The organism is Candidatus Thiodictyon syntrophicum (assembly GCF_002813775.1).
In the GTDB taxonomy this organism is placed as follows: Bacteria; Pseudomonadota; Gammaproteobacteria; order Chromatiales; family Chromatiaceae; genus Thiodictyon; species Thiodictyon syntrophicum.
On the sequence record NZ_CP020370.1, the window covers coordinates 2,575,062 to 2,632,732 of the forward strand.

The 57,671-nt window shown below is 66.6% G+C and carries 46 protein-coding genes and 3 pseudogenes (2 of these 49 cut by a window edge); 34 read left to right on the plus strand and 15 right to left on the minus strand.

All coding sequences use genetic code 11. The annotated features are described in order from the left end of the window. From nifV to clpX, 7 genes are all read left to right on the plus strand, one after another. Positions 1-592: the 3' portion of a homocitrate synthase gene (gene nifV / locus THSYN_RS10800; RefSeq protein ID WP_100919149.1), read on the plus strand. 560 nt of this gene lie to the left of the window's left edge; only the last 592 of its 1,152 coding nucleotides appear in the window; the start codon falls outside the window, past its left edge; it ends in the stop codon at positions 590-592. A 205-nt stretch (positions 593-797) separates the two neighbouring features. Continuing rightward, the gene (gene cysE / locus THSYN_RS10805) at positions 798-1,580 is read left to right on the plus strand and encodes a serine O-acetyltransferase (protein WP_100919150.1); all 783 of its coding nucleotides are present in this window, start codon (positions 798-800) and stop codon (positions 1,578-1,580) included. A 2-nt stretch (positions 1,581-1,582) separates the two neighbouring features. Further along, complete coding sequence (locus tag THSYN_RS10810; protein ID WP_100919151.1) at positions 1,583-2,125, plus strand: hypothetical protein; 543 nt, start codon at positions 1,583-1,585, stop codon at positions 2,123-2,125. Positions 2,126-2,186: 61 nt separating this feature from the next. After that, entirely contained in the window at positions 2,187-2,531 is a 345-nt protein-coding gene (gene nifW, locus THSYN_RS10815; protein ID WP_100919152.1) for a nitrogenase-stabilizing/protective protein NifW, read from the plus strand. Beyond that, positions 2,515-2,970, plus strand: a complete 456-nt coding sequence (locus tag THSYN_RS10820; protein WP_100919153.1) for a nitrogen fixation protein NifZ — start codon at positions 2,515-2,517, stop codon at positions 2,968-2,970. The genes nifW and THSYN_RS10820 overlap by 17 nt, the downstream gene beginning before the upstream one ends. A 233-nt stretch (positions 2,971-3,203) precedes the next feature. Next, positions 3,204-4,169, plus strand: coding sequence for a nitrogen fixation protein NifM (gene nifM / locus THSYN_RS10825; protein WP_100919154.1), 966 nt, complete (start codon positions 3,204-3,206; stop codon positions 4,167-4,169). Beyond that, positions 4,166-5,446, plus strand: a complete 1,281-nt coding sequence (gene clpX / locus THSYN_RS10830; RefSeq protein WP_100919155.1) for an ATP-dependent Clp protease ATP-binding subunit ClpX — start codon at positions 4,166-4,168, stop codon at positions 5,444-5,446. The genes nifM and clpX overlap by 4 nt, the downstream gene beginning before the upstream one ends. A gap of 158 nt (positions 5,447-5,604) precedes the next feature. Here the strand turns inward: clpX and THSYN_RS10835 are convergent, their stop codons facing one another. From THSYN_RS10835 to THSYN_RS10865, 7 genes are all read right to left on the minus strand, one after another. Continuing rightward, a complete protein-coding gene (locus tag THSYN_RS10835) occupies positions 5,605-6,360 on the minus strand; it encodes a hypothetical protein (protein ID WP_100919156.1) in 756 nt (251 codons plus the stop codon). 58 nt (positions 6,361-6,418) lie between these two features. Continuing rightward, positions 6,419-8,419: a DUF262 domain-containing protein gene (locus THSYN_RS10840; protein WP_157817599.1), complete on the minus strand. Its 2,001-nt coding sequence runs from the start codon at positions 8,417-8,419 to the stop codon at positions 6,419-6,421. A gap of 239 nt (positions 8,420-8,658) precedes the next feature. Next, positions 8,659-9,012: a hypothetical protein gene (locus tag THSYN_RS10845; RefSeq protein WP_100919158.1), complete on the minus strand. Its 354-nt coding sequence runs from the start codon at positions 9,010-9,012 to the stop codon at positions 8,659-8,661. Between the two features lie 407 nt (positions 9,013-9,419). Beyond that, the gene (locus tag THSYN_RS10850; RefSeq protein ID WP_100919159.1) at positions 9,420-10,127 is read right to left on the minus strand and encodes a hypothetical protein; all 708 of its coding nucleotides are present in this window, start codon (positions 10,125-10,127) and stop codon (positions 9,420-9,422) included. Positions 10,128-10,178: 51 nt separating this feature from the next. After that, positions 10,179-10,589 (minus strand): YchJ family protein, encoded by a 411-nt coding sequence (locus THSYN_RS10855; protein ID WP_100919160.1) that lies wholly within the window; start codon positions 10,587-10,589, stop codon positions 10,179-10,181. A gap of 14 nt (positions 10,590-10,603) precedes the next feature. Then, entirely contained in the window at positions 10,604-11,611 is a 1,008-nt protein-coding gene (locus THSYN_RS10860) for a DNA-methyltransferase (RefSeq protein ID WP_236848860.1), read from the minus strand. A gap of 64 nt (positions 11,612-11,675) precedes the next feature. Continuing rightward, the gene (locus THSYN_RS10865) at positions 11,676-12,665 is read right to left on the minus strand and encodes a serine/threonine protein kinase (protein WP_100919161.1); all 990 of its coding nucleotides are present in this window, start codon (positions 12,663-12,665) and stop codon (positions 11,676-11,678) included. 289 nt (positions 12,666-12,954) lie between these two features. Here THSYN_RS10865 and THSYN_RS10870 point away from each other — a divergent pair, with 289 nt between their 5' ends. Then, the gene (locus THSYN_RS10870) at positions 12,955-13,896 is read left to right on the plus strand and encodes a hypothetical protein (protein ID WP_216644727.1); all 942 of its coding nucleotides are present in this window, start codon (positions 12,955-12,957) and stop codon (positions 13,894-13,896) included. 199 nt (positions 13,897-14,095) lie between these two features. On the opposite strand, the gene THSYN_RS10875 is transcribed toward THSYN_RS10870, so the two are convergent. After that, entirely contained in the window at positions 14,096-15,235 is a 1,140-nt protein-coding gene (locus tag THSYN_RS10875; RefSeq protein WP_100919162.1) for a trypsin-like serine peptidase, read from the minus strand. A 144-nt stretch (positions 15,236-15,379) separates the two neighbouring features. Here THSYN_RS10875 and leuC point away from each other — a divergent pair, with 144 nt between their 5' ends. The 13 genes from leuC to THSYN_RS10940 all read left to right on the plus strand — a co-directional run bounded on the left by leuC (position 15,380) and on the right by THSYN_RS10940 (position 29,076). After that, a complete protein-coding gene (gene leuC, locus THSYN_RS10880) occupies positions 15,380-16,783 on the plus strand; it encodes a 3-isopropylmalate dehydratase large subunit (RefSeq protein ID WP_100919163.1) in 1,404 nt (467 codons plus the stop codon). After that, a complete protein-coding gene (leuD, locus tag THSYN_RS10885) occupies positions 16,784-17,416 on the plus strand; it encodes a 3-isopropylmalate dehydratase small subunit (RefSeq protein ID WP_100919164.1) in 633 nt (210 codons plus the stop codon). It begins immediately after the preceding gene. 99 nt (positions 17,417-17,515) lie between these two features. Next, positions 17,516-18,595, plus strand: coding sequence for a 3-isopropylmalate dehydrogenase (gene leuB / locus THSYN_RS10890; RefSeq protein WP_100919165.1), 1,080 nt, complete (start codon positions 17,516-17,518; stop codon positions 18,593-18,595). 27 nt (positions 18,596-18,622) lie between these two features. Then, positions 18,623-19,738: an aspartate-semialdehyde dehydrogenase gene (asd, locus tag THSYN_RS10895; protein ID WP_100919166.1), complete on the plus strand. Its 1,116-nt coding sequence runs from the start codon at positions 18,623-18,625 to the stop codon at positions 19,736-19,738. Between the two features lie 97 nt (positions 19,739-19,835). Continuing rightward, complete coding sequence (locus tag THSYN_RS10900) at positions 19,836-22,973, plus strand: FimV/HubP family polar landmark protein (protein ID WP_172965262.1); 3,138 nt, start codon at positions 19,836-19,838, stop codon at positions 22,971-22,973. Between the two features lie 69 nt (positions 22,974-23,042). Further along, the gene (gene truA / locus THSYN_RS10905) at positions 23,043-23,825 is read left to right on the plus strand and encodes a tRNA pseudouridine(38-40) synthase TruA (protein WP_100919168.1); all 783 of its coding nucleotides are present in this window, start codon (positions 23,043-23,045) and stop codon (positions 23,823-23,825) included. A gap of 318 nt (positions 23,826-24,143) precedes the next feature. Then, positions 24,144-24,785 (plus strand): phosphoribosylanthranilate isomerase, encoded by a 642-nt coding sequence (locus tag THSYN_RS10910; protein ID WP_100919169.1) that lies wholly within the window; start codon positions 24,144-24,146, stop codon positions 24,783-24,785. After that, the gene (trpB, locus tag THSYN_RS10915) at positions 24,757-26,007 is read left to right on the plus strand and encodes a tryptophan synthase subunit beta (RefSeq protein WP_236848861.1); all 1,251 of its coding nucleotides are present in this window, start codon (positions 24,757-24,759) and stop codon (positions 26,005-26,007) included. Before THSYN_RS10910 ends, trpB begins: the two co-directional genes overlap by 29 nt. Then, positions 26,004-26,819, plus strand: a complete 816-nt coding sequence (gene trpA / locus THSYN_RS10920; RefSeq protein WP_100919170.1) for a tryptophan synthase subunit alpha — start codon at positions 26,004-26,006, stop codon at positions 26,817-26,819. The genes trpB and trpA overlap by 4 nt, the downstream gene beginning before the upstream one ends. Positions 26,820-27,041: 222 nt before the next feature. After that, positions 27,042-27,902, plus strand: coding sequence for an acetyl-CoA carboxylase, carboxyltransferase subunit beta (gene accD / locus THSYN_RS10925; RefSeq protein WP_100919171.1), 861 nt, complete (start codon positions 27,042-27,044; stop codon positions 27,900-27,902). Positions 27,903-28,151: 249 nt separating this feature from the next. Next, on the plus strand, positions 28,152-28,400 hold the full coding sequence (locus tag THSYN_RS10930; protein WP_100919172.1) for a type II toxin-antitoxin system Phd/YefM family antitoxin: 249 nt from the start codon (positions 28,152-28,154) through the stop codon (positions 28,398-28,400). Continuing rightward, entirely contained in the window at positions 28,397-28,783 is a 387-nt protein-coding gene (locus THSYN_RS10935) for a type II toxin-antitoxin system VapC family toxin (protein WP_100919173.1), read from the plus strand. Before THSYN_RS10930 ends, THSYN_RS10935 begins: the two co-directional genes overlap by 4 nt. A 44-nt stretch (positions 28,784-28,827) precedes the next feature. Then, on the plus strand, positions 28,828-29,076 hold the full coding sequence (locus THSYN_RS10940; RefSeq protein WP_216644728.1) for a Uma2 family endonuclease: 249 nt from the start codon (positions 28,828-28,830) through the stop codon (positions 29,074-29,076). A gap of 195 nt (positions 29,077-29,271) precedes the next feature. Here the strand turns inward: THSYN_RS10940 and THSYN_RS10945 are convergent, their stop codons facing one another. Then, positions 29,272-29,769 carry a DUF2442 domain-containing protein gene (locus THSYN_RS10945; RefSeq protein WP_100919174.1) on the minus strand — a complete coding sequence of 166 codons (498 nt, stop codon included), beginning with the start codon at positions 29,767-29,769 and terminating at the stop codon, positions 29,272-29,274. A 108-nt stretch (positions 29,770-29,877) separates the two neighbouring features. Here THSYN_RS10945 and THSYN_RS35830 point away from each other — a divergent pair. Continuing rightward, a pseudogene (locus THSYN_RS35830) lies at positions 29,878-29,982 on the plus strand (hypothetical protein); the annotation flags it as partial. Between the two features lie 118 nt (positions 29,983-30,100). Here THSYN_RS35830 and THSYN_RS10955 read toward each other — a convergent pair. Together THSYN_RS10955 and THSYN_RS10960 are read right to left on the minus strand one after the other, a co-directional pair. After that, entirely contained in the window at positions 30,101-38,371 is an 8,271-nt protein-coding gene (locus THSYN_RS10955) for a choice-of-anchor K domain-containing protein (RefSeq protein WP_157817600.1), read from the minus strand. Between the two features lie 204 nt (positions 38,372-38,575). Beyond that, on the minus strand, positions 38,576-39,256 hold the full coding sequence (locus THSYN_RS10960; protein WP_100919176.1) for a hypothetical protein: 681 nt from the start codon (positions 39,254-39,256) through the stop codon (positions 38,576-38,578). Between the two features lie 818 nt (positions 39,257-40,074). Between THSYN_RS10960 and folC the strand changes: the two genes are divergently transcribed. From folC to THSYN_RS10990, 5 genes are all read left to right on the plus strand, one after another. After that, entirely contained in the window at positions 40,075-41,355 is a 1,281-nt protein-coding gene (gene folC, locus THSYN_RS10970; RefSeq protein ID WP_100919178.1) for a bifunctional tetrahydrofolate synthase/dihydrofolate synthase, read from the plus strand. 188 nt (positions 41,356-41,543) lie between these two features. Then, positions 41,544-42,161: an SPOR domain-containing protein gene (locus THSYN_RS10975; RefSeq protein WP_100919179.1), complete on the plus strand. Its 618-nt coding sequence runs from the start codon at positions 41,544-41,546 to the stop codon at positions 42,159-42,161. Between the two features lie 48 nt (positions 42,162-42,209). Continuing rightward, complete coding sequence (locus tag THSYN_RS10980) at positions 42,210-42,701, plus strand: CvpA family protein (RefSeq protein WP_100919180.1); 492 nt, start codon at positions 42,210-42,212, stop codon at positions 42,699-42,701. 91 nt (positions 42,702-42,792) lie between these two features. Then, positions 42,793-44,310, plus strand: coding sequence for an amidophosphoribosyltransferase (gene purF / locus THSYN_RS10985; RefSeq protein ID WP_100919181.1), 1,518 nt, complete (start codon positions 42,793-42,795; stop codon positions 44,308-44,310). Then, positions 44,285-45,529 (plus strand): O-succinylhomoserine sulfhydrylase, encoded by a 1,245-nt coding sequence (locus THSYN_RS10990; RefSeq protein WP_100919182.1) that lies wholly within the window; start codon positions 44,285-44,287, stop codon positions 45,527-45,529. Before purF ends, THSYN_RS10990 begins: the two co-directional genes overlap by 26 nt. A gap of 101 nt (positions 45,530-45,630) precedes the next feature. Here THSYN_RS10990 and THSYN_RS10995 read toward each other — a convergent pair whose 3' ends face one another. Then, on the minus strand, positions 45,631-46,446 hold the full coding sequence (locus THSYN_RS10995) for a Uma2 family endonuclease (protein ID WP_100919183.1): 816 nt from the start codon (positions 46,444-46,446) through the stop codon (positions 45,631-45,633). A 286-nt stretch (positions 46,447-46,732) separates the two neighbouring features. Here THSYN_RS10995 and THSYN_RS11000 point away from each other — a divergent pair, with 286 nt between their 5' ends. From THSYN_RS11000 to THSYN_RS11015, 4 genes are read left to right on the plus strand one after another with little or no spacing between them, the layout of a single operon-like run. Beyond that, on the plus strand, positions 46,733-47,629 hold the full coding sequence (locus tag THSYN_RS11000) for a glutamate/aspartate ABC transporter substrate-binding protein (protein ID WP_100919184.1): 897 nt from the start codon (positions 46,733-46,735) through the stop codon (positions 47,627-47,629). Then, complete coding sequence (locus THSYN_RS11005; protein WP_100919185.1) at positions 47,626-48,363, plus strand: amino acid ABC transporter permease; 738 nt, start codon at positions 47,626-47,628, stop codon at positions 48,361-48,363. The genes THSYN_RS11000 and THSYN_RS11005 overlap by 4 nt, the downstream gene beginning before the upstream one ends. Further along, complete coding sequence (gltK, locus tag THSYN_RS11010; protein WP_216644729.1) at positions 48,363-49,040, plus strand: glutamate/aspartate ABC transporter permease GltK; 678 nt, start codon at positions 48,363-48,365, stop codon at positions 49,038-49,040. The genes THSYN_RS11005 and gltK overlap by 1 nt, the downstream gene beginning before the upstream one ends. Further along, complete coding sequence (locus THSYN_RS11015; protein ID WP_472297476.1) at positions 49,037-49,771, plus strand: amino acid ABC transporter ATP-binding protein; 735 nt, start codon at positions 49,037-49,039, stop codon at positions 49,769-49,771. The genes gltK and THSYN_RS11015 overlap by 4 nt, the downstream gene beginning before the upstream one ends. 572 nt (positions 49,772-50,343) lie before the next feature. Here the strand turns inward: THSYN_RS11015 and THSYN_RS11025 are convergent. From THSYN_RS11025 to THSYN_RS37250, 3 genes and pseudogenes are all read right to left on the minus strand, one after another. Further along, a complete protein-coding gene (locus THSYN_RS11025) occupies positions 50,344-50,910 on the minus strand; it encodes a hypothetical protein (protein WP_100919188.1) in 567 nt (188 codons plus the stop codon). Positions 50,911-50,974: 64 nt separating this feature from the next. Then, positions 50,975-53,626: a beta strand repeat-containing protein gene (locus tag THSYN_RS11030; protein ID WP_172965263.1), complete on the minus strand. Its 2,652-nt coding sequence runs from the start codon at positions 53,624-53,626 to the stop codon at positions 50,975-50,977. A gap of 826 nt (positions 53,627-54,452) precedes the next feature. Beyond that, positions 54,453-55,397, minus strand: a pseudogene (locus THSYN_RS37250) (S8 family serine peptidase); the annotation flags it as partial. Between the two features lie 966 nt (positions 55,398-56,363). On the opposite strand from THSYN_RS37250, the gene THSYN_RS11040 reads away from it, so the two are divergent. The 3 genes and pseudogenes from THSYN_RS11040 to THSYN_RS11050 all read left to right on the plus strand — a co-directional run. Continuing rightward, on the plus strand, positions 56,364-56,732 hold the full coding sequence (locus THSYN_RS11040; RefSeq protein ID WP_236848862.1) for an HVO_A0114 family putative DNA-binding protein: 369 nt from the start codon (positions 56,364-56,366) through the stop codon (positions 56,730-56,732). Positions 56,733-56,805: 73 nt separating this feature from the next. Then, positions 56,806-57,510 (plus strand): annotated as a pseudogene (locus tag THSYN_RS37255) (PD-(D/E)XK nuclease family transposase). Between the two features lie 137 nt (positions 57,511-57,647). Continuing rightward, positions 57,648-57,671 carry the start of an aldolase catalytic domain-containing protein gene (locus tag THSYN_RS11050; RefSeq protein WP_100919191.1) on the plus strand. 960 nt of this gene lie beyond the right edge of the window, so only the first 24 of its 984 coding nucleotides appear in the window; it begins with the start codon at positions 57,648-57,650; its stop codon lies beyond the right edge, outside the window.

Consider the following 57,671-nt stretch of genomic DNA (forward strand, 5'->3'; position numbering starts at 1 on the left):
CGAGCGCGTCGACCTGGGGCTTGAGATGCACGCCCACGACGACCTGGGTCTGGCCACGGCCAACACCCTGGCGGCGACGCGCGCCGGGGCAACCCACGTCAATACTACGGTCCACGGGCTCGGCGAGCGGGCCGGCAATGCCGCCCTGGAGGAGGTCGTGATGGGCCTCAAGCATACCCAGGGCCTGGATACCGGGGTGGACATGTCGCGTTTCGACGTGCTCTCCCGCCTGGTGGCCCGCGCCTCCGGCAAGCCGGTCGCCTGGCACAAGAGCCTGGTCGGGCAGGGTGCCTTCACGCACGAGGCCGGTATCCATGTCGATGGGCTGCTCAAGGACCCGCGCAATTACCAGGGTATCGACCCGGCCGAGGTGGGGCGTATGCACGCCCTGGTGCTCGGCAAACACTCGGGGCGCAGTTCCGTCCGCCAGGTCTACGGCGAGACCCTGCAACTCGATCTGGCGCCGGAGCAGGCCGAGCGCGTGCTGCCCCTGGTGCGGCACTTCGTCACCCGCAACAAGCGCTCGCCGAACACCGCGGACCTGCGCGGCTTCCTGGTCGAGATCGGTCATCCAGGCGCGGTGCTGCAGTGACGCCCGTACCGGTTATGCAAGCGGGAGAAGATTTTTTGCCGCAAATGAACGCAAATAGACGCAAATTAATCCCTGACGGCCTCGGCAACCTGGTCGCGTCGCCAGTGTGCAGCGGCAGCAAGCTGCGGAAAGGCGCGATAGCGAGTTCTTCATTTGCGTTCGTTTGCGTTCATTTGCGGCCAAATCCTCTTTCGAGGGTATCGCGATGAGCGACGTCGTACTGGCAGCACCGCCGCCGCCCGGCGTCTGGTCCATGATCGGCGAGGACGTGGACAGCGTCTTCGCCCGAGACCCGGCGGCGCGCAACCGCTTCGAGGTCTATACGACCTACCCGGGAGTCCATGCCCTGCTACTGCATCGCCTGGCCCATCCGTTGTGGCGACGGGGCCTGCGCTGGCTGCCGCGCTTCATCAGCTATCTGGCCCGCATCTGGACCTCCATCGACATCCATCCGGGGGCCTGCATCGGCCGGCGCTTCTTCATCGACCACGGGGCCGGGGTGGTGATCGGGGAGACCGCGGAGGTCGGCGACGATGTGACCCTCTACCACGGGGTCACCCTGGGCGGGACCTCCTGGCGGCGTGGTAAGCGTCACCCGACCCTGGGGGACGGCTGTGTGGTGGGGGCCGGGGCCAAGATCCTGGGGCCGGTGGTGTTGGGCCGCCGGGTCAAGGTGGGGGCCAACTCGGTCGTTATCGGCCATGTGCCGGACGACAGTACCGTGGTCGGCATTCCCGCCAAGGTGGTGCGCACGCGCCCCTCGCGTCATCCCAATCCCTTAGGCATCGACCTGGACCACCACCTGATGCCGGACCCGGTCGCCGGGGCCATCACCTGTCTGCTGGACCGTATCCGGCACCTGGAGGAACACCTGGGCGTTCACGGCTGCGGGCCGGGCGGTTGCTCCCCGGAAGACGAGTGCAAGGTGTGTGACGCAAAGCAGGTCTGCGAGCCGCCGGACCAGCACTATCCGACCCTGGGGGTGTGACGATGGACCTGTTGGACTTCAACGGCGAACCCATGTACTTCGACGAGCCGGTGACCCCGGAGGTGGGGCGGCTCCTGGCCTACGCCGCCGAGCACTATGGGGACCCCGTCGCGGAGCACAGCCTGCTGCGCGCCTATTTCCTGGAGCCCGAGCACCTGACGGTGGTGGTGGCCCTGTATCGCTATTTCTATTACCGGCGCTGCTATCGTGAGGCCCTGGCGACGGCGGAGCGGGCGATCAGGCTTGCCGCCGCCCGCCTGGACCTGCCGGCGCGCTGGCAGGACCTGTCCGAGTCGGACCTGGGCGCCTCGGTGCTGGTTTCGATGAGCCTGACCCGCTTCCTGCTCCTGGCGCTCAAGGGTGCGGGCTACCTGTTGCTGCGTCTGGGCGAGCCGGTGGCGGCCCTGGAGCGCTTCGACAAGATCGCCGAGATCGACACCAGCGACCGACTCGGCATCAAAGAGCTGCGCGCCCTGGCGCAAGGCGCCGTGACCGAGGCCGCGGTGGCGCGGGCCGGCGGGAACCTGAGTTTCATTGGTCGCTAGTCAATCCAACCAGCCACTAGCCATTAGCCACTAGCCACTAGCCACTTCCCCGGAGGCCATCATGACCATCGACGACTTCGATTCCGACCTGGAGGAACTGTCCAGCGCGGAGGACTTTCTGGACTATTTCCGCATCGACTACGATCCCAAGGTGGTGCAGGTGAACCGGCTGCATATCCTGCAGCGCTTCCATGACTACCTGGGGGAGGTGGACGAACTGCCGGATGGGCCGGCGGCGCGCTGGACGCTGCACGCGGACCGGCTGGCGGCGGCCTATCACGACTTCGTGGTCTCGGATGCGCGCACGGAGAAGGTCTTCCGGGTCTTTCACCTGCACGAACCCAAGACCGCCAATATCCCTTTGAGCGACCTGCTCGGGCAGATCCCCCATGCTGCCGGCCTTTGAATATGGGACCCAGGTGCGGGTCCTGCGCAATGTGCGCAACGATGGGACCTTTCCCGGGTATCCCACCGGGGCGCTGCTCTTGCGGCGCGGCAGTGTCGGCTTCGTGCGCGACCTCGGGACCTTTCTCCAGGACCAGATTATCTACTCGGTCCATTTCCTGGAGCAGGACCGCGTAGTCGGCTGCCGGGAGGAGGAACTGCAACTCGCCGGCGACCCCTGGATACCGAGCCGCTTCGAGTTTCGCGACCGGGTGAGGGCGCGCATCCCGCTGGGCATTCAAGGGCGGGTGGTGGTGCAGCGGGGCACCGAGGGCGAGGTCCTGAAGGTGGTGCGCGACGCCCCGGGCGGGGTTGCATACCAGGTCTGGTTCAATGGACCGAACGCGCTTCAGGTGCCGGAGTCGGCGCTGGATGGCGAGGCGATCGATGACGAGGTGTGAGGCGGTACTCGTGACAGCCCTTCAAGCCTCGGCGAGTATTCGCCGCGATGTCGCCGTAGCCCGGATGGAGCGCAGCGCAATCCGGGGACGACCTCGCAGATACGCGGCGAATCAGCGAGTTGCCGCCGGGACCTGGATTGCGCTGCGCTCCATTCAGGCTACGCGTTGCGCTCCGTGCCGGATACGAGTAATCCGGAAATGACTCACGCTACCTGTTTCCAGGATCAATGCCCATGAGCGCATTCCAGACTGCTTTGCCGCCAACCGCCGGCGCGACCGACCGGGGCGAGTTCCGCTATCACCTCCTGCGTGCCGCCGGGGAGCGTTTCCAGGCGGGTGTTGCGGACCTCGATGAAGCCCAGTTGGCGGAGGTTACCCGTCAGGCGCGGCGTACCTTCGAACTGGAGGACCTGGTGCTTGGGTCCGCGGAGGCGCGCGGCCTGGTGATTCCGCTCGACCAGGTCGCGGCGGCCGTGGCCGCGGTGCGCGGGCGCTACAGCGATACCCAGGAGTTCCGATCGGACCTGGAACGCAACGGCCTGGACCTGGAGGGCCTGCACCTGGCGCTGCGGCGCGAGCTGACCTTCGACGCGGTGATGCAGCGCGTCGGCAGCCGCCACGCGGGGGTGGACGAGTTGGAGGAACGGCTGTTCTATGACTTTCATCAGGAGCGTTTCACCGTCGCGGAGCGGCGCACCGCCCGTCACCTGCTGATCACCGTGAACGACGAGGATGCCGAAAGCCGGCGCGACCTCGTGCAGGCGCGCATCGAGCGCCTGGCGGAGCAGGTGCGGGGCCCCGCCGGCGGCCGGACCCAGCGCTTCGAGGCCCTGGCACGCCGCCACTCGCAGTGCCCCACGGCCCTGGAGGGCGGGCGGTTGGGCGAGGTGGTGCCCGGCCAGTTGTACCCGGCGCTCGACGCGGCCCTGTTCGCCCTGGGAGCGGGCGACCTCGGCGGCCCGGTGGAGTCCGAACTGGGCTTTCACCTGCTGCTATGCGAGCGCATCCAGCCCGGGCGCTCCATTCCCTTCACTCAGGCCAGACCCCAGATCCGGGCACTGTTGGAGGAGCGCGCGCGGCGCCATTGCCAGAAGGCCTGGATCGGCGGCCTGCGGCAGGGGGCGGCCGGGTCGGTGGCTAAGCCCCCAATCGATGGGATCAGGTTCGATGACAGTCCACTAGGAGAGCAGGCGGCATGAACGACAAACTCCAGACCTGTTCCTTTTGCGGGGCCTCTCAGGGGGTCGAAACCCCGCTGATTGCCGGGATCGACGGCCACATCTGCGAGGCCTGCGTCGCGTTGGCCCACCAGGTGGTCACCAGTTGGGGGCGGTGCCGGTCGCTCAACGGCCCGCTCAAGCCCCCGCCCAAGCCCAAAGAGATCAAGGACCAACTCGACCTCTATGTCATCGGCCAGGAGTCCGCCAAAGAATGCCTGGCGGTGGCCGTGCACAACCATTTCAAGCGCCTGGCCGTGGAGGCCAGACACCCGCGCCGCGCCCTCGACGACCGTGACCGGGTGGAGATCGACAAGTCCAATATCCTGTTGCTCGGCCCCTCCGGGACCGGCAAGACGCTGCTCGCCGCCACCCTCGCGCGCATCGTCGGGGTGCCCTTCGTCATCGCCGACGCCACCACCCTGACCCAGGCGGGTTATGTGGGGGACGACGTGGAGGGCATCATCGTGCGCCTCCTGGACGCGGCCGGCGGCAACAAGGACGTGGCCGAGTGGGGCATCGTCTACATCGACGAGATCGACAAACTGGCGCGGGTGGGGGAGAACAGCCACGGCACCCGCGACGTCTCGGGCGAGGGCGTGCAGCAGGCACTGCTGAAGCTGATCGAGGGCACCCAGGTCAAGATCAGCGCCAAGGGCCGCAAGGAGTCGGCCGAGACCCCGGTAATCGACACCCGCAACATCCTGTTCATGGTCGGCGGCGCCTTCGCCGGGCTGGAGCGCGTCCTGCGCCGCCGCCTGGAGCCCGGCCCCTCCGCCATCGGCTTCCACTCGGAGATCACCGCCAAGGCCGACCCGCGCGCCGCCGCCCGCATCTATGACGAGACCCAGCCCGACGACCTGCGCCACTTCGGGCTGATCCCCGAGTTCATCGGCCGCCTGCCGGTGGTGGTCGCCCTGCATGATCTCGATGAGGCCGCGCTGGTGCGCATCCTGACCGAGCCCCGCAATGCCCTGGTGCGTCAATACCAGCAGTTGTTCCTTTTTGAGGGGGCCAGCCTGGAGTTCACCCCCGAGGCCCTGGTCGCCATCGCCCGCAAGGCCATCGCCCGCGGCACCGGCGCACGGGGCCTGCGCAGCGTCCTGGAGGGCCTGTTGCAGCGGCCCATGTTCGACCTGCCGTCCATGACCGACGTCGTTGGCTGTCTGGTGGATGAGGCGGCAGTGAACGGGGATGGACCGGTGCAGTGGCGGCATACCGCGGCGGAGCCGGAGTCGGTGGCGGTGGGCGCCGGGTGAGCCGCAGTCAGGCGGCACCCGGGAGCGCCGACAGCGTGTCGACCAGGGCGCGCAACGCCCTCGGGACTTTTTCTCGTTACACCGCTCCAGCGGTGTCACGCATGTGTCAGGCGCTCTGCGCCTCGAGCGTCAGTGGCCGAAGCGAAAATCAAGGCCGGTCAGGACCCAATCCGCTCATCCCATGCCCGGTTGGCATCATCCGGCACATGCGCCACCGCCCAGGCTGCGAAATTGAACCCCGTGTCGGCAAAGGTCTGGGCGCTGGCGGGGTAAAGGTAGGCGGTAACCGCAGTGTGAAAGGCGGCCTGACCGGCGAATTGCCGCCAGTCGCGGTAACCAGGCGAGCGATGATCGAACAGGGACTGGAGGACGATACGCCGCAGGGTCGGGTGCATCAGCCCGGAAAATGAATTCCATCGCTCCTGGGACCGCAGCCACTGCCATTCCCAGGCTACTGCGAGCGCCTCCTCGTGCCAACGGTCGAATGAGCCGCCGAACAAGCGTCGGCAGAAATCGCAAACGTAATGGAAGCGTTCGTGCTGATAAACCGAGTAGACCAGAAGTTGCAGAACCCGCTCGGCGTCCTTCGTGGTGACGAAGGGAAACTGCTGTTGGGCATGTCGGATATGCGTCTTCCAGTACGTCTCGATATTCCCGCGGTATAGTGTGATCATGCCGGGGCTGGCCATAAATCGGTAGGTGCCGAGAACTGAAACCGAAGCTGGACTCTCGGGAAAAGATTTGCCGCTGTCGGGGGCGCGTTCGTGGAAAATCTCAATGTCCGGTGCATCGTCGAAGATATCGGATGGAAGAAGGCAGTCGTCCGGCGCTTCTTCGACTGGCGAGGAAAGGTTTCGATGCTGGATCGGCGCATCGGCAAGGATTTGCTTGATAAGAGTGTCGGTGATGGGCATGATAAAAGTTTGCTCCGAACTACACCCATGACTCGTGTACGGGGTTCACGTGGTCATTTCAGAACCGGTTTGTGGCGAAGGCAGCGAGTCGCAGTTGGCGGAGCATCACGTAAGAACGCAGCAATTGAGGCTGTTGCACGCCTTGAAGGTCTTTAGCTATCTGCAGGGCCGATTGGGTCATTGCTGATGCCGCTACTTGTACTGAACCGTAACATCCAGTGCCATATGCCAAGATCTTGAGTGCGCATGGGGTATCCTTGATAGCTTTGTTCAGTGACGCATCAAGCAGCAATTTGTTTCCAGAACGGTCGACAAATTCTTGATCGTATTCGGGAGCGCCGCTAAACCCGTGACCAGACATCGACGAAATTGCTTGGTAATTTCTTGCAAATAAATGTTCGACATCAAACTCCACCGCCCGGCGGTGAGCATTCAAACCATTGGGTAGACAGGATTCAAACGCGCGCAATAGATGCTTCAACTGGGCAGATTGATTGTCAAGCCTCGGGTTCCGTGCAATCTGCCAAATGATGAAACTCTCGCGCGTGCCATAACTTTCCAGGTAGTCGGATACGCCATCGACAAGACGTTGCGGATCGCCATTTCCCTCCTGCGTGCAGCCAAATATATTTTGCCAGAGCAATGTGAAGTTGCCGGGCTTGGCATTGCCAACAATTAAACGCAATAGCTCGGCTAGATATAGTGGAGAGACGTCCCGATCACTGTTTTCAGGAATAGCATCAATTTTGCTCCAAATTTCTGATTGCCAGGAGACATCGTTTGGCAAGCTTCTTGATCTTATCGAAAATTCATTGAGCAACTCATTTCTTATTACACGATTTGACAGGCGCATCTGGCCCAGCGAGTCATGCCAGTCGACACCATAGCGAGCGCGCGTAGCTAGCAACAAAGCAAGTTGCTTCGCCTGCAAGCCCAACGAGCCTAGCACCATCTGATAGTCGTCGCTCGCGTCACGCGTCGGTGCCTTAGTGAAAAGCTTATTGACAAAGCTCGGCTTGTTGATCTGCGTTCCTCGTAATGCGTTCGCAAATCGGCCAACCAAGCTGTTATGCTGTTCGACAAGTTCATTGCCTTTTGCCAAGATGTCTACCACAAGTTTACCGTCAGTGCTTGCCTTTACTGAGAGTCCGTCACGATAGCGACCATAAAGAGCCTCAAGCGGCTCCTCGTGGATTGAAATCCCCAATGACTCCCATAACGCAATACTGATGTGGCGCAAGAAGTCATCTTCATTAAGCAAGCTCCCCATCTGGTCGATCGAACGATAGACAGTCCCGAAGCTCGTGTTCAGTTGTGGAGCTAAGCCATAGTTAAAATTGTCGTCAGCTTCCATTGCGAAACCTTTTACTTTTTCTAGTTTTGTTAAGTCTTTGCCACGATCGTTAAGAGTTAGAAAAGGCGAAAGGCTTGTGCCAGCCGGCAGTTGTACCCAATTCAGGCAGAATCCGTCTCCAATAAGAAAACGGTACTCGTCGCTCCCTTGTCTCGGTGGGGAACCCCGAAATTGTCTGAACATCTCGATCAAACGTTTCTGACTGCGCGTTTCGATCAAACCAGCGTCCGGGTCGATTGCTAGAGCGTGACGCCAATGCGCATGATCGGCCGCCGGATTGAGAATGACCTTTGGGATACGCCGCCCGTTTGGAAGATCGATGTAACGGTTCGGATCATGCAAAGCGCACTCTAGCAATGACAAGAGTGTAATTAATCGCTGCTGCCCATCGACTACTAGATGCACCTTGAAGCTTGTAGTATTGGTTTGAAAATCGCAGTTGCGGAGGTCTCGGATGTCATCGTTATTCGCATCGATATAGTTTTTTAACAAAGCATCTCTTGGCTTGACTTGAATCGTATGGATGGCGCCGAAATAATGCATGGTGCCGGGTCTATTCGCAAGCATGTTCCGTGCGGTGGCGACGTGAAGGTCACGTAAGAGATCGTCCCATTGCGGCTTCTCCCACGCATAGGGGCGTTGAAAGGTTGGGATAACAAAAATATCTGTTTGATTAAATAGTTGCGATACGGTGGTAAATGACATCGTAAGGTTCTCTTTGAATTGTTCTGTGGTCAACGGTGACGTGGGAGCGCCCCGCTGCCGCTTCCCGGCCGTCCATACCGCGACGACCATATGGTAGCCCAAGACTTGATATGCGAGGCTGTACCCGGTCGACCATAGCTTGATTTTGTCGACGTGGTCGAATCCGTGCAGCCGCGCCGCAGGGACCCGCGGCCCGCTCATGCACCAGCGCCGCAGCCCAACGGGGATAAAGGTGCGTCTCACGCCTGCCGAAGTTGTTGCGCTGCGCGAATCTTGGACTTACGAACCAAATGTTCGATGTACTGATAGTTGCGCCATTGCTGCTCCTCCTCATCCGTCAGCCCGCCCTCGCGGCTGCGTTCAAGGAGGTGGTCAATTTGGGTTTGAAGGGGTTGGCTCGGACGTAGCGCCATGATCTGCTCCGGCGTGGGCAGGCTGGCGAGGAGTTCCAGTACGTCCGCCAGTCCCGAGAATCCGGCAGCCCCTTGGGCGTCGAGTTCGCGCAGACCGAGGCTCAGGATATGCGGCAGGCGCTGTCGGCGGGGTCGCAACTGCGCTGCGAGGTCGTCGGGAATTTGCAGGGTGAATTGCATCACGCTCGGCTCGGTCGAAAACAGTTGTCGTTCCAGATACCTTGGCTCCAGTATTCCCCCCATCCCTGAGCGCGTCAAGCCGGGGCTGCTGTCGACCGGATTGCTGTTGCAGACCGTGGCGGCTTGGCGGTGGGACTTGCGGGCGAGTGCGGGGTGCTGGTCGGACCTAAATCCGACCGGTAGCTGGTTTGGGGCGGGATCGCGGCAGCGTCCCGTCGCCCAAAACGACGACCGGCCCCGCGGCGATGGGGATCGGCTCGACGGCCTTGATCGTCGGTGCGGCCAAGGAACGCGTAGGGTGCGCCGCGCGCACCTGTAACCCCAGTGCAGTTCGGAGGTTACCGGGTGCGCGCGGCGCACCCTACGGGCGTTGTCTCGGTTCCGACCGGAACTATGATCAAGGCCGGCTAATGCCGCCGGTGGTGGTGCCCGTGCCCGGAATAGCCCAATTCGCAGGGACCGGCATCGCGCCCGATCTCGCGCGACAGCATCCCGGTGACGCCTTGATAGTTTGCGAGTTCTTCAGTGGTGTTGCGCGGGTTCAGGAAGGCGATGCGATAGGCCCGTGTGTAGTCCTCATAGTGGATGCTCACCGCGCGACTTCCCGGGCAGTCGGAATAATGGCCGTGCTCCCAGAATTTCTCTTTGCGGCAGTTCCCCTTGTCATCGCAGATCTTCTCCTCCTTCTCCTTCGCACAGTATCCGTACGTGCTGCATGACTCGGTCGTGAAGCCGTCGTGCAGGCCTTGGTGGAGGTCCTGCCAGGTGCCGAGGATGTTCGCGGACAGGCCGTGGGTCACGCCGACGATGCGGATTCCGGTGGGGGTCAGTTCGCCCTGATGAAGATCGATGACCAACTTGCCCTTGGCGTTCTCGATGACGAGTCTTGGCGAATTGAAAAGCCCGTCTTCGACCGGCGTGATGGTCAGGGTGCCGGGTGCGATCAGGAGTTTCTGATTCGCGCTGGACAGGTAGAAGGGCTGCCGGTCCTTGGTCGTGATTTCCCCGGCACTGCGCCAGTGCTCGGAGGTGGCACAGCCCGACAGCGCCGCGACCGAGCAGAGAAGGACGAAACCCCGCAAGAGGGTGGTTCGCGGTACCAATAGCGGGCGCATGATCGATTCTCCGCTGTTGACGACAGGTGTTGCGCCGTCTTTAGGATCGGGTCAAGGGTCCGCCGTCAGTTCGGCGTCCACGTAGAACCACCGCCCCTGGAAGCGCTTGAAGCGGCTGCGTTCGTGCAGCCGGTGGGCCCGTCCGCCGATCTTGTAGCGGGCGACGAACTCCACCAAACCGCGGTGGTCGTCCGCTCCGCCCGCCTCGGTGGCGATGATCTTGAGTCCGAGCCAGCGGACCCGCGGGTCCGCACCCAGGTCCTGGCGCCGCGTGGTGGGGTGCCAGGTGGCGCTCAGGTAAGCGGCGTCGCCGCGCGTGTAGGCGGTGTAGCGCGAGCGCATGAGTTGCTGCGCCGTCTGCGGCAGCTCAGTCCCGGCGATGAAGGGGCCGCAGCAGGCCGGGTAGGTGAGTCCGGAGCCGCAGGGGCAGGGGTCTTGAGTGTTAGTGCCTTTTTCGCTCATTCCTTATTCATCCGTTATAAGTCACCGACCTTGAGGGCAGAGAGCGGACCGAAGGCGGCGCGGGCCAAGGCGTGATAGCTTTCGTCGCGATCGGTGCCGATCGCGAGGTAGCCGACGGCGGCAGCGGCGGCCAGGGTCGATCCGCTTCCGGCAAACGGATCGTAAATAATGCCGACGCCTAACGGGAGCGCGGCACGAACCACTTGGCGCATGAAGCGCTGCGGCTTCAGCGAGGGGTGCGGTGCGATCTCCCGCTCGCGCCCGCGGGTGGGCGAGCAGACGATCACGTCTTTGAAGGGCTCGTCATTGGTGATCCGGCGTAATCCACCGGTGCCCCAACGCCGAAGGTTTTGGGCGGCCGTACCCGGAAACGGCTTGCGAAAGATGCCCCAGGGCTCCCAACAGGAGCGGGCCATCATACAGACCTCTGGGAATTCATCCTCGGCGCCTTTGGGTCGATCCCCACCCCGCAGCGTCTGTACCAACCGGATGAGTTCACCGCGCTTCTCGAAGCCGGAACGCTGCAGCGCATGGAATGTCAGGGTCGAAAGCAGCGGATTGGACGCGATGAACAGATGGCTGCCCGGAACCAGCACCCGCAGTAAGGCATCGCCCAGGTCGCTGAAAAAGCTGTCGAGTTCGGCGATTTCGTCTGGCGAGAGAACGGTAAATCTGGGCAGGGGTCTGCGCTTGGCGCCATCGTATGCCGGCGGAATACGCCAGACCCCGCCGCGACCGCTCTTCAATTTGTCGTGATCCTTGCGGTTGTACTCGATCAGGCCATAGGGGGGATCGGTCACGACGGCATGTAGGGAATGCGCCGGAAGCCCGGCGAGCCAGTCCATGATGTCGGCGACGACATAGGTGGCCCGGAGCGAAAGATGGGTGCGCGGTTGTCCGCCCATTTGCCTTAGCGACGTCCACAGGGTGTCTTGTCGCGCGGTCAAGACATGCCGCAAGCTGGCCGCGTGATCCCCGTCGAGCAGATCGGGGGTGTTACCGGAATGCGACGGGCTGGTCATTGCGGCTGGCCTTGGTCGGTCGGTCGGTCCGCACAGCGGACCCTACACGGTTTCATTGGCGCGGTCAGGCCGACCACAGCGGCCCCTCTTCCATGGCGGCGATCTGTTCGCGCAGGGCCAGGATGTGGTCCTGCCAGTAGTGCTGGGTGTTGAACCAGGGGAAGGCGGCGGGGAAGGCGGGGTCCTCCCAGCGGCCGGCGAGCCAGGCGGCGTAGTGGATTTGGCGTAGCGTCCGCAGGGCCTCAATCAGGTGCAGTTCCCGGTGGTCGAAGTCGCAGAAGTCCTCGTAGCCGGCGAGTACGTCGGCCAATTGGCGGGTCTGATCGGGGCGCTCGCCGGAGAGCAGCATCCACAGGTCCTGCACGGCGGGTCCCATGCGGGCGTCGTCGAAGTCGACGAAGTGGGGGCCGCGGTCGGTCCACAGCAGATTGCCGCGGTGGCAGTCGCCGTGCAGGCGGATAGCCGTGTAGTCTCCGGCCCGTTCAAAGCAGGCGTGCACCCCCTCGAGTGCCTGATCCACGACCGAGCTGTAGGCCGGCAACAGGTCTTTGGGGACCCAGCCCCCGGCGAGCAGCAGGTCGCGCGGGCGGGTGCCGAATGCCTCGATGTCGAGTGTGGGGCGATGCTGGAAGGGGGTGACGGCGCCGATGGCATGGATGCGCCCCAAGAGCCGCCCGAGCCACTCCAGCACCGCGGCGTCCTCCAGTTCCGGCGTGCGCCCGCCGTGCCGGGGGCTCAGGGAGAAGCGGTGGCCGCGGTGTTCGTGCAGGGTCCGCCCCAGGGTCGCGTAGGGCGGGACCGCCGGGATCTCGGCGTCCGCCAACTCCTGGCTGAAGGCGTGTTCCTCCAGGATGGCGGCGTCGTCCCAGCGGCCGGGGCGGTAGAACTTGGCGATGACCGGTTCGGCCTCGTCGATGCCGACCTGGTAGACGCGGTTCTCGTAGCTGTTGAGCGCCAGCAGGTGGCCGTCGGTGGGGAGCCCGATGGAGTCCACCGCATCGAGCACGCGATCCGGGCTCAGGTCGGCATAGGGGGTGGGGCTTGAGGTTTTCATGATGTGATTCTATCCGGGATCAGGGCTCGCCCGCCTGCCGATCGGCGCCCGGGTGCGGTGGACCATCTACCGAACCCCGAACCCCGAACCCCGAACTCCTAACCCCGACATCGGGAGTTGATCCCGGCCGCAGGCACAGGCATGATCCTCAATTGACTTTCGCCGCGGCGCGCCGGCGGCCTTACCCATCAGGCAGAACCCTATGTGCCGGCGATCCAACCGCGCCCGGCTGGCGCCCCACGCTCGCAACAGGACCTTGGCCCGCGCGCTTCTCTGTGCGGCGGCCTTGATGGTCCGTCCCGTGGCGGCCCAACTGGAGGCCCCGCCCCCGGGGGGCGCCGGTGCGCCCGCGACGGCGCCCCTGCGCTTCTTTGCGGTCGGCGATCTGCCCTATGGCGAGTCCGAGGTGGCTCCGCTGCAGGCGCTGCTCGCCGCTGCCGCCGTCCAGGCGCCGCCGTTCATCGTGCATGTGGGCGACATCAAGTCCGGCAGTTCCCCCTGTACCGATGAGCAGTTGCAGACCATTGCCGGGCTCTTTCGGGCGGTGGCGGTGCCGGTGGTCTACACCCCCGGAGACAACGAGTGGACCGACTGCAAGCGCTGGGCCGCTGGTGGGTTGGACCCGCGGCTGCGCTTGGCGCGGGTGCGGGAGATTTTCTACGGTGATCCGGGTGTCCTGCGGCTCGCCGCCCTGGGGGTGACCCAGGCCGGTGAGCGCTTCCCCGAGATCTACGGCTTTGTGATGGACGAGGTGCTGTTTGTGGCCCTGCACATCGTCGGCAGCGACAACGGGTACGACGCCGACGACGCGGCGGCCATGGCCGAGTTCAGGGCGCGCGAGGCCGCCAACCGGGACTTCCTGACCCGGGTCCTGGCCTCGCCCCCGGGCCGCGACGCCCGCGCCCTGGTCATCATGATCCAGGCGGACCCGCTGTTCGATGGGGGGCGGGGACCGCGGGGTTTCCGCGGCTTCAAGGCGCAACTGGTCGACCTGATGAGTCACTTCCCAGGCCCGGTGTTGCTGCTCCACGGGGATACCCATCGGTACCGGCACGACCACCCGCTGCTCGATCCGGCGCGCGGCGCGCCCTTTGAGCGCTTCACGCGCGTCGAGGTGCCGGGTTCCCCCTTCATGGGTGGGGTCTGGATCAGCGTCGATCCGCAGGCCGCAGAGCCCTTCGCCGCGGACCCCGTGTATGCCGTCTCACTGGATTCGGTGGGGTCGGAATGACTTGCAGCGTGCCGAAGGCTGTGCCGATCGGGTAAAAATAGGTAGTATCAACAGGATTTTGCAGGATTAACAGGATTAATTCGGGTGCGACTTGCAGCGCTAACACATCCTGTAAATCCTGAGAAATCCTGTTAATCCTGTCCGTTTCTTCAATGAGTTCCGGTTCTCGAATGGTATCGGGGGCTGCCCTTCGCGTTGCTTAAGGCCGCTGTCCGTCCGGGTAGCCCACGTGGGGGCTTCCTTCCAGCCCGTCCCCAGTCTCCGCCGGGGCGCCGTCCGAGGGTTCTGGGCGTCTTAGTACCAGATTGAGGCCGGACTCGCCGATCCGCGCCGGCTCGGTGAGGCTCTGATAACCGGGGGCCATGACGACGACCTCGACCGCGGCGCCGGCCGCTTCCTGGAATCGGAGGCTGAAGTGGCCGAAGCGGTCGGTTTCGGCGGCCACTCCCCGCGCCGGGACCAGCACGCGCACCCCGGGGATGGGCTTGCCGGTCGGCTCCCAGACAAAACCGCTGATGAGGCTCGTCGCCGCGACGCTTGGCGCTTGTTCAAGGGCGGGCTGGGTGTCCGGTTCCAGCCACCAGACCAGTCCCAGACCGGCGAAGGCCAGGCCGGCGAACAGGCGCAGGAGCAGATTGCCCCGGCGCGTGTCCAAGCCAGCCACCCACCCCAGCAGGCGCGCGCCGGTCCCCCGGTCGGCGCGCACCGGCGCGTCGGGCCAGACGGCGAGCAGGCAATGGGCGGGGATCAGCAGGGCCAGCGCGCTCGGGAACTCGTCCGCCACCACCAGCCCCAGGACCGACTCGCGGATCGGGTCCCAGGCCCCGGTTCCGGTAAAGCTCCGCTCGATGGTGCCGTGGTCGGTCTCAAGGCCGGTGATGGTCTCGGCGTCCGCATTGGCGCAATCGGCGTGGACGCGCCGACCCGCGGGACTGTCGGGCGGGAACCCCAGGCAGAAGACCGCCCGGTTGCGATAGTGCGACGGTGCGATCGGCTCCAGTCGGGCCGGAATCGCCGTCGCCGGGGCCGGCTCACCGAGTTGCAGCACCGCGAGCCCGGGCGGCCGCGCCCCGGGAGGGTTCCAGCGCGGGTCCCATCCGGCCTCCGGCACCCAGGCGACCAGGGTGCCTGAGCCCCGGTAGGGGATCGGCAGCAGCGGCAGTTCCAGCGCCACCTCACCCCCGGGGGGCTCGGGGCCGACCGCGACCCCCAAGGCGGCGCCGACCACACTCGCACAGGTGATGACGTGCCGTGGGCCGATCAGCACGCCGCTGCCGACGCTCTCGTGGGGGTGGGCGGGCGCACTGATGCGTACCTGCCAAGGATGACCGTCGTGCATGGTGGCTGGGGGCGGCTGCGTTGACCTGTCGACCACTATAGCGGGTCCGCCGGCTCGCGTCGGAATTGAGTTTGCGGACCGCGCCGTCTATTCTTATGCGTTGCGCTCCGCTGAGCGCCCGATTCTAGGCAACGAGGTGGCGTCATGGGTGCCCGAACCCTCTACGACAAACTCTGGGACGATCATCTGGTGCGGGTCGATGAGGACGGCACGGCGCTCCTCTACATCGACCGGCAACTGGTGCACGAGGTGACCTCCCCGCAGGCCTTCGAGGGTCTGCGGCTGGCCGGGCGCACCCCCTGGCGGGCGGCGGCGAACCTGGCGGTGCCGGATCACAATGTCCCCACCGCCAACCTGGCCGCGGGCATCACGGACCCGGTCGCACGGCTCCAGGTGGAGACCCTGGGCGCGAACTGCCGCACCTTCGGCATCACCGAGTTCGCGATGGGCGATCCGCGGCAGGGGATCTGCCACGTCATCGGCCCGGAGCAGGGCTTCACCCTGCCGGGCAGCACGCTGGTGTGCGGCGACTCCCATACCGCGACCCACGGGGCCTTCGGGGCCCTCGCCTTCGGCGTCGGGACCTCGGAGGTGGAGCATGTGCTCGCCACCCAGTGCCTGCTCCAACGCAAGTCCAAGGCCATGCTGATCAGTGTCGAGGGCGCGGTCGGCCCCGGGGTGACCGCCAAGGACATCGTGCTCGCCATCATCGGGGAGATCGGCACCGCGGGCGGCACGGGCTTCGTGGTCGAGTTCGGCGGTGAGGCGATCCGGGCCCTGTCCATGGAAGGGCGCATGACCGTCTGCAACATGGCCATCGAGGCCGGCGCCCGCGCCGGGCTGGTCGCCGTGGACGAGCAGACGATCACCTACCTGCGTGGTCGCCACTTCGCCCCCAAGGGCGACCTCTTCGAGCGCGCCGCTGACCACTGGCGCACCATGGTGAGCGATCCGGGTGCCGCGTTCGACCAGGTGGTCCGGCTCGACGCGGCCGACATCAAGCCGCAGGTAACCTGGGGGACCTCCCCTGAGATGGTGCTGCCGGTGGATGGGCGGGTGCCGGACCCGGCCTTGGAGCCGGACCCGACCAAGGCCGCCGGCATGCGCCGCGCCCTGGCCTACATGGGACTGGAGGCCGGCACCCCGATCACCGCGATCCGCCCGGACAAGGTCTTCATCGGCTCCTGTACCAACTCGCGTATCGAAGACCTGCGGGCCGCGGCGGCCGTGGTAGAGGGCCGCCGGGTCGCCCCGGGGATCCGGCTCGCGCTGGTGGTCCCTGGCTCGGGCCCGGTCAAGGTGCAGGCCGAGGCCGAGGGGCTGGACCGCATCTTCACCGCGGCCGGTTTCGAGTGGCGTGAGCCCGGTTGTTCCATGTGTCTGGCCATGAACGCGGATCGCCTGGAGCCCCAGGAGCGTTGCGCCTCGACCTCCAACCGCAACTTCGAGGGCCGGCAGGGGCCGGGCGGGCGTACCCACCTGGTGAGCCCGGCCATGGCCGCCGCCGCCGCGGTGACCGGTCATTTCGTCGATGTGAGGACGCTCTAGATGGACCCGTTCCAGAACTTCACCGGGGTCGTGCTGCCGCTCGATCGGGCCAACGTCGACACCGATGCGATCATCCCCAAGCAATTCCTCAAAAGCATCAAGCGCAGCGGCTTCGGGCCCTATCTCTTCGACGAGTGGCGCTACCTGGACCACGGTGAGCCCGAGATGGACTGCACCGCCCGGCCGCGCAACCCGGACTTCGTCCTCAACGACCCGCGTTACGCGGGCGCCGAGGTCCTGCTGGCGCGGGAGAACTTCGGCTGCGGCTCGTCCCGGGAGCACGCCCCCTGGGCCCTGGCGAACTTCGGTATCCGGGTGATCCTGGCGCCGAGCTACGCCGATATCTTTTTCAACAACTGCTTCAAGAACGGTATCCTGCCCATCGTTCTCGATGCCGCGACCGTCGCGCGGCTCTTCGCCCTTGCCGGCGGGGAGCAGGCGTTGCGGATCGCCGTCGACCTGCCGGGTCAGACCCTGGATCTGGCGGGTGAGACCATCGCCTTCAGCGTGGATGCCTTCCGCAAGCAGTGCCTGCTCGAGGGTCTGGACGACATCGGTCTGACCTTGAAGCACGTGGACGCCATCCGCGCCTACGAGGCCCGCCGTCAGCTCGTGGCGCCCTGGCAGTTCTGACTGTTAATCCTGTCTAATTGCAAGCCGACCAGTGTAGCCTTCGGTTCTTGCTGCCTGGTCGGCCTGAGGCATCGCCTCATTCGTCGTGGAGATAACGAATTGTCGAAGAAGGTTTTGGTACTCCCGGGTGACGGCATCGGCCCGGAGATCATCGGGGAGGCCGTCAAGCTCCTCGAGGCCTTGAACGCCACCGGTGAGGTGGCGATCGAGCTCTCGCACGCCCTGGTGGGCGGGGCGGCCTATGACGAGACCGGTGACCCCCTGCCGTCGGCGACCCTGGCCGCCGCCCGGGCCGCCGACGCGGTCCTGTTGGGCGCCGTGGGCGGGCCCAAGTGGGAGCCCCTGCACATCTCCAAGCGGCCGGAACGGGGCCTGTTGGGCCTGCGCGCGGGACTCGGACTCTTCGCCAACCTGCGCCCGGCGATCCTCTACCCCCAGTTGGCCGGGGCTTCGACCCTCAAGCCGGAGGTGGTCTCCGGGCTCGATATCCTGATCGTGCGTGAGTTGACGGGGGACATCTATTTCGGGCAGCCTCGGGGGGTCGAGACGCTGGCCTCCGGCGAGCGCCGGGGGATCAATACCATGGTCTATACCGAGTCCGAGGTGGAGCGGATCTGCCGCGTTGCCTTCGATCTGGCCATGCAGCGCCAACGGCGGGTGTGCTCGGTGGACAAGGCGAACGTCCTGGAGTGCACCGAGCTGTGGCGCGAGGTGGCGACCCGGGTCGCCGCCGACTATCCGGACCTCACCCTGACGCACATGTATGTGGACAATGCGGCCATGCAACTGGTGCGGGCGCCCAAGCAGTTCGACGTGATGGTGACCGGCAACCTGTTCGGTGACATCCTCTCTGACTGCGCCTCCCAGCTCACCGGCTCCATCGGCATGTTGCCCTCGGCCTCGCTCAATGCCGCCGGTCAGGGCATGTACGAACCGATCCACGGCTCGGCCCCGGACATTGCCGGCCAGGGCGTGGCCAACCCGCTCGCCACCCTGCTCTCGGTGGCCATGATGTTGCGCTACTCGCTGGAGGCGCCGGCCGTGGCCGACCGGATCGAGGCGGCGGTGTCGCGCGTGCTGGATGCGGGTCTGCGGACCGCGGACATCATGTCCGCCGGGATGCGCCGGGTGAGCACGATCGAGATGGGCGAGGCGGTCGTCGCGGCCCTGAGGCAGTGATCGGTTATCCTAAGCGGATGTGACTAAATGAATCGTGTCGGGTTTGTCGGCTGGCGGGGGATGGTGGGTTCGGTCCTCCTGGAGCGCATGTGCGCGGAAGACGATTTCGCGCACATCGCGATGCCGGTCTTTTTCACCACCTCCCAGGTCGGTCAACCAGGGCCCGAGGTCGGGCGGGGCCGCCGGCCCCTGAGCGACGCCGGGTCTATCGACGCCCTGGGTGAGATGGACATCATCGTCACCTGCCAGGGCGGCGACTATACCAAGGAGGTCTACCCGCGGCTGCGGGCTGCGGGCTGGGACGGTTACTGGATCGATGCCGCCTCGGCCCGGCGCATGGAACCCGAGGCCACGATCATCCTGGACCCGGTCAACCGCGACCTGATCGACGCGGCCCTGGCGGCCGGGCGGCGCGAGTTCATCGGCGGCAATTGCACCGTGAGCCTGATGCTGATGGCCATCGGCGGGCTGTTCCGGGCGGGGGTGGTCGAGTGGGTCAGTGCCATGACCTATCAGGCCGCCTCCGGGGCCGGCGCCAAACACATGCGCGAGCTGCTGGTGCAGATGGGGGCACTCCACGCGGCGGTCGGACCCCTGCTCGCGGACCCGGCCGCGGCCATCCTGGAGATCGACCGGGTGGTCACGCAGACCCTGCGGGGAAGCGATTTCCCCAGCACCCGGTTCGAGGTGCCGCTGGCGGGGAGTCTGATCCCCTGGATCGACGCCCAGTTGGACAACGGCCAGAGCCGGGAGGAGTGGAAGAGCGGGGTGGAGACCAACAAGATCCTGGGGCTGACCGCGCACCCTATCCCGGTCGACGGCCTGTGCGTGCGGGTAGGCGCAATGCGTTGCCATAGTCAAGGCCTGACGATCAAGCTCAACCAGGACCTGTCAGTCGAGGAGGCGGCGCACCTGATCGCCGGTGCCAACGACTGGGTACGGGTGGTACCGAATGAGCGCGCGCGCACCATCGCCGAGCTGTCACCGGCCGCGGTGACCGGGCGCCTCCAGGTCCCGGTGGGGCGCCTGCGCAAGCTGACGCTGGGGGAGCGCTACCTGGCCGCCTTCACGGTTGGAGATCAGTTGTTGTGGGGGGCCGCCGAACCGTTGCGGCGCATGCTGCGGATCCTGCTTGAGCGCTGAGCCCGGTCGCCGCGGGGCGCGTGCGGTCGCCGCCTTGGTGACCGAGCGCGGATTCAGATATAGTTCCGAGCCCTTGATGGGTAAACGAGGCAGGCGGATGTCGCGCAAGCTGTACCTCGCGTTCGCGCTGTTGTCGGCCCTGGCCGGCACGCACGCTCACGCCTTGGGTTTGGGTGGGCTTCGCCTGCAATCGGCCCTCGACCAACCGTTTCTCGGTGAGATCGAGCTCATCGATGCGAAGCCCGACGAGTTGGACGCCGTCAAGGCGCAGATCGCACCCCAGACGGAGTTCAGCCGGACCGGCACCGAGCGCTATCATCACCTGACCAAACTGCGCTTCAGTCCGCAGCTCTCCCCGCGCGGTAACCCGGTGATTCGGGTCTCCAGCCGCGAGCCGATGCGCGAGCCGTACATGGACTTTCTGGTGGAGGTGGTGTGGCCGAAGGGACGCCTGGTGAAGCAATACACCGTCCTCTTGGATCCCCCGGTGACGGCCTCCCGCACGGCCCCGCGTGTCGATCCGCCGGTGATCGATGCGCGACCCCCGCGGGAGCCGTCAGCGCCGAACGTCCCGGCACCCACAAGGTCCCCACCCGCCGTGACGCCGGCATCGGCCCCCGCCCCCGCGGTCAGACCCGGGAAGACTGCCCTGCCGCCGTCCACGCTGCCGGCGCAGGTGCCGCGCACCGCGCCCGTCGCCGCCGCCGGCGGGGGCTTCCCAAGACGCATTGGTCCGATCCGCCCGGGAACCGGGCTCTGGCGTCTGGCGCGCGCCAACGCCCCGGCGGGTGCCACGGTGTCGCAGACCGCCATGGCGCTTTACCGCAACAATCCGGACGCGTTTATCAACGGTGACATCAACCGTTTGATCGCCGGCCGTACCCTGACCCTGCCGCACGCCGACGCGCTGTTTGCCATGAGCCCCGCGGCGGCTAATCAGGAGTTCCAGGCGGCGATCAGAGGGGAGAAGGTGCGGCGCGGTCCGATCACTGAGCCGGCCACCCCGCTCGCCGCGCCCGGTGAAGGGGAGTCGCGGCTAAGGATTGCCGGGGCCGCCGCGGACACCGGCAGGCGTGGGGCCACGCCGGGGACTGAGGCTGGTGCGGCGGGCCTGGAGCGGGACGTCCTACTGGCGCGCGAGACGAGTGAGAGCGCCCGCCAGGAGACGGTCGAGATGCGTGGCCGCATCCACGATCTGGAGTCGCAACTCGCGGAGATTCAGCAACTGCTCAAGCTCCGCAACGAAGAACTGGCCCGGGTGCAGGGCGGGGCAGGACCCGCCGCGGTCGTCCCGGCGGCGTCGCGGGCCCCGGGTCCGGAGGCGCCGGCCACGGTGGCGGCACAGTCGCAGCAGAGCCTGCCCCCGGACCTGAAGGGCCCGCTGGGCGTCCTTGGCGGTCAACCCCCGGACGACGGCGCGAGCGGGTCCGTGGGGCCTGCCGATGCCTCCCGGGGGCAGCCGGCGGCGGTGGCGGTGGACGCCCCTGGCGAGGCACCAGGGTCGACGGGTGCGGCCCGAGTGGGGGCTGCGTCGCCGGACGCGGGCGCGCTCTCCCCCGCGATCCCCCCCGGTTCCGCGCCGCAGCCACGGCCGGACACTGGGCCCGTGGCCGCGGTGCCGCCGGGCCAGCCGCCTTCGACGCGGCCCGGGACACCGGGCGGCGTTCCGGTTGGCGCCGCCGCCAAGGTTCCGGTTGGCGGGCCTGCCGAGACCCCCGTGGCGGCGGCGTCAGACGGCGATTCCACATGGCGCTCCCTGTTGTTTCCGCTGGCCGCCGTCGCGGGTGTGACCGCTCTGGGCATCGCGGCCCTGAGCTGGCTGCGGTCGCGGCGGCGGGTCGGACGCGATTCCAGTGTCGAATTCGATTCCGGTGATCTGTCCGAAAGCCTGAGCGACCGACTCGATCAGGATCGGTCGGCGGCGCCGGGGGCTTCCCGCGCCGGGACCGTGGCGGCGCCACCACCGACGTTGACGTCGCCGCACTCGCAGGAGCCCGGCCTCCAGGAGACGCCGTCTTCGGCGTTCGCCGCCTTCGGCCGCGCAGACCCGGAGACGGACGACGCCGATGCCCTCTCGGAGGCGGACATCTATATCGCCTACGGCCGCTACCGCGAGGCGGAAGACCTGCTGCGAGAGGAAATTCGGCGTACCCCGGCGCGGTTGGACCTCAAGTTCAAACTGGCGGAGGCTTACTATGGCGCCAAGAACACCGACGCGCTGCGGGCCCTGATGCAGGAGGTGCAGGCGCTCGGCGGGGATCAGGTGAGCCCGGATCAGTGGCAGCGCCTGGTCGGCATGGCCGCCGGCACGCAAACGGAAGTTGCTCAGGGCGGCGTCGTGTTGCCGTCGCTGCCGTCGCTGCCGTCGCTGCCGTCGCTGCAACCGCCCGCGTCCGGCGTCGTCGCGGCGACCTTGGCGCGTCCCCCCGCGCAGGCCTTCGGCGGGCGCGTGGGGCGGGCGACCGACCTCCTGGAGGAGTCGCTCGATCCCGGTTCAGCAGAGGTCTACACGCTCGACATCAGTGACGCCCAGAAGCCGTCGGCGGACCTGGCGTTGCGGGGTACCGCCGAGGCGGCGCTGGCCGGCGCCGGCCGCGCCAAGGTGACGGATATCCCGCTCAGTACTCCGATCAGCACGCCGATCAGTATCGATGCCCCGTCCCATGACCTGGAACCGGCGTTCTTGGACGATCGTCTGTTCGGTCCCGGGCTGAATCCGGAGAAGGTGCGAGAGGTCCCGCGGCGCGCCGCTGCCGCCCCCGGGGGTGCCGACGCGGGGTTCGCGGGCGGGGTCTCGGATCTCGAACTGAACATCGGGGAACCGCGGCCCGCCGACGATCTGCAACTGTACTCAGTCCTGGACTCGACCCCGACGACGCAGGTCGGCCAACCGAGCGATGAGCCCGGCCGGGCCGGGCTTGAGATCTCGGAGGTGGCCTCGGCATCCGTGTATCCGCGCGGTCAGGCCGAGGGTGCCAAGACGACGGGCGGGGCGACCGGGTTACCCGGGCTCCTGGGCACCGCGGAGGACAGCGCATCGAGTGATTTGCTGTCGTCCCAGTGGCAGATGGACTCGGGTCTGTGGGACGAGACCGCGACCAAACTGGACTTGGCCCGCGCCTATATCGAAATGGGTGATAAGGACGCGGCCAAGGGCATCTTGGAAGAGGTTGGCGGCGAGGGCAACGAGGAACAGCGCGCGGAGGCACAGGACTTGCTGCGGCGGGTCGGTTGAACGGGCGCTGCTTTCGATCGCTCGTGACCTCTGTCGTGACGGCGACGACGCGCCCTCTGGGTGGCCGTGATGTCCAGTGAACGGATCGCCCTCGGTGTCGAGTACGATGGTACCGCCTATTGCGGTTGGCAGACCCAACCGCGGGTGCGCACCGTCCAGGAGACCCTGGAGGCGGCCCTGTCGCGGGTGGCCGACCATCCGGTCCGGGTCCAGTGTGCCGGACGCACGGATGCGGGGGTCCACGCCCTGGAGCAGGTGGTCCATTTCGACAGCACGGCCAGCCGCACGGAGCGTGCCTGGGTACTGGGGAGCAATGTCAACCTGCCGCCCGATTGCGCGGTGAGTTGGGCGCAGCCGGTCGCCGGGGCCTTTCATGCCCGCTTCTCGGCCCGCGCCCGTCACTATCGCTACCGCATCCTGACCCGTCGCACCCGCTCGGCCCTGGAGCCCGACCGCGCCCTCTGGGTCCATCGGCCGCTGGACCTTGGGCGTATGCAGGCCGCCGCCGCGGCGCTGGTGGGCGAGCACGACTTCAGCAGCTTTCGCGCCCTGGGCTGCCAGGCCAAGAGCCCAGTGCGCCAGGTTCACTATCTGGACCTGAGCGCGGCGGCCGGGGTGGTCGAACTGCGCGTCGGCGCCAATGGCTTCCTGCACCACATGGTGCGCAACATCGTCGGGGTGCTGCTCAGCATCGGTCGCGGCGAGGCGCCGGTGCAGTGGACGCAGGAACTGCTGATGCTGCGCGACCGCACCCGCGGCGGGGTGACCGCGCCGCCCCAGGGGCTTTATTTCGTGCGGGCCGACTATCCCGCGGAGTTTGACTTGCCGCAGGCGCTGGTTCTCAGTGATTAGTGGTCAGTACCCCGTTCCAGCTATATCTTGCGCCTGCTCAAGCCCTGAAGGGGCGTAATATACCAGCCCAGGGCAACGCCCTGGGATAGCGTTGTTTATTCGGCCCAGCCCTGAAAGGGCGTGACATAAGGGGCCACACCGTTATGTCACGCCCTTTCAGGGCTAAGCGCTGCGCTAACCCATACCCAGGGCGTTGCCCTGGGCTGGTATGTTCGACCCCGTTGGGGTCGATACGCAAGATAAGCTGAAACCGGGTATTAGTGGTTAGACTAGCCACTGACCACTGACCACTGACCACTGACCGATGACCGAGGAGCAATGACCAGGACCCGGGTTAAAATCTGCGGCTTGACCCGCCCGCAGGACGTCGCGGCGGCCGTGGCGGCGGGGGCCGACGCGATCGGGCTGGTGTTTTATCCGCCGAGTCCGCGCGCCGTGACCCCGGCGCTTGCCCGTGAACTCTGTGGCCTGCTCCCGCCCTTCGTGAGCGCCGTGGGGCTGTTCGTGGACGAATCGGCGGCGCAGATCCGGCGTATCCTGGAGCAGGTGCAGCTGGATCTCGTGCAGTTTCACGGGGAGGAGCCGCCCGCACTGTGCGAGAGTGTCGGTCGGCGCTGGCTCAAGGCAATCCGGATGCGTCCAGGGGTCGATCTTCCTGCACTGGCAGAACACTACCAGGGGGCCGCCGGGCTCCTGCTCGACGCCTACGACCCGGCACTCCCGGGCGGCACCGGGGCGGCCTTCGACTGGGGGCGCATCCCCCCGGGGTTGGCCTCCAGGATCGTCCTCGCCGGGGGGCTCGATCCAACCAACGTGGCCGGGGCCATCGCCCGCGTGCGGCCCTACGCCGTCGATGTGAGCGGTGGGGTGGAGGCCGCCCGGGGCCAGAAAGACCCGGCCAAGATTTACGCATTCATGCAAGGGGTACGAGATGGCGACAGCGCCCGCAATTCTTTCTGACCCGCCGCTCCCGGCGGGACCCGGGCAAGACTATCACTGGCCCGATACACACGGACATTTCGGTCCCTACGGCGGCCTGTTCGTGCCTGAGACCCTCATGCACCCCCTGGCGCAGCTCCGGGAGGCCTATGAGCACTACCTGGGGGACCCGGAATTTCAGGCCGAACTGGACGCGGACCTGCAGGACTATGTGGGGCGGCCCTCGCCGATCTATCACGCGCAGCGCTGGAGCCGCGATCTCAACGGCGCCCAGGTTTATCTCAAGCGCGAGGACCTGAACCACACCGGCGCCCACAAGATCAACAACACCATCGGCCAGGCCCTGTTGGCCCGCCGCATGGGCAAGACCCGGATCATCGCCGAGACCGGCGCCGGTCAGCACGGGGTGGCCAGCGCGACGGTGGCGGCGCGCCTGGGGCTCGAATGCGTCGTCTATATGGGCGAGGTGGACGTGGCACGCCAGGAGGCCAACGTCTACCGCATGCGCCTGCTCGGGGCCCGGGTGGTGTCGGTCAAGTCGGGCTCCCGCACCCTGAAGGACGCGCTCAACGAGGCCATGCGCGACTGGGTCACCAATGTCGACGACACCTTCTACATCATCGGCACGGTGGCGGGTCCCCACCCGTACCCGGCCATGGTGCGGGACTTCCAGGCGGTGATCGGGCGCGAGTCGCGCGCCCAGATGCTGGCGCGCACCGGGCGCCTGCCCGACGCCCTGGTCGCCTGCGTGGGCGGTGGCTCCAACGCCATCGGGCTCTTCTACCCGTTCATCGAGGACGCCGGGGTCGCGATGTACGGGATCGAGGCGGCCGGTGAGGGACTGGCGAGCGGCCGTCACGCCGCGCCGCTCAATGCCGGTCGGCCCGGGGTACTGCATGGCAACCGGACCTACCTGATGGAAGACGTCAACGGCCAGATCATCGAGACCCATTCGATCTCCGCCGGCCTGGACTACCCGGGGGTCGGCCCCGAGCACGCCTGGCTCAAGGACAGCGGGCGCGCCCACTATGACGCCATCACCGACGCCGAGGCCCTGGCCGCCTTCCACACCCTGACCCGTACCGAGGGCATCATCCCGGCCCTGGAGTCGAGCCACGCCCTGGCCTACGCGGCCAAGCTGGCCCCCACCATGCGCCGGGATCAGAGCATCCTGGTCAATCTCTCCGGCCGCGGGGACAAGGACATGCACACGGTCGCCACCCTGGAGGGCCTCGTCCTGTGAGCCGCATCGCCGAGCGTTTCGCCTCCCTTCGGGGCCGTGGTCGTACCGCCCTGATCCCCTTCGTCACGGCCGGTGATCCACACCCGTCCACCACGGTCCCGCTGATGCACGCCATGGTCGCCGCCGGGGCGGACCTGATCGAGCTGGGCGTCCCCTTCTCGGACCCCATCGCCGACGGCCCCGTGATCCAGCGTGCCACCGAGCGCGCCCTGGCCCGCGGCGTCTCGCTGGCCCATGTGCTCAGTATGGTGCGCGCCTTCCGTGCCCAGGACCCGGACACCCCGGTGGTGCTGATGGGCTACCTGAACCCCATCGAGGTCATGGGGTACGAGCGCTTTGCCGTCGCCGCCCAGGCGGCCGGCGTGGACGGCGCCCTGGTGGTGGACGTACCGCCGGAGGAGGGCGCCGAACTGGTCGCCGCGCTGCGCGGGCGGGGCCTGGACCTGGTCTATCTGCTCGCGCCCACCTCCACGCCGGAGCGTATCCGGCGCATCGGGGAGGTCGCCTCCGGCTTCGTCTATTACGTGGCGCTCAAGGGCGTGACCGGCGCCGGACACCTGGACCTGGACGCGGTGGCGGCCCGGGTCGCGGCCATCAAGTCGCTGATCCCCCTGCCGGTCGGCGTGGGGTTCGGCATCAAGGACGCGGCCACCGCCGCCCAGGTCGCCGCGGTGGCCGACGCGGTCATCGTCGGCAGCGCCATCGTCAGCCGCATCGAGGCCCTGGAGCAGAGCCCCGAGGCGATCCCGGGGGCCATTGCCGAGTTCCTGGCCGACCTGCGCGTGGCCATCGACGCCGTGGATGGCGCTTGAATGGATTTTTTTAGCCGCAAATGAACGCAAATGAACGCAAATAAATCGGAATAATCCCGGCATTGACGCGTTGTCAGTGATTGTCCTTCGGGTGCGTCCCTGATCCTCGCCAATGGCATCATTTGCGTTTATTTGCGTTTATTTGCGGCTAAATTGTCTTTCTTTGGTTGAATAGTTCTTAAGGGCGGGGGCGCGACGGTGGCGATCAATAGAGAAACGACCATGAGTTGGTTCGAGAAGCTGATGCCGAGCCGCATCCGCACCGAGGCCAGCCACAAGCGTGCCGTGCCGGAGGGGATCTGGGCCAAGTGCCCCGGCTGCAATGCCATCCTCTACCGGGCCGAACTGGAGCGCAATCTCGAGGTCTGCCCCAAGTGCAGCCACCACAACCGCATCCGCGCCCGGCGCCGGCTGGACGGCTTCCTCGATCCGGAGCCGCGCGAGGAACTGGGCGCGGAGATCGAGTCGACCGACCCGCTCAGGTTCAAGGATCTCAAGCGCTACAAGGACCGTCTGACCGCCGCCCAGAAGGCGACCGGCGAGAAGGAGGCGATGGTGGTCCTGCGCGGCCGACTCAAGGGTGAGCCGATCGTCGCCGCCGCCTTCGAGTTCGAGTTCATGGGCGGCTCCATGGGATCGGTGGTCGGCGAGCGCTTCGTGCGCGGGGTGGATGGCGCCCTGGAGCAGGGCGCGCCCTTGGTGTGTTTCTCCGCGAGCGGCGGGGCGCGCATGCAGGAGAGCCTGTTTTCGCTGTTCCAGATGGTCAAGACCAGCGCCGCCCTGGCGCAGTTGCGCGAGCGCGGCCTGCCCTTCATCTCGGTGATGACGGACCCGACCATGGGCGGCGTCTCGGCCAGCCTCGCGATGCTCGGTGACATCAATATCGCCGAGCCCGGCGCCCTGATCGGCTTCGCCGGCCCCCGGGTGATCGAACAGACGGTGCGCGAGAAGCTCCCCGAGGGCTTCCAGCGCGCCGAGTTCCTGATGGAAAAGGGGGCGCTCGACATGATCGTCGACCGCCGCGACCTGCGCGACCGAGTGAGCGATCTGCTCGCGATCCTGATGCGGCGGGGGCGGCATTGACCCTGGAAGAAGAATTTGTTTCACGCAAAGACGCAAAGACGCAAAGTTCTGTGATGAGATATCTCGGTCGCGCGGTTCACCTGCCGGGTGATGGGGTCACCGCTCGCAAAGTTTATTCTTCTTTGCGTTCTTGGCGTCTTTGCGTGAGGAATTACCGATTTTGGGTTGGGCCGCCGGGATTTTCTTGTGCCCCAGTCGGCGCCTGCGCGTGGTAAACTAAGCCGCATTAGTCCACAACGAAGCATCGTCATGCTGACCGTCAACATTCACGAAGCCAAGACCCATCTCTCCCGTCTGGTCGAGCGCGCGGCCAAGGGCGAGCCATTCATTATCGCCAAGGCGGGCAACCCCTTGGTCAAGGTGATACCGCTGCAGGCGCAGGAGGCGGGAACGACGCACCGGCTCGGATTCCTTGCGGGGGAGATTCGGGTCCCGGACGATTTCGATCAAATGGGACAGGAGGAGATCGAGGCCCGATTCACGGTCGGTGGGCCTTGAACCTGCTGCTCGATACCCACCTGCTGCTGTGGGCCGCGGGTCATCCGGAACGACTCTCCGCGGCGGCGACTACGCTGCTGCTGGACCCCTCCCACGAACTCCTGTTCAGTGCCGCCAGTATTTGGGAGGTCACGATCAAGCGGGGCCTGGGCCGCGATGATTTCCAGGTCGACCCGCGGCGCTTTTGGCGTACGCTCCTCACCCACGGCTACCGCGAGCTGGCGGTGACGAGCGAACAGACGATCGCCGTCGGTCAACTGCCCCCGCTGCACAAGGACCCCTTCGATCGGTTGTTGATCGCCCAGGCCCGCACGGAAGGGTTGACCCTGCTCACCACGGACACGCTGGTGACGCAATACGGTGAGCCGACGCGCCTGGTGTAAAGACGAGGTCAACTCTCGTGCCCGGCCGATTTCCTGGGGCGTCGATGTTCTCGGTCGGGGTTGATTGCCCGCGGGCGCTCTATGAACGCGCCGGGGTCCGCGAATATCTGGTCGTCGACCCGCTGGAACAGTACGCCATCCGTTTTCTCCTGGGCGCCGACGGGTACGACAAGGGCACTGTCTTCGCCGCCGATGAGGTCCTGAGATCGGCCACGCTGGAGGCGGTCGAGGTCCCGCTGTGGGAGGTGTTCGAGGTGCCGGGGCCAACGGAGGCGGCGCCTGCCGACGGCTGATCCCAGGCCCTTGGGACCCGGCAAGACGGTCCAGTAACGGCTGCAACGCTCGGACCTCTCCCGAATCCCTGGATCGCGCCTTCCACGCCCGTAGCCCGTAGGATGGGCAGAGCGCAGCGAAACCCATCGTTTGCTGGGCGAGCATTCCCGTAAGATGGCTAGGACACTGGCCGGCGAGACCAAGACTGAGCCGGTTCAGGCATGTAGCGCGGCATATTCCCGTGCCGTGGGGATGTTCCGGGGTAGGCTGTCGTTCATGGGGCGCACGGCCTCCCAGCCGAGGCAGGCCAGCCAGATCGCACGCGGGATCGGCTTCTCTCCGTCGCGGTAATAGATCAGCATCCGCCGCGAGATGCCGAGTGCGCGGGCGGCCTGGTCCGGGGTCATGCCCGTATCGTGCAGCCAGTTCCAGATGCGTTCATGGCCGATCCCGCCCGCTTGTTCAACCGCGAGGTTGCGCAAGTTGTCGGCGCCGAGATCAAGCGCGTCCTCGATCCACTCCACCGTCCTTCCGGCAAAGCCGACCTTGGCCTGGGCGAAGAGCGCGGCGTCTTGCAGGGGCCGCAGCGGGACCGTGGTCGCGATCCACCCACGCAGATCGACCTCGAAGGAGTGTCCATCGGCATAGCTCAGACCCAGGCGGTAGTCCGGCAGCGCGGCAACCCTGGTGAGCTGGAAATGATCTTTGCTCATTGCGCAAGCTCCTCGAATCGGGATGACGGGCATGTGGGAGGAGGTTAGTGCAATGGTTGCATAGAAGCAAGCCTGCCGGCTGCCCGATAGCCCCTGCGCGGGCCAGCGATGCCATCTCGCGGACTGGTTCCACGCTGGCGTGGGAACGAGAAAGCCGACGCCCCGGACCTGATCGCCGAGGTCCTGTCCCCCGGCACCTCGGCCAAGGACCTGCGCGATAAGAAGGCGCTCTATGAACGCGCCGGGGTCCGCGGATATCTGGTCGTCGGCCCGCCGGCGATGGAGCGTCGGGGCCATCTCGGCACTCATTCCGAGTGCCGACCCCGCTCTGTCACGGCGCCATGCCGAAGAGTTGGACCTGATAGCCCAAGCGCAGGTTCGAGGGATACACGAAGGTTGCGGGGAAGGTTATCGTCTCTCCCGGCTTCAGCGATCCGCCCGGAGCCAGACCCGCAAGGTCGAAGACGAAGCTCCCGTCAGCCCGCGTCCGGGTCGCCGTTGGCATAGCGATGCCGCTCGTGCTTGCCAGGACCCGTGCTTCAAGGGGCGCCCCGATGATCGTGCTCGACCGGTTCGTGAGGCTGATATCGACCGCGGTCGTCATGCGTCCCGTGCGGCGGTCCAGACTGCTGCGGGCCGCCGACCGGCCGATCTGCACCATCCCCGTCACATCTTGGAACCTCAGCGCCGGCGTGACCGTCACCATCAGGTTGTCGCTGGTCTGGTCGCGGCCGTCGTCGACCCTGAGCTGGAGTACGTACTGGCCGACGAGGTCCGGCACGAAGCTCGGCGTGGGCGTATCGGCATCGGCGATGTCCCCGCTCGTGAGCCCGCTCGTCGGTGGTACTGAGACGAAGACCCAGGCAAAGCGGAGCGGTTGAGGTCCATTGTCCGGATCCTGACTGTTCGATCCGGATGGCCGGACCTCCTGCCCAAGCGCCGTCGTCGTATCCGCACCCGCGTCGGCGACCGGCGGGATGTTGCCGATGGTTGCTCTGATCGCCGTATCGTCGCTGCCGCTGTCCGCGCCGTCGAAGACGGTCAGGCGCAGTTGATAGGTGCCTTCCAGGTCTGGGATGAAGGTCGCCCCTGGCTGATCCGGGTCCGCGATATCGCCGTCCCTGAGCAGGCTGGCCGTCGGCTTGTTCGCAAAAGTCCACCGGTAGGTCAGGGCCTGTGCCGGTCCATGGTCCGGATCGTTGCCGCCGCCCAGCAGGTTCACGGTGTTACCCACGAACACGTCCTGATCAGGGCCGGCCTCGGCGTTCGGTGGCACATTGGTGGTGTGGGCACTGAGCGTCACGTCGTCCGGCTCACTGTCGGCCCAGGGATCGCTGACGATGAGCCGCAGCACATAGTCGCCATCCACATCGGGGGTCAGGGTCGGATTCGGCTCGGTGCGGTTCAGAATTCCCGCATCCGTCAGTTGGCTCGCGAGCGGCTTGGCGTCGAGCGCCCACTCGATGCGCCAGTCGAAGGTGATCAGATCCTGGTCCGGATCATAGGAGCCGCTGCCGTCCAGGGTCACCGGCTGCCCGGTCTCGACGTTGCGATCGGCGCCCGCATTAGCCACCGGCGGATTGTTCAGCACCTCGATGCGCACCTCGTCCGACGCGCTGTCCTGGCCATCGTTCACCCTGAGCCCGAAGCGAAACAGGCCGCGCGCGTCCGGCGTGAAGCCGGCTATAACCTGATCTGCATCGGCAACCTCGGCATCGGTCAGATTGCTCGCCGCCGGCTTCTCAAGCAGCGACCAGCGGTAGGTCAGCGGCGCGGGCCTCCCGTCGGGGTCATCGCTTGCGCTGCCGTCGAGCGTGATCGCCAACCCGAATGGCACGCGACGGTCAACGCCCGCATCGGCAACCGGCGGCACATTGACCGTATCCAATTCGGCAGTGTCCGCCGCCTGGAGCGCCGCGTCGTCGAGAGAAATGACCTGCACCGTCGCCGTGCCGCTCCCACGCCGGGCAAGCTCGGCATTGAGAACGATCGCCCCCGTGGTCAGCCCCGGCAGACGGAAGCTCCCGATGCTTTGCGTCGACTGGCCATCGAGCCCGGTCAGACTCCCGCTCAACGGACCGGTCGTACCGGCGATGACCGCCTGGAAGGCACCCTCAGTATTGCCAGTGTTGTGGACCATGAGCCGGAAGCTCGCCCCACCCGGCTCCGGCAGTGTTTGCTGCCGCGGGTCGAAGGCCACATCGAGGCCCCGGGTGGCCGGAATGGTCACCTGGGCCGTCGCCTCGTCATGCACGTTGGTGTCGCCCCGCGAGGTCGCGATCACGGTGACGCGGAGCACCCCGGCCGCCGCGAAACCTACCGGGCCGAGGGTCAGGCTCAGGGTCTGCGATGCCCCGGCGGCAAGGGTGAGGCGCTGTTGAGAGAGTGTGGCCACCGGCGCCAGGGGTCCGCCCAGCGTCAGGTCGAAGCTGTCCTGCGCCTCGCCGGTGTTGGTCACAGTCACTTGAAAGGTGTCGGTAGGGCTGCCCGAGGTCGGATTCAGATCCACGACCACGCCCGAGTCCGACACGCTGATCACACCCGAAGTCGTTGCGGAAACACCCGCGTCATCCGCCGCCACAGCGCGCAGCGTGAACGGGTAATCCATGGCATCCGTTCCCACCGGCGGTGTCACCGTGAGCGCCAGGTTTCTGTAGTTCGAGAGTCCCGGGGGCACGGTCAACTGCCGCGCCGAAAGCTCGCCGGTAAACCCCGGCGGGAAAGCGCCCGATAGATCGAAGGTGCCCGTCCTGTCCCCAAGGTTTGTTAGGCGCAGGTTGTAACTGGCCGGTGTGCCCTGGCCTGCGGTGGCGGCTTCCGGCGTCAGCGTCAGGCCGACAGAAAGGGTTTGCGGATCCTGGGACGGTGGTGGGACATCGAGCACCTCGATCTGTCCAGTCACTTGGTCCGCCCAACCCGGCGCGGATCTGGCCACGACGCTGAACCTGCGCATACCCGGCGGTTCGTAGCGCGATACCCCGATCCGCAGCGTCTCGCTGGTCTTGGTCCGGGCCGGCACGGTCACCGAATCCACGAGCGCAACCGACGCGGCATCCAGCCCAATGACCGACAAATCGAATGTCGCCGCCTCGTCCAACGGATTGTCGACCGAGACCGTCAGCTCGACAAACCCCCCAGGCGCGACCGTGGCCGTGGGCGGACTCAGGCCCAGGAGATGGTTGGCGACGACGACCACCGGCGGCAAGTCCACCTGTGCCGCGATATCGTCCCCATCCGAGATCGCCATCGTCACATCGAGATTGGTGCCGAGACTGATCTCCCTGACCTCTCCCGGCAGCAGCCCCGGCACGGTCCCCGCGACGCGGAACGAGGGCGCGCTCGGGTCATCCGCCTCCCGGTGATCGGTCCACCGGATGCCGGTGGGGCTGCCCGAATCGAACGCCGGATCGGCGGACTCCAGCAGGACTGAATAGTTGCTTACCGCAATACCATGCTCGACCGTCACATCCAGCGTGGTCGGGAAGCTGGCCGTCACCCGCCCGAGCAGCTCAGCGTGTGCGCCGGCGTTCTCGTACACATGGAACTGGTCGATCGTCGTGACGAATCCATTGTTGTCGAGTGCCCCGAAGCCGAGAAACTCAAGGGTGTACTGAGTCCCGTTCACCGTGAACGTCACGCCCGCGAATGAATCGGGTAGATAAACGTAGTCCGCACTCGCCTCGGGATCATCCGTGTTCGCCGTGTTGATCAACGAAAGCTCGTAGGTGAACACCTTCTTGACGAACACGGGCTCCGTCAGGGTAACGACAAGCTCCAGGGTGACCTTGTCCGCGGGATTGGAAATCGTGCCGTTGTAGTAGTCGAGCGTTCCGAACGACACGATCTGCTCAAACTCTCCCGAGAATGGCAACGCCTGGAAAACGAAACCGCTCGGTGGGCTCCCCGCACCCCAGGTAAAGCTCCTGGTCCCAACGCCCGTCACGGTCGCGCCCGTCGGCGTGAATTCGGTGAAGGTCGCCTGGATCTCACCGGTGAAGGCCACGCCTGTCGATCCTTTCGCGATCCCCGGCCGCGAGACGGTGATCAAGGTATCCACGTTGGACGAGCCCGGGGGTACAAATTCAGGATCAGCGACAGCTTGCGCCCGGACCGGCACCCCGACGTATAACACCGAGTACGCGGACCGGCCTGGCACCGCCCCGCCGTCCTGATCGAACACCTCGACGGCGACCCGGTAGAGACCCCGGGACAACGCGCCAAGCGACGACAAAGTGGTCTGGACAACGGTGGGTTGCGAACCGGTCGCGAGGTCGACCGGCACCTCGACCGGGGGCAATGCGGCTTGCCCGCTCCCATCCAGCACGGTGAACCGTGCCGTCACCCTGCGCGCCAGATTCGCCGCGTTGTTCAATCGTGCGCTCACCTGCACCTGCTCCGCGGCCGTGATCGGGAAAAGTCCCAGGACCTCGAGCTCGGAGAATCCGGAGTGGGTATTCTCGTCGTCCGTCGCCGTGAAACGGATTCTCCGCACCCCGGACGTGTCCCCGATGGGGAGTGTCAGGTCGCGTTCGGGAGCGGGAAGCAACACCACGCCGCTGCTCCAGAGCGTTCTGCCGCCCGCGTCGATGAGATCGAAGATACCGGCCTTGAAGTCATACCCGTTGGCATATTGCCGGTTACCGGACATTCGCAGTTCCCGAACGACCGCGCTCTCCGGCAGCTCAATCTCATAGAACGGCGTTCTGCCCTTGTTGGCCGCATCACCGACTGCCGTGAACCACGAAGTATTCTTGCTGCCATCGATAGCCCGAGTCGTCGGATACCCGCCATACGCGCTGCTCGCGGTCGCCCGCACACCGTTCAGCGTTCGCGCCAGGTTGACCAGTTCCGCCTCGTTGACGATGTTCGGCGTGATCGCGACATCCACCACATCGCACACCGCCGTGCGGACCGCCACATGCACGGTGTCGGTTTGCGGAAAGGCCGCCGCGTCGTCGGACCTCGCCGCCACCGTCACGGCAAAGATGTCCGTGGCGCTGTTTACCCCCGTATCAGTGAGATTCAGCGTCACCGCGTCCGGGCTGCCGGCGTCGAGTATCTCGCCGGGCGCCATCGTCACCTGGTCGCGGCTGAAGCCCGCCTGAATCTGTGCCGGCAGCCCCTGGGCCGCCAAGTGGATGGTCGTGGGCTTGCTGCCCTTGTTCTCGAGCCGCAGGGCAAAAGCGCCGGTCCCGCCCGGCGACAGTTCGACGCTGCGCGGCATCACCGCCAGCTTGAAGCTGTGCTCGGCGATCTGGGTCAGATCGGACCTGAGATGCCCCATGAAGGCCGCGATGGAGCCGAGCAGCGCATCGCCGTCCCGGCTCGCTGCGGCGGCGATCAAAGACCCCAACTCGGCCCCCGTTTGCCCGCTGAGGACCGCCGGGGGCAACTGCACCTGGAGCCTATTGAGCTGAAACTTCAGGCGCTCGAAAAGGCGCGGGTCGCTCGTATCGGTCTCGATCTGGGACAGGGTCTGGGCGATGTCGGAGACGAGTTGAGGCAGGCCCTCGGCGACCCCCTCCCGGCCTGCAAGCCCCGATATCGCAGAGGCCGCATCGTCTACCGCCTTTATCGCCTGCGACCTGAAAACAACCGTAATGTTGCTTCTCGCCACATACGGATCACCATTGAGATTTTGTCCGAACGTTGCACTAATGCCGATGGTGAGAGGAACATTTCGCTCCACTTCTTCTGTCGCTTCTATGGTGAGCGGAAATATGACCGTTGCGCCGGCGTCAACCGTAACCGCTTCCGGCAATCCAGACACCAATACCCCCCGCGGCGCATCGATTGCCATGGGAATATCGGTTACCTTGGTGTTGCCCACTGCCCTGACACTGAACGGAACCGTCAGTGCAGAACCAAGGACAGCCGAGATAATACCCGTGTTCGCATTCTCCTGCGTTTGCAGCGAGATTGCTTTGACCTCGGGAACAATGAACTCCGATGTTACCACCTCGGACAATCCAGACTCGCCTTCTACTGTGACGCTCAATGGGATTTTAGTGCCTGCGGATGGGACCTCTCCAACCGGATTCAACATAATGCCGACAACCCCGGTCTCCCCGGCAGGAATAGTGATTGCATCGAGACTTGATACAACGTCAAATCCCCCGCCATCGATATGTGCCCCGACGGTAAACGCCTGTCCGCTTTCACCTTCGTTGCGGATGTAGAGTCGATATAGGGAAGGAAGGTATCCAGAGTCTTCACGTTGAGTTAGCAATGTCTCCGGTAGCAGACTCACTGCGGCGGAAGCTTCCAAAGGCGTTTCCGACAGGTCGCCAATGAGCATTGGCGGGACGGGCGGATCCCAAGCAGCAAGAAGCCCACTTAGACTGAGAAAAACTCCTGTTATAGCGCCTCCGAGCACCGCACTCAATTCCGCGTCAAGAAGAAGTGTTAAAGTACCTCCGGCTCCCAAAAGGCCCATGCCGAAACCAGCATCAGGGGTCGACCACGCTTGGCAGAGATCTTGCCGTGCTTGAAAATAGCACTGATTAAACTCTTCAGCGCTTTCAAAGTGGCACTTGGAAGAAAGCCCAGTATTGACTAGGGATTGCAATTCAAGCGTGCCCGACCAGAAAGCGAATCCATAAAGAAAACCAACCGTAAAACCCAATATACCATACTCTATCATGGCTGTATGCCCGCCATCCTCCATCGTATCGATGATTACTCCGGTTTGCGGATCATAATCATACCACCCGACCGTCATTTCTCCCGTCGGCATTTCGATCATTCGGCTTGGGACAATAATGTGCCTGCCGGCATCAATTGCCGCTGACATATGGCGCTTCGCTTGCTCAGAGAAATTTCCACCATCGATCAAGTGACGTTCAGCATTCGTAATAGACAGAAAACCCACGTTATTGGCTTTCGCTTGCGCGAAAACTCGCCCGACGCTCATGCGGCTATCGTTGGCAAGCCCAAGGGCAATCTCCTCGATTGATGTATCGTAAGAACTATTCAAAAGGGCGAAGCCCTTGACAGCGTAAGTAGCCTGTTGCGGGAAGGCGAGGGAGTGGATGCTGTTATTGAGATAATCGAGGCGCAAACCGAGGCGCCCTCCATTAAGAACATCCGCCGCCTGCGATATCAATAATGCTCGCGGACCATCCAAATAGGCTTTAACCAGCGTCAAGCGAGATTGCAGGTCGGCATAATGACTCCTTAGGTCGGAAACCTCCAGCGCCAGCTTATGTGCATTGGTGGCCAACATGGCAGCGGTTTGTCGTTCAAGTTCGGAGGCGGTAAGCCGTTCTTCTTGCGTCAAATCGGATAGTTCACGTCCAGCCAGTGACGTTTTTAATGTGTCTACTGAGTCAGACAATGTTGCCAATCGTTCTTGAGCATCACGTAGAGCCGGAGCGGCATCGTTGATGAACGCCGATTCCACATCAAGGGTGAACACGTCGCTGCGAAGAAGAAATGGCTGTTCCGCGGGCTTGGCGTTACGCCCCGCCAGAACCCTGGATATCGTCTCTTGGCCTCCATTGGGGCGAGCGAGAGTGAGGTCGAGAACCAAATGGTCAACAAATGCGCTTCCAAACCCCAGTACCCCGGAGTGCTCTTGATAACTATCGCCGGTAATGACGGTGTCGTCTGCGGCATTTTGGAAGACGTCACCGATGGTTACGTAAGGCGTGTAGGTATGAGAAATGATGGTGCCGAAAAGACTCGCGGAACCGGAGCTGTTGATGAAATGGGATATTGATAACGGATGACCAACCAATTCGGCGGACGAGAAGTTTTTTTCAAACACAGGAATACGTTCATTCCCAGCAGCGGCCGTGAGCAAACCTTGCGTACGTTCTGCAAGGATCCGAACGGTGACCTTGTGTTGCAGATCCGTCGGTACTTTGTCAAACGAGCCGCCATGGTTGGCATAACTCTTTCCCAGGATACTGTCCCGGAACGAAGGATCGGCGGTTAAGAATGCAGAGTTGTCCTCCAACTCAACCCAGAAATGCGCTTGAGCCTCGTGGATGAGGCTGGGATCATTGACGGGGTCGGCCACCTCCGCGCTTTCGGGAACAAAGCCCAGAACACGGTATGGAGATGGTTGGAACATTGACGCGATCAACTGTCTTGCCGACGTAGGGTCGAGCACGCCACGCACATAGCGCGCCGAAACCCCTGAGATCCGCAGCAGGGCGATCAACAGGCTCGACTTGTCGAGTGCGTTCCCGGCCTTGCTCCAGAGCGTCCCCCGCGCCCCGCGGAGTGACCCCGTGTAGGACTCGAAGCCGATTTCGTCGCGGACGAAGGCGAAGATCCGCTGCGGATCGCGCCCCAGCGCGTCGGCCTTCTGGACCAGGTAGGGGTCGGCCAGGTCGAACTCCGGGCTTGCGGCCAGGAGCGGGTCCGGCTCGGGATTCGGCTCGTCCGCCCGCGCCGCCGGCACCACGACGTCGCTGAGCCGTTGAGCAACCGAGCGCACCGCGTGCCCGGATTGCGTGATCCATCCCCCGTGACCTTGAACCGGCACCTGTGGCGGGGGATACCCCAAAAACGCCGGATTCACCAGCTCCGCGTAGAACACGACGACCACCAACCAGACGACCGCCCGATACCATCTGCTGTGCGCGTAGATCATGACCGGATCCCTATTGCAACGTTGGATACAACCGGGCCGAGCGGATCGCCCGCCCCCTTGAGGTCGGCGCATACCGATCCCGGCAATGTCTCGGATCGGGCGCATTGTCGCCGGCCCGATTGCGACGAATTTGGCGGCGCCGGCGTCGTCGGGCGGCAGCCGGTCAGTTGACCTGGGGCTGGTTCGTCCCCGCGGCCGGATCGGTCACGCGCGCTGTCGGTTGCGCGCGCGGCTCGCCCCGGCACCGGCGAGCCCGAATGCCAGCAGCATCCAGGTGCCCGGCGCGGGCGCGGCGGCGGCATCGATGCGCACGTTGTCGATCAGCGCGGTGGAGTAGAGCCCGTCGTCGAGTTCGTTCAAGTCGAAATAGAGTGTGCCGGTCCTGCCGGCGAGGTCGGCGATGCCGGTGGCGAAACGGGAGAGCCCGTTGCCGAGATCCGGGAGGATCAGCGGGACAAAGGTATTCGGATTGTAGAATCCGTTGATGTCGACCGCGACGAACCGGTGGTCGTAGGCAGAATCGAGGTCATCGACGTAGGAGACCTGCAAGAAGTCGGGAACGCCCGTGCCGCTGCCCCCCGCATCGCCGGTCCCCGGCGCGAGCCCGAGGTCAAAGGTCAAGGTCGTCGCCGTCGGGCCGATCGCGATTGCCTGATAAAGGGTCACCATGACGACACCGGAGGCAAACCCGGGAGTCTGGAGGTCCGCTACCCCGCCGGCTGCCGACACGTATCCGCTTGGCGCAAGCACGGTGAAATCGACAAGCGTATCGACGGTCTGCCAATTGGCGAGGCCGCCAGGGCCGGCGGAGAAATCACCGTTCACGATGTCGATCGCCCAGGCCTGACCAGTGCCGGCGGAAGCGACCAGGAAGGCGGCAAACAAGCGCGTGCATCGGCTCATGTGGACATCCTTAACTTGGGAGCAGGCATACGGCCACAAGGTCCGGCGGCCGAACGGCCACGGGCGCGGCGACAGTCGCCAGTCGTTTCTTCTTGCCTCCGAGGGGGCGTCGCGGGGGCGTCTCTGCGCCCGATCGTCAGAACGCCTGACAGCCCCCTGTCCGCGCCGCAGACGCGGCACACTTGACTCCCGCGCTTGTGTTACAGAGAACGGATACGGGTCCGGGCAGGAAATTCACCCACCCGCGACCGGATATGGCCGGAATTCTAGACATGGTAAGGACGGAAGGCAAGGCTCGATGCTGAGTAAGGCAGGCTGGTGGTTGGTGGAGCAGCGCGGCGGTGGCCTTGCGTTCGGCCCCGCAGGTCGCGAGCTGACGCGGCAAACCGTCGAGCAGAGCCACGTCGCCTTGGCTGGGCGGGTCGCCGCGGCCCCAGAGGGGGCCGGTGGGGTGCAGGTCCAGGCGGGCGGTGCGCCCGCGCAGGGTGTCATCGATGGTGTCGGCGGGAAACCAGGAGTGGCTGCCGTCCAGATTGAGGCAGTCGCCGGGGAGCGGCCGGTCCCTTCAGCCTTGGCCTGCCGATCCAAGGCTGAAGCCTTGGACTCCACACGCTTGCGCTGCGACGCTTAACTTAACGGCAGCGGGCGAATGCCCCGTCCGGCATTGTGCGGTGTCTTCCAGCGCGAGGCCCCAGGACCACGCGCGGCCTCGGTCCGCAACCCCGCCTTTGGCGCAACCCCCGACCCGTGGCACAATCCCCACCCCCAAGGCGAGGCGAGGCCCGATTTCACCCGTGACCATGTACCCGACTGACCTGTGGACCCTGGACCAGTGGCTCGCCTGGCAGGGCACGCTGACCCCGAACCGGATGGAGTTCGGCCTGACGCGTGTGCGCGAGGTCTGGTCGCGGCTGGGCCCCGCCCGGCTCGACTGCCCGGTCATCACGGTCGGGGGCACCAACGGCAAGGGCTCCTGCGTCGCCTTGATCGAGGCCATGGCCCAGGCGGCCGGCTACAACACCGGCTGCTACAGCTCCCCGCACCTGCTGCGCTACAACGAGCGGGTGCGCATCGCTGGTGCCGAGGTGAGCGATGCGCTGCTGTGCGCGGCCTTCGCCCGCGTGGATCAGGCCCGCGGGGCCGTGCCGCTGACCTATTTCGAGTTCGGCACCCTGGCCGCGTTGGACCTCTTCGTGCGCGCCGCGCCGGACCTGGTGGTCCTGGAGGTGGGGCTGGGCGGGCGGCTCGATGCGGTGAATCTGATCGATGCGGATTGTTCGGTGGTGACCTCCATCGGCCACGACCATACCGCCTGGCTCGGCGAGACACTGGAACTCATCGCCGGCGAGAAGGCCGGGATCTTCCGCGCCGACCGCCCGGCGGTGATCGGCCAGCCGGACGCCCCCGCGGCCCTGCGCGCGGCGGCCCTGGCGCTCGGTGCCCGGGTGCTGCAGGTGGGCGCGGAACTGGGCTGCGCGGCGGCCCCGGAGGGCGGCGGCTGGGTCTGGTCGGGGCCGGACGGGGAGCGCCTGTCGCTGCCGGCCCCGGCGATGCGCGGGAGCTTTCAGCACCACAATGCCGCCGCGGCCATCGCGGCCCTGCGCGGTCTGCGCGCACGGCTCCCGGTGCCGATCAGCGCCATCCGTGTCGGTCTCGGGCGCGCCCGCCTGGCGGGCCGCTTCCAGGTCTTCCCCGGGGAGGTCAACTGGATCCTCGACGTGGCGCACAACCAGGAGGCGGCCCTGGCCCTGGCGGAGAATCTGCGCGCCTTCAAGTGCCCCGGCAAGGTGCGGGCGGTGTTCGGCGTGCTGGCCGACAAGGCGCCCGAGGCGATGGCCGGGCCCCTGTGCCCATTGGTGGACGCCTGGTACCTGACGGCGAGCGGGGACGCCCGCGCCATGCCGACGGCGCTGCTGGCGCAGCGGCTGCAGGGTGTCCTGCCGGACGCCGGTACGACGGTGCTCCCGACGGTTGAGGCGGCGCTGGCGGCGGCCTTGGCGGCGTCGGTCGCGGGGGACGCGGTCCTGGTCTTCGGTTCATTCACCACGGTGGGCGAGGCGCTGCGCGTCAGGGGCGGGTGAGTTTTCCTCATGCTGGTATACTTAGGCGCCGGGCGCTGGGGCGCCGGTGGTTCCCTGCGATCGACCGCGGCGCGAACACCCGGCAGGCGGTGATGGTGCCCCGCGGCGAGCGGTTTTTGCGTCCCTTTACGGACTAACACCCTTTTTCGGTTCGTGCCGTGCGGCGCGGCCCGCGGAGTCGAGGCGTGATGCGAGAAGGTGCCAAACAACGGTTGATCGGGGCGGTGGTGATCGTCGCCCTGGCGGTGATCTTCGTCCCCATGCTGTTCGAGCCGCAGTCGCTGGAGGGTCTGCCGCCGATTCAACAGTCCATCCCGCGCCCGCCGCCCTTCGACCCGGCGGTGAAGACCGAGATCTTTCTGGGGCCGCAGGACTCGGGTGTGGGGGGGCTCCCGGAGTCGGGGGCGACCGTCTCCCAGCCCTTGGCGCTGCCGCCGCCGGGGGAACCGGTGCGTCCCGCCGCCGGTGCAGCCGAGCCTGCGGCGGGCGCCGCCGCGAAGACCCCGGCCGCCGTCGCCCCGGCGGCGGGCAAGCCCGGCAAGGCGCCGGCCCCGGGCGCCAACGCCGGGATGCCCTCCTGGGTGATCCAGGTCGCGAGCAGCCCGAACCAGGCGGGTGCGGCGGAACTGGAGGGCAAACTGCGTGCGGACGGTTTTGCCGCCTTCACCGAGAAGGCCGAGGTGAACGGCCGGGCCTTCTATCGGGTCCAGGTGGGGCCGCAGTTGGAGCGCGCCCAGGCCGAGCAGACGGTCGCCCGGCTGCGTGAGAAACACAAGGTCGATCCGATGATCAAGAGCTATCCATAAGCGCTATCCACAAGGGCCGCACAGGCGCGCCCGTGCCGGGGAACTGAAATGAACTGGATCGATGCGGCCGTGATTGCGGTCATTTTCCTGTCCGCCCTGGTCGGACTGGCGCGGGGGCTGATCCGCGAGGTCATGTCGCTGGCCGTGTGGCTGGCGGCGATCGGGGTCGGCTATCTCTATTACAAGCCGTTCGCCGAGACCCTGACGCCCTTTATCGCCCAGCCGGGCGTGCGCCTGGGGGTCGCCTTCGTCCTGCTGGTGCTGGTGGTGTTGATCCTGGGGGCCATCCTGGGTGCGCTGCTGAGCGCCCTGGTCGACAAGACCGGTCTCTCCGGGGTCGATCGCGTCCTGGGGCTGCTCTTCGGCGCGGCGCGCGGCGGCGTGCTGGTGGCCATGGCGGTCTTCCTGGCGAGCCTTACCCCCCTGGCCGACGAGACCTGGTGGCAGGAGTCACCGGTGATCGCGCAGTGCCAACAGGCCGCCGATTGGCTCCTGAGTCTGGTCCCTCCCGCGCTGCAGGATCAACTGAAGAAGGTCTGAGCGGGGTTGCAACGCGGCCTGTTCTCGGGTAGCGTGGCCGGTTCCCCGTCCTTCCGTGTCCGTTGTTCGCGGACGCGCGAGTGAGGTCCCCATGTGCGGCATCGTCGGCATCGTCGGTAAGGGTCCGGCCAATCAATCGCTCTACGACGCCCTGCTGGTGCTCCAGCACCGCGGTCAGGATGCAGCCGGGATCGTGACCTGCGAGGGGGAGAAGCTCCACCTCTGCAAAGACAGCGGTCTGGCCCGGGACGTCTTTCGCACCCGCAACATGATCGAGTTGCGCGGCACCATGGGGGTGGGCCATGTCCGTTACCCCACGGCCGGGGCTACCGGCTCGGCCGAGGCCCAGCCCTTCTATGTGAATTCTCCCTACGGCATCGTGCTGGCCCACAACGGCAACCTCACCAATGCCGAGGATCTCAAGCGCGACCTCTTCGTCGACGACCTGCGCCACATCAATACCGACTCCGACTCCGAGGTCCTGCTCAACATCCTGGCCCACGAGTTGCAGGTTCAGGGCAAACTGCGCATCGACGAGCAGGACGTCTTTCGTGCCGTGGCCGGCGTCCACCGGCGCTGTCGGGGCGGTTACGCCGCGGTCGCCATGATCCCGGGCTTCGGCGTCTTCGGCTTCCGCGACCCCTTCGGCATCCGCCCGCTGATCTACGGCCGCCGCGACACCGACGAGGGCGTCGAGTACATGATCGCCTCGGAGTCGGTGGCCTTGAACACCCTGGGCTTTACCCTGGTGGCCGACGTGGCCCCGGGGGAGGTGGTCTTCATCGCCGTCGACGGCACCCTCTATACCCATCAATGTGCGGACTCGCCGCTGCTCTCGCCCTGCATCTTCGAGTTCGTCTATCTCGCCCGACCGGACTCCATCATCGACAATATTTCGGTTCACAAGGCGCGCTCGCGCATGGGCAAGCGGCTCGCCGCCAAGATCCGGCGCGAGTGGTCGGGCCAGGATATCGATGTCGTGATCCCGATCCCGGATACCAGCCGCACCGCCGCCCTGCAACTGGCCAACCATCTGGGTCTGCCCTATTCGGAAGGATTCATCAAGAACCGCTATATCGGGCGCACCTTCATCATGCCCGGACAGAAGGTCCGTAAGCGTTCGGTGCGCCAGAAGCTCAATGCCATCGACCTGGAGTTCAAGAAGAAGAACGTGCTCCTGGTGGACGACTCCATCGTGCGCGGCACCACCTCGCAGCAGATCATCCAGATGGCCCGCGAATCCGGGGCCAATCGGGTCTATTTCGCCTCCGCGGCGCCGCCGGTGCGCTTCCCCAATGTCTATGGCATCGACATGCCCTCGGCGACCGAACTGGTGGCGCACGGGCGCACTACGGACGAGGTCGCGGACTTCCTGGGTGCCGACGGGCTTATCTATCAGGACTTGGACGACCTGATCCAGGCGGTCCAGAAGCGGGGCAAGAGCCATGTGGACCGCTTCGACTGCTCGGTCTTCGATGGGGACTATGTGACCGGGGACGTCACCCCCGGCTACCTCCGACACCTGGAGGACAACCGCAACGACAGTGCCAAAGAGGCCCGCTCCCAGCACAACGAGACCGTCATTGACCTGCACAACAACTCCGCCTGACCTTGAACCCGGCGCCGACTCCCGGCGCGATCCCGCCGGCGAACCCGGCTTCGCCACCCGTGCGGTGCGCACCGGCCACCGCCGCACCGGCGAGGGGGAGCACGGCGAGCCGATCTTCACCACCTCCAGTTTCGTCTTCGAGAGCGCCGCACAGGCCGCCGCGCGCTTCAGCGGCGACAGCCCGGGGAACATCTATTCCCGTTTCACCAACCCCACGGTGCGCGCGTTCGAGGAGCGGCTGGCGTCCCTGGAGGGCGGGGAGGCCTGTGTCGCCACCGCCTCCGGTATGGCCGCCATCCTGGCCGTCTGCATGGGGCTGCTCCAGTCCGGGGACCATATCGTTGCCTCGCGCAGCCTCTTCGGCAGCACCACGATGCTGTTCAACAAGTACCTGAGCCGCTTCGGCATCGCCACCAGCTATTGCACCCTGAGCGAACTCGCTGCCTGGGACGCGGCCATCCGCCCGCAGACTCGCCTGCTGTTCTGCGAGACCCCGTCCAACCCCCTGACCGAGATGGTGGATCTGCGCGCCCTGGCGGAACTGGCCCGGCGCCGCAACTGCCTGCTGGCGGTGGACAACTGCTTCTGTACCCCGGCCCTGCAGCGCCCGCTGGAACTGGGCGCGGATCTGGTTATCCACTCCGCCACCAAGTACCTGGACGGGCAGGGCCGGTGTGTCGGCGGCGCCGTGGTGGGCGACCGCAAACGGGTCGGCGAGGAGGTCTACGGGGTACTGCGCACCGCCGGGCCGACCTTGAGCCCGTTCAACGCCTGGGTCTTCCTCAAGGGACTGGAGACCCTGGAACTGCGCATGGAGGCCCACTCCCGCGGCGCCGCCCGGCTCGCGGACTGGCTGGCCGTCCAACCCGGGGTGGAGCGCGTCTACTATCCGGGGCGCCCGGAGCACCCCCAGCACCACCTGGTCGGTGCGCAGCAGCGCGGCGGCGGCGGCATCGTCGCCTTCGACGTGCGCGGCGCGCGCCCCGGTGCCTGGGGCCTGATCGACGCCACGCGGCTCCTCTCCATCACCGCCAATTTAGGCGACACCAAGAGCACCATCACCCACCCCGCCAGCACCACCCACGGCCGCCTGAGCCCGCAGGAGCGCGCTGCCTCGGGCATCGGTGAGGGGCTGGTCCGGGTCGCCGTGGGGCTCGAATCCATGGCCGATATCGAGGCCGACTTGGCGCGGGGGCTCGCGCTGGTCCCGGTCGCTTAGTCTGCACCCGCGCCACACCGCGATCGGGTGAGTATCCCCGTAGGATGGGCAGAGCGAGAGCGATGCCCATCGTCTGCACGCAACTCAGGCGTCGCCGTCATTCACCCCTCGGTAAGGTCGTCGAAGATTCGCTCGGCCTGATCGACGCTGGCCGCGGCCAGCAGCCAGCGATCGAGTTGGGCGCTGTCCCGGCAGGCCGCGACACGGGCGCGGGTCTGCGCGTCCACGGCGATGCGGCGTCCCGCGAGCAGGTTCAGGACCGCCGCGGCGAGGCCCTCGTCGCGGCCCTCGTCGCGCCCTTCGTCGCGCCCTTCGGCGCGTACTGCCTCCAGGTCCGCATAGCCGAAGCGCTGCAAGAGGTTGCGCAGCGTCGCGCGGTGGCTGGCCGTGCGGTCGAAGAGTGCGTCGACCGGCACCGGGTTGCGCAGGATGCCGGGCGCGCTCAGGTCTTCCCCGGGGTGCGCGACCCGCATCGGTTGCCCGGACTCATAGACCTCCACGCGGCGCGGGCCGGTCAGGCGTGCCACCCAGACCAGGCGGGTGCCGTGGCCGATCAGTTCGGCGATTTTGGCCTGGAGGTCCTTCTCGTCCTGGCCGCGGGCGGCATATTCGAGTGCCAGGGGCGGCACCGCGCGAATCCAGCCGCGCTCCGCGCCGGGGGCGGCGATGGCGACATCCGGGGCGCGCAGCATCCCGGGTTCGGGTGAAAAGCCCGCATCGACCCCCGCCCATTCCACGTCCGGGTCGCTGCCCAGCACGGCGGCGCCGGTGAGATTGCCGGCGGCGTGCTCGGGTCCGGCGGGGGCGCAGTAGAGCGGGTGGCCCTGGGAGAGTTCATAGCGGTCCCCGTCGCGCAGTTGATCCGCGTGAAAGGGGCCTTGCTCCGGTTTGGGCGCGCGGGCGGGGATGTTGCTCATGGCTCAAGGGTCCTCAGTCGTCGAGGGCTTCAGTTTGCACGCGGGGCCTGCGTTTGCAAGCGGGAAGATCCGGACCGCCGGTTGACGCGCGGTGGCTGGTCCGCGCAGCGGACCCTACGGGGGCTCCGGGCGGAGCGGGCGCATTCCCCGACCGCGAAAAGCCCTGGCGTACCGTCGCTCAGTCGGTCAAAATCCCCCGGCAGAGCAAGCCGCCAAGCTCCGGCCTCGGCGCCGGTGGTCAGCGCTGTTCGTTCGCGCCCCATCCCACCCCCCCCGGAGCTACCCTATGAAACTGCCCCGTCTCGCCACCGCGGTGCTCGGCTGCGCGCTGCTCGCCGGTTTCGTCCAGGCCGAAGAGCAGACTGGAACGCTCTCGAAGATCAAGGACTCCGGTTCCATCACCCTGGGTCACCGGGAATCCTCGATCCCCTTCTCCTATTACGACGACAAGCAGCAGGTCATCGGCTATTCGCAGGAGATCGCGCTCAAGGTCGTGGATGCGATCAAGCGCGAGTTGCAGCTCCCGAAACTCAAGGTCAGACTCAATCCGGTGACCTCCCAGAATCGGATTACGCTGATCCAGAACGGTACCGTCGACCTCGAATGCGGTTCGACCACCAACAACGCCGAGCGTCAGAAGCAGGTCGCCTTTTCCGACAGCATCTTTGTCGTCGGCACCCGGCTGCTGACCAGGAAGGATTCCGGCATCAAGGACTTTCCCGACCTCGCCGGCAAGACCGTGGTGACCACGGCCGGCACCACCTCCGAGCGGCTGATCCGCAAGCTCAACGAAGACAAGAACATGAAGATGCAGATCGTCTCCGCCAAGGATCACGGCGAGTCCTTCCTGATGCTGGAGACCGGCCGCGCGGTCGCCTTCATGATGGACGATGCACTGCTCTATGGTGAGCTGGCCAAGGCCAAGCGCCCGGGCGACTGGGTCGTGGTGGGTACGCCGCAATCCCTGGAGGCCTACGGCTGCGTCATGCGCAAGGATGATCCCGAATTCAAACAACTGGTGGACGCGACCATTGCGGGGTTACAGAAGAGCGGCGAGGCGAAGGCACTCTATACCAAGTGGTTCGAGACGCCGATCCCGCCCAAGGGGCTGAACCTGAATTTCCCGCTCTCCGCGGAAATGCAGAAGCTCTATGCCAATCCCAATGACCAGGCCTATCCATGAGCTACAGTTGGAATTGGGCCGTCTTCCTGAGCCCGACCCCGTCGGGCGATGCGACCTATCTCGACTGGCTGCTGCAAGGTCTCCAATGGACGCTGATGCTGTCCTTGGGCGCCTGGGTCATCGCCTTCCTCCTGGGGACCCTGCTCGGGGTATTGCGCACGGTGCCGAACCGCTGGTTGTCGCGGCTGGCCGCGGCCTATGTCGAGGCCTTCCGCAACGTGCCGCTGCTGGTCCAGTTGTTCACCTGGTATTTCGTCATCCCGGAATTGCTGCCGAGACCCTGGGGGGATGCCATCAAGCAGACTGACCCGCTGACGCAGCAATTCCTCGCGGCCCTGCTGTGCCTGGGCTGTTTCACCGCGGCGCGGGTCTGCGAGCAGGTGCGGGCCGGCCTCGGCTCGCTCCCGCGCGGGCAGCGGGCGGCCGGGCTGGCCCTGGGTCTGACCCTGCCCCAGACCTATCGCTATGTCCTGCTGCCGGGCGCGCTGCGTCTCATATTGCCGCCGCTGACGTCTGAGTTTCTCAATATCTTCAAGAACTCGGCGGTTGCCTCGACGATCGGGCTGATCGAGTTGTCGCGTCAGAGTCAGCAACTCGTCGATTACACCGCCCAAGCCTATGAGGCCTTCATCGCCGTCACCCTGATGTATGTGCTCATCAATGTCGCGGTGATGTTCGGTATGCGCTGGCTGGAGCACCGGACCCGGATACCCGGCACCATCGGGGGCAAGTGATGTACGAATTCGACTTCAGTTCGATCCTCGGTGCCCTGCCGATCCTGGGCCACGGGATGCTGGTGACGCTCGAGATCACCCTGACCGCCATCGTTGTCGGCATCGTCTGGGGGACCCTGCTCGCCCTGGCCCGGCTGTCGGCGATTCGCCCGCTGGCCTGGCTCGCCGCCGGCTATGTCAACCTGTTCCGCGCCGTGCCGCTGGTGATGGTGATCCTGTGGTTCTATCTGATCGTGCCGGCCTTGCTCTCGGACGTGCTCGGCGTCGCTGCGGGGAGCGACATCCGTATGGTCTCGGCCCTGGTCGCCTTTGCGCTGTTCGAGTCCGCCTATTATGCGGAGATCATCCGCGCCGGGGTGCAGAGTGTACCCAAGGGCCAGGTCAACGCCGCCTATGCGCTGGGTATGCCATACTCCCTGACGATGCGCCTGGTGGTGCTGCCGCAGGCCTTCCGCAACATGCTGCCGCTGCTGCTGACGCAGGCGATCATCCTGTTCCAGGATACCTCGCTCGTCTATGTCATCGGCCTGGCGGATTTCTTCGGCGCGGCCTACAAGGTCGGTGATCGCGACGGACGCCTGGTGGAACTGGTGCTCTTTGCCGGCGCCGTCTATTTCGTCCTGTGCTTCGGCGCATCGCTCCTGGTGCGGCAACTGCAGAAGAGGTTTGCCACATGAGCATGATTAAGATCGAGCAGGTCTCCAAGTGGTACGGCGCCTTTCAGGTGCTGGCCGACTGCACCACCCATGTGAACAAGGGCGAGGTGGTGGTGGTTTGCGGCCCCTCGGGCTCCGGCAAGAGCACCCTGATCCGCTGCGTGAATGGCCTGGAGGCCATCCAGCAGGGCAACATCATCGTCAACGGGACTGCGCTCGCCGATCCCAAGACCAATCTGTCGAAACTGCGCTCCCACGTTGGCATGGTCTTCCAGAATTTCGAGCTGTTCCCGCACATGAGTGTCACCGACAACCTGACCATCGGGCAGATCAGGGTGCTCGGGCGCTCTAAAGACGAGGCCCAGGCCCGCGGTCTCAAGATGCTCGATCGGGTCGGCCTCAAGGCCCAGGCCGCCAAGTACCCCGGCGCCCTGTCCGGCGGTCAGCAGCAGCGCGTCGCCATCGCCCGGGCGCTCGCGATGGACCCGATCTGTATGTTGTTCGACGAGCCGACCTCCGCGCTCGACCCCGAAATGGTCAATGAGGTGCTGGATGTCATGGTCGAGCTGGCGACCGAGGGCATGACCATGATGTGCGTGACCCACGAAATGGGCTTCGCGCGCAAGGTCGCCGACCGGGTGATCTTCATGGACCATGGGCGCATCGTCGAGGACGCGGCCAAGAGCGACTTCTTCGGCACCCCGCGCTCGGAGCGGGCGCAGTTGTTCCTGTCCAAGATACTCCAGCACTGATCCTGGTCGACGCCCATGACCCAAGCCGCCATCGCCGAACCGCGTCGGACGCGTCCGGGTCCCGGCCCCGGCACCTCTGCCGACGGCCGGAACACGCGGGCCTGCGCGATGATCCGGTAGCGGTTCTCACGCCAAGTGAGATTTCTTCGCGCCCGTAGGGTGCGCCGTGCGCACCTTCGACGCCGTGGGCAAGGTCACTTGAGTGAAGCCGCAACGGCTACTGGGAGCGCCGCACCCCAGTGCGGCGCGGCCGCTGGTCAACCCGCATCGCCGGGGTTATCTGCGGGATCGCGCCGCACTGGGGTGCGGCGCTCCCAGGCCGGGCCGGACTGGAAGTGAGGCTTGACCTGATGGCAGTGGTGGGCTACCAGGCGCGGCAGGACTATCTGCTGGCGGACCAATCCGCGCCGTCCGGCCCCGGGACGCAGTAGCGATTCCGTGCGGGACGGGGTTTCCAACCCCGTCCCGAACGTTTAGGGATCACCCGCCGGCGCCGTGCCCGCGGAAAGGTCCCGAAACCTTCCGGACGGGGCGCATGCCCCGTCCGGCATCGGGCCCGCGCGGCCGGGCGGTCAGCCGACGGCGCGGCGCCGGCGCAGCCCCAGGAGCCCGAGGGCAACCAGGGCCAAGCTTGGGGGGACGGGGATGGCCGTGACGGAAGCGTTGGCAGTCACGATACCACCGTCGCCGGTCGGTTCTCCCACATCGTTGGGATCGCCGTCCCAGAAATCGTAGGTCAACTCAATGGTCCCCCAGGTCGTCGACCCGACGGGAATCAGGTCGCCGATCTGATAGCTGCCAAGCCCGGTCCCCGGTGTCGGACTGTAATAGGACAGGAAGAAGCCGCCGTTCGGGGCGATGCCCGCCGCGGCGTTGGGGCCATAAATGTCGGTATAGCTGCCGATGTTCGGGGCGCCGCCGCCGCGGGCGTAGTCGGTGCTGTTGACCAGCAGCCAATAGAGGTTACTGTTGTTCACGAGCCTGAAACCCCAGCCGACGGTCTGCCCCGGTTGCCCCAGGAGGGCGCCGCCGGGGTCGGTGCCGTCGTAGAGGGTCAACTCCACCACGGCGGCGCGGGCGTCGAGGGCGGCCGCGCACAGCAGCGAGAAGGTCAGGGTCGCGAGTCGTTTCCGGGTCATGGCGGCGTCCTCCAAGGGTGAATGGCGAGGGTCCCCGGCGCCGGGTGCGGCGCCGGGGGGGCGGTTACTGGGGTTGGTTGTTCAGCGTACTGAGGCCGGCGGCACGACCGCCGTCGGAGTAGCGCAGCGTCGCCTGGAACCGGGCGCCGGCGGTGCAGCCGGTGAAGTCGATCCCGACGGTTCCGCTCAGGGTCGCGCCGACGGCCAGGGGGCCGGTGAGTGTGGGCAGGGTCCCGACGGCCGGGGTGCAGGTGGGGCCGCCGGCGGGGTAGGTCTGGGTCAGGGTCAGACTGTCGAAGCGCGGGCTCGGCGCCGGACCGGTGCCGGTCGTGCGGTTGGTGAGGGTCAGGGTCCAGGTCCGGATCGGCTTGGTGCCGGTGCGGGCACTGCTCACGCCGGCCGTGAGCTCGGGTTGGGCGCCGGCCAGGGTGGCGGTGACGCTCATGGGTTCGGACATGAGGACCGGCTGGGTGTTGACCGCGGTCTCGGTGGTGGTGCCGTTCACCGTCCAGGAGGCGACGGCATATCCCACAACCGGGTAGATCGTCACCGGCGCCGTGGTCCCGGCGGCGAACCAGCCGCCGGTGGCGGGGGCGATGAGCCCGGCGCTCGCGGGCGCGGCCGCCGTGGTCAGTTGGTACTGGGTGGCGAAGGCGGCGGTGAAGGTGGCGGCCGCGGACGGGGCGGTGACGGTGTGGCTGAGCGCCCCGCCGTCGGACCAGGCGCCGAAGGCCGCGCGGGTCCCGTCGGCCCCGCCCTGGTACTGGGGCACTGCCAGTTGGTGGCTGGCGCCCGGGGTCCAGGCGGTGCTATAGGGGGCCGGGTGGCCGGTGCCATCGACGGTGACGGTGAGGCCCGCCGGGTTGGTGGCGATGGTGACGGGCACCTGCACCACCTGGGTCAGGGCCGGCGAGGTGGCGCCCTGGTAATTGTCGTCGCCCGCATAGACCGCGCTGAGGCTATGACTGCCGGCGGTGAGAACGCTGGTGCTCAGGGTGGCGGTCCCGCCGCTGAGGGGACCGTTGCCGAGGGTCGCGGCGCCGTCCATGAAGGTCACGGTACCGGTACCGCCGGCCGCGGTGACGGTGGCGGTCAGTTGCACCGACTGCCCGAGGGTCGCGGGATTGGGATCGGCGACCAGGAGCGCGGTGCTGCCGGCCTTGTCCACGGTCACGCTGACCGTGCCGGCCGCGGTGTTGTAGTGGGCGGTGTCGGTGGGCGTGAAGGTCACGCCCTGGCTGGCGGTGCCGACGGGCGGGGCGGTGCCCGGGGCGGTGAAGGCGAAGCCGCCTGCCGGGGTGGCGGTGCCGCCGCTGAGGGTCGAATCGGCCAGGGTCTGGCCGTAGTGGATGGTGTCGGCGGTCGGCCAGGTGGTCACGCTCGGGTTGGCCTTGGCGACCGTGAAGGTCTGCGTCACCTGGGGCGCGGCGTTGAAGTTGGCGTCGCCGCCCTGGTCGGCATTGATGGTGCAACTGTCGACGCCGGTGAAGGTCAGGACCCCGCCGGTGGTGATGGTGCAGACCGTGGGGGTGGTCGAGGTGAAGGTCACCGCCAGCGTGGAGGTCGCGGTGGCGCTCAGGGTCGGGCTGGTGCCGTAGACCTGGGACCCGGGGTTGGCGAAGCTGATGGTCTGGTCGGCCTTGCCGATGGTCAGCGTGTAGGCGGCGGAGGTGGAGCCGCTATAGTCCGTGTCCCCGGCATAGACCGAGGTGATGTCGTGGCTGCCCACCGTCAGTGCGCTGGTGACATAGGTGGCGGAGCCGCCCGCGAGGGTGCCGGTGCCGAGCGTGGTGGTGCCGTCCTTGAAGGTGACGCTGCCGGTGGCGGTGGTCGGGGACAGGGTGGCGGTGAGGGTGACGGCGGCACCGTACGCGGCGGGGTTGGGGGTGGCCGCGACCGTGGTGGTGGTGACGAGCGAGGGCTGGAACTTGGCCAGCATGGGGCGGGGGATCCCGCCGACGGTGCTGAAGTACCCACCGGCATAAAGCGCGGGGCCATTCACCGCCAGGGCGTTAACGGTGCCGCCGGCATTGGGGTTCCAGGTGGTGGCCGTGCCGCTGGTGGCATCGATGGCCGCGAGGCGGATGCGGGGCGTCGTGCCGCCGATGGTGGTGAACGCACCCCCGGCGTAGACGGTCGTGCCGCTCACCGCGAGGGCGGAGACCTCGCCACTGGCTTTCGGGTCCCAGGCGGTGAGGGCGCCGGTGCTGGTCTCAAAGGCGGCAAGGTGGTTGCGTGTCGTGTCGCCGATGCTGGTGAACTGGCCCCCGGCGTAGAGGGTCGTTCCGCTCACCGCCAGGGAGGAAACGTTCCAGTTGGTATTGGGGTCCCAGGTGGTGAGGGTGCCGTCGGCAGCGACGGCCGCCAGATGGCTGCGCATCGTGCCGCTGACGCTGGTGAAATTACCCCCGGCATAGACGGTCGTCCCGCTCACCGCCAGGGCGCTGACGGTGTTGTTGGCATTGGGGTTCCAGGCGGTGAGGGTGCCGTCGGCAGCGATGGCCGCCAGACGGTTGCGGGTGGTGCCGCCGATGGTGCTGAAATAGCCCCCGGCAACGACGCTCGTCCCGTTCATCGCCAGGGCACTGACGGTGCTGTTGGCATTGGGGTTCCAGCCGGCGAGGGTGCCGTCGGTACCGATGGCGGCGAGTCGATTGCGCGTGGTGCCGCCGACGCTGGTGAAATAACCCCCGGCGTAGACGGTCGTCCCGCTCACCACCAGGGCCATGACGTTGCCGTTGGCATTGGGGTTCCAGTCGGTGAGGGTGCCGTCGGCAGCGATGGCCGCCAGATGGTTGCGCGGCGTGCCATTTGATGGTGAGGAAATCCCCCCCGGCGTAGACGATCTGCCCGCTCACCGCCAGGGCGCGAACGATGTAGCTGGCACTGGGGGCCCAGGCGGCGTCAAGTGTGCCGTCCGACTTGATGTGGGCGACGTGATCGCGGGCGACACCATTGATGCTGGTGAAGGCACCGCCGATGTACCAGCCCCCGTCCCCGTCGGCGGCTGCCGAATAGATGGTGCCGCTGATCGTGGGGAAGGTCGCGCTGACCTGGCCGGTCGCGGTGTCGATGGGTGTGCCGTGGCCGGTGTAGGGACCGACCATGCCGAATTCGCCGCCGATATAGGTGATGCCGGTCGCGCTGTCCACGGCCGCGGCGTTCACCTGACCGTCGGTCACCGGAAAGTTATCGACCGGGGCGTCCGGCAGCACCGGGTCGCTGCTCGCGGCGGTGTAATCCGCCGACTGGGCCGCGGCCCTGGTGTCGGTGGGGGTGTCGGCCGGGGCCAGGGGCGCGGGGCCGCCCGCCGGGTCCGTCGCCCCCGCGGCGGCCGGCGCCGCCGCCTCCTCGGCCGCCGCGAGGGCGGCGGGCGTGGGCCAGCCGTAGACCCCAGCCAGGGCCTCCAGCGGTGCCAGTTCATCGGTCCCGGTGTCGGCCAGGGCCGCCGCCAGGTCGACCCGGCCGAAGCCCGCGTCGGGCGCCTCTTGCGGGTCGGCGACCGGGGCCGCGCCGCGCGCCAGGCGGCCCAGGACCTGGCCGTTGGTCAGGGTCGGCTCGGCCGCCTTGAGCAGGGCCGCCGCCCCGGCGACGAGGGCCGCGGCGGGGGAGGTGCCGCTGACCGTGCAATAGCCGCCTTGGCGGTCGGTGGTCGCGAGCTCGGTGCCGGGGGCGGCGAGGAAGATGGCGCCGCCGCGGCTGCTGAAATCGGCCAGGCGGTCGGCCTGGTCGCTGGCCGCGATACCGATCACGGCGCGGTTGGCGGCCGGGTAGCTCGGGGTCGTCGCCCCGGCGTTGCCGGCCACGGCCACCAGCACCGCGCCCTTGGACCAGGCGTAGTCGATGGCGTCCTGCAGGTGCGCGCTGTCGTCCGGGTTGCCGAAGCCCATCAGGATGACATCGGCCCCGTGGTCGGCGGCCCACACGATGCCGGCGATGATGGCACTGTCCTGGCCAACCCCGGCGGCGTCGAGCACCGTGACCGGCAGGACCGTGACACCACTGAAGGCGACCCCGGCGATGCCCTGCTGATTGTCGGCGACCGCGGCGAGGAGGCCCGCCAGTTGGGTGCCGTGACCGGCGGGGTCGGTGAGGCCGTCGCCGCCGTCAAGCAAGGACGTGCCGGGGCGCAGGTGCCCCTCCAGATCCGGGTGGGTGTCCTCGACCCCGGTATCGAGCAGGGCGACCGTCGCGGTCCCGGTCGGGGTCAGGGTGCTGTAGACCGCGGGCCAGCCGATGCGCGCGAGCGACCACTGGTCAGCGACGCAGGCGTCATTGGAGAGCCACTCGGCGCGGCGGGTCTTGACCGCCTCGACGCTCTCCACCTGGGGATCGGCGCCGAACGCCTGCAGGGCCTGGGACAGGTCGGCGGCCGGGACCTCCACTACATGCAGGCGCAGCGGAGCGACCGCCGACTGCTCGGCCGCGCCGTGGCGGGCGATGACCGCCGCCTGCGCGGCGGGGCTGAGCCCGTCCACCAGTTTCACCGACAGGGCCGCGGTGTCGGTCCCGCCGCGGGCGAGCGAGATGAGGCCGACGGCGAGCAGCAGGAGTGCCGCGAGGGCGGTCAGGAGTCTACCGATGCGGGTGCCGGGGGGGGGGGGCGGTGTTCATCATTGATCCCAGTGTTGTTTCGGTGCGCGGCGCGTCGCGGATGCGCGGCCGGGTCCCCGTGCGCGGGGTGGGCGGTCGGGCATCGACCGTCGCCTCCGGCGGCGCGCGCGGACCGACACCCGGCGACGGGGCGGCAACAGGGGGCGACTGGGGACGGTTTCCGGGGGGGCAGCGGCGCGGGGGCGGCTGGGGATACCGGGCCGGCCGCGGCCTGAGGCCGTCTGGGGGCGGGCGCGGCCGAGGTCCGATGGGGGACGCGCGGCGGCTTGGGAAGCGACCGTCAAAGCTTAGTCGAAACCCAGCAATTTTTCCAAGTTTGCAGTTGAAATTGTGACCTGGTTCCCGGCGCGGCGCGGGCCCTGGCGTGGGCGTGGGAGCGGCTTTACCGTGAAAGTGCGTAGTCAGGCCATCCTGGCCTGACGGTGTCGGGGCTGGAACGGTCGGGGCTGGAAGCCCTGACTACGCCGCCCTGCACGCTGGCCATCGAGCTAGCGGTCGAGCGGACTTTCATGTTCCGGGGTGGCGCGGGTGCCATGACCGTTAGCCGCGACGCGACCTGGCGAGTTGCCGTGGTCTCGTCGCGGCTGAAGCCGCTCCCACAGCGTCGCTGCGCGATGTTCACGGCAAAAGCCCTGCTCCGGCCCCCGATGCGACCCCCGGTTGCCGCCCGGCGCCGCCCCGGTTAGGGCACCGACCGCCGCAGACGCGGCGAGCCGGGCTTGACGCCAGGGTCGGCACATGGCGTCATGCGCCCTATGTCAGCAACACCCATCCTTAGCGACAAACGGGCATTCGGACGCGGAGTCGTCCAAGTTCTGGAACGATGTGGAGGCGAACCGATGAAGGTGCTGCATGTGAAGGTGGCCGAGTCGATGGCCGACCTGCTTGGCCGTGCACGCGGCGTCATGGAGTCCCTGGAGGCGGGCGCAACGCCGGAGCCCTACTTCGGCATCGGCTTCGAGTCGTTGCCGCAACTGCTGGAAGTCTTCTCGCTCGGGCGTTGGGCCTTGGTCGCTTATCTGAGCGCGCAGGGTCCGCTCAGCCTGGCCGAGTTGGCACGCGGACTCGGACGCGATGAGGCGGAGGTTAACGGTGATGTGGCTGCGCTGATGGAGTGGACGGTCGTGGAGCGCGGGGCAGACGGCCGGGTGTGGGTGCCTTGGGACGAAGTGGACCTGCGTTTGCCGTTGGCGCGACGGGCGGCGTAGCGTAGCGGGTGGCGTGTCTGTCAGCCGGGCCGCCTCGCTTGCCGCCCCGGCTAAGCCTGTCCACACTGCCGTTATGCGCCATCCCATCGATCCCAAGGTTGACTGCGTCTTCAAGGCCCTGCTGGGGGCCGAGGCCAATCGCGACCTGTTGATCCATTTTCTCAACGCCGTCCAAGGAGGGCGAGAGCTACCGCAAACTGCGCCCCACCTACGCGATCTGGCTGCTGGGTCAGACCCTGCTGCCGGATGAGCCGGAGTATGCCCATGAGTTCCGGTTGCGCGACCGGTACGGTCGCATCTTCTGGACCATGGCGGTATCTGGCTGCTGGAACTGAGCAAGTTCGCCGCCGACGCGGTCGAAACGGAGCGGCAGCGCTGGCTGAAGTTTTTCAACGAGGCGGAGCGTCTGGACGCGGATGCCCTGCCGGCGTGGATGCAGACCCAAGAGATGAGGCGAGCCATGAACACACTGAAGGCCTTTTCCGAGCAAGAACACGCCTACTATGCGTACCAGGCGCGGCAGGACTATCTGCGCGAACAGCAGAGTATCCAGCTCGAATTTGCCGACCTGCGTGCGGAGGTCGAGCAGGCGCGGGAGGCCGCACGAGCCGCCGAGGAGCGGGCCCGCGCAGTTGAGGAGCAGGCGCGGGCGGTGCAGGAGCAGGCGCGGGCGGCGCAGGAGCACGAACGGGTGGCCAAGGAAGAAGCCCTGGCCGAGAACGAGCGGCTGAAGCGATTGCTGGCGGGGAAGCCTGAGTTGCCGGACCCGTTGCGGTGACGAATGAACCCTACGTCGTCTCCGAGACCACATCAGTCTTACTCGCACCCCGCCGCGCCGCCGGATTTGCCGCCGCCGCCGGATATCCGGACAATGCAGGGTTTGGCTCAAGTCCAACCCCCTGCCTGGAGAAACCCGTGTCTGAGAAGGCCCCCTGGATC

Excerpts from the sequence above, each read along its gene's own strand:
- clpX (WP_100919155.1), top strand. The coding sequence starts at position 4,166 with ATGAACGACAAACTCCAGACCTGTTCCTTTTGCGGGGCCTCTCAGGGG.
- THSYN_RS10930 (WP_100919172.1), top strand. The coding sequence starts at position 28,152 with ATGCTGACCGTCAACATTCACGAAGCCAAGACCCATCTCTCCCGTCTG.
- folC (WP_100919178.1), top strand. The coding sequence starts at position 40,075 with ATGTACCCGACTGACCTGTGGACCCTGGACCAGTGGCTCGCCTGGCAG.
- gltK (WP_216644729.1), top strand. The coding sequence starts at position 48,363 with ATGTACGAATTCGACTTCAGTTCGATCCTCGGTGCCCTGCCGATCCTG.
- THSYN_RS10855 (WP_100919160.1), bottom strand. The coding sequence starts at position 10,589 with ATGAGCGAAAAAGGCACTAACACTCAAGACCCCTGCCCCTGCGGCTCC.
- THSYN_RS10810 (WP_100919151.1), top strand. The coding sequence starts at position 1,583 with ATGGACCTGTTGGACTTCAACGGCGAACCCATGTACTTCGACGAGCCG.
- THSYN_RS10910 (WP_100919169.1), top strand. The coding sequence starts at position 24,144 with ATGACCAGGACCCGGGTTAAAATCTGCGGCTTGACCCGCCCGCAGGAC.
- THSYN_RS10875 (WP_100919162.1), bottom strand. The coding sequence starts at position 15,235 with ATGCACGACGGTCATCCTTGGCAGGTACGCATCAGTGCGCCCGCCCAC.
- THSYN_RS10940 (WP_216644728.1), top strand. The coding sequence starts at position 28,828 with ATGTTCTCGGTCGGGGTTGATTGCCCGCGGGCGCTCTATGAACGCGCC.
- THSYN_RS10860 (WP_236848860.1), bottom strand. The coding sequence starts at position 11,611 with ATGACCAGCCCGTCGCATTCCGGTAACACCCCCGATCTGCTCGACGGG.
- THSYN_RS10865 (WP_100919161.1), bottom strand. The coding sequence starts at position 12,665 with ATGAAAACCTCAAGCCCCACCCCCTATGCCGACCTGAGCCCGGATCGC.
- leuC (WP_100919163.1), top strand. The coding sequence starts at position 15,380 with ATGGGTGCCCGAACCCTCTACGACAAACTCTGGGACGATCATCTGGTG.
- THSYN_RS11005 (WP_100919185.1), top strand. The coding sequence starts at position 47,626 with ATGAGCTACAGTTGGAATTGGGCCGTCTTCCTGAGCCCGACCCCGTCG.
- THSYN_RS10840 (WP_157817599.1), bottom strand. The coding sequence starts at position 8,419 with ATGTCATTTACCACCGTATCGCAACTATTTAATCAAACAGATATTTTT.
- THSYN_RS10945 (WP_100919174.1), bottom strand. The coding sequence starts at position 29,769 with ATGAGCAAAGATCATTTCCAGCTCACCAGGGTTGCCGCGCTGCCGGAC.
- THSYN_RS10980 (WP_100919180.1), top strand. The coding sequence starts at position 42,210 with ATGAACTGGATCGATGCGGCCGTGATTGCGGTCATTTTCCTGTCCGCC.
- purF (WP_100919181.1), top strand. The coding sequence starts at position 42,793 with ATGTGCGGCATCGTCGGCATCGTCGGTAAGGGTCCGGCCAATCAATCG.
- nifW (WP_100919152.1), top strand. The coding sequence starts at position 2,187 with ATGACCATCGACGACTTCGATTCCGACCTGGAGGAACTGTCCAGCGCG.
- leuD (WP_100919164.1), top strand. The coding sequence starts at position 16,784 with ATGGACCCGTTCCAGAACTTCACCGGGGTCGTGCTGCCGCTCGATCGG.
- THSYN_RS11025 (WP_100919188.1), bottom strand. The coding sequence starts at position 50,910 with ATGACCCGGAAACGACTCGCGACCCTGACCTTCTCGCTGCTGTGCGCG.
- THSYN_RS10850 (WP_100919159.1), bottom strand. The coding sequence starts at position 10,127 with ATGCGCCCGCTATTGGTACCGCGAACCACCCTCTTGCGGGGTTTCGTC.
- truA (WP_100919168.1), top strand. The coding sequence starts at position 23,043 with ATGTCCAGTGAACGGATCGCCCTCGGTGTCGAGTACGATGGTACCGCC.
- accD (WP_100919171.1), top strand. The coding sequence starts at position 27,042 with ATGAGTTGGTTCGAGAAGCTGATGCCGAGCCGCATCCGCACCGAGGCC.
- THSYN_RS10975 (WP_100919179.1), top strand. The coding sequence starts at position 41,544 with ATGCGAGAAGGTGCCAAACAACGGTTGATCGGGGCGGTGGTGATCGTC.
- THSYN_RS10900 (WP_172965262.1), top strand. The coding sequence starts at position 19,836 with ATGTCGCGCAAGCTGTACCTCGCGTTCGCGCTGTTGTCGGCCCTGGCC.
- cysE (WP_100919150.1), top strand. The coding sequence starts at position 798 with ATGAGCGACGTCGTACTGGCAGCACCGCCGCCGCCCGGCGTCTGGTCC.
- THSYN_RS10835 (WP_100919156.1), bottom strand. The coding sequence starts at position 6,360 with ATGCCCATCACCGACACTCTTATCAAGCAAATCCTTGCCGATGCGCCG.
- THSYN_RS10995 (WP_100919183.1), bottom strand. The coding sequence starts at position 46,446 with ATGAGCAACATCCCCGCCCGCGCGCCCAAACCGGAGCAAGGCCCCTTT.
- THSYN_RS10845 (WP_100919158.1), bottom strand. The coding sequence starts at position 9,012 with ATGCAATTCACCCTGCAAATTCCCGACGACCTCGCAGCGCAGTTGCGA.
- THSYN_RS11015 (WP_472297476.1), top strand. The coding sequence starts at position 49,037 with ATGAGCATGATTAAGATCGAGCAGGTCTCCAAGTGGTACGGCGCCTTT.
- THSYN_RS10955 (WP_157817600.1), bottom strand. The coding sequence starts at position 38,371 with ATGATCTACGCGCACAGCAGATGGTATCGGGCGGTCGTCTGGTTGGTG.
- THSYN_RS11040 (WP_236848862.1), top strand. The coding sequence starts at position 56,364 with ATGAAGGTGCTGCATGTGAAGGTGGCCGAGTCGATGGCCGACCTGCTT.
- nifM (WP_100919154.1), top strand. The coding sequence starts at position 3,204 with ATGAGCGCATTCCAGACTGCTTTGCCGCCAACCGCCGGCGCGACCGAC.
- trpB (WP_236848861.1), top strand. The coding sequence starts at position 24,757 with ATGGCGACAGCGCCCGCAATTCTTTCTGACCCGCCGCTCCCGGCGGGA.
- THSYN_RS11000 (WP_100919184.1), top strand. The coding sequence starts at position 46,733 with ATGAAACTGCCCCGTCTCGCCACCGCGGTGCTCGGCTGCGCGCTGCTC.
- THSYN_RS10820 (WP_100919153.1), top strand. The coding sequence starts at position 2,515 with ATGCTGCCGGCCTTTGAATATGGGACCCAGGTGCGGGTCCTGCGCAAT.
- asd (WP_100919166.1), top strand. The coding sequence starts at position 18,623 with ATGAATCGTGTCGGGTTTGTCGGCTGGCGGGGGATGGTGGGTTCGGTC.
- THSYN_RS10870 (WP_216644727.1), top strand. The coding sequence starts at position 12,955 with ATGGTCCGTCCCGTGGCGGCCCAACTGGAGGCCCCGCCCCCGGGGGGC.